The organism is Tenacibaculum adriaticum (assembly GCF_008124875.1).
GTDB classification, from domain to species: Bacteria; Bacteroidota; Bacteroidia; order Flavobacteriales; family Flavobacteriaceae; genus Polaribacter; species Polaribacter adriaticus.
Window position 1 is genome coordinate 346,027 of sequence record NZ_VNIA01000003.1, and the last position, 57,671, is coordinate 403,697.

At 30.2% G+C, this 57,671-nt stretch carries 41 protein-coding genes and 3 pseudogenes (2 of these 44 only partly in view); 25 read left to right on the forward strand and 19 right to left on the reverse strand.

Annotated features, from left to right (window positions below; translation table 11 throughout):
- From C7447_RS10610 to C7447_RS10620, 3 genes are all read right to left on the reverse strand, one after another.
- Positions 1–1,421 carry the 5' portion of a TonB-dependent receptor gene (locus tag C7447_RS10610; protein WP_246143059.1) on the reverse strand. The gene continues 1,264 nt to the left of window position 1, outside the view, so 1,421 of the gene's 2,685 nt are visible here — the first part of the coding sequence; it begins with the start codon at positions 1,419–1,421; the stop codon falls past the left edge of the window.
- A gap of 88 nt (positions 1,422–1,509) precedes the next feature.
- Positions 1,510–2,478 carry a FecR family protein gene (locus C7447_RS10615; RefSeq protein WP_148870489.1) on the reverse strand — a complete coding sequence of 323 codons (969 nt, stop codon included), beginning with the start codon at positions 2,476–2,478 and terminating at the stop codon, positions 1,510–1,512.
- A gap of 68 nt (positions 2,479–2,546) precedes the next feature.
- Positions 2,547–3,065 (reverse strand): sigma-70 family RNA polymerase sigma factor, encoded by a 519-nt coding sequence (locus tag C7447_RS10620; RefSeq protein WP_170245988.1) that lies wholly within the window; start codon positions 3,063–3,065, stop codon positions 2,547–2,549.
- Positions 3,066–3,538: 473 nt separating this feature from the next.
- On the opposite strand from C7447_RS10620, the gene C7447_RS10625 reads away from it, so the two are divergent.
- Both C7447_RS10625 and C7447_RS10630 read left to right on the forward strand, forming a co-directional pair.
- The gene (locus tag C7447_RS10625) at positions 3,539–5,677 is read left to right on the forward strand and encodes a catalase (RefSeq protein WP_148870491.1); all 2,139 of its coding nucleotides are present in this window, start codon (positions 3,539–3,541) and stop codon (positions 5,675–5,677) included.
- Positions 5,678–5,832: 155 nt separating this feature from the next.
- On the forward strand, positions 5,833–6,639 hold the full coding sequence (locus C7447_RS10630; protein ID WP_148870492.1) for a hypothetical protein: 807 nt from the start codon (positions 5,833–5,835) through the stop codon (positions 6,637–6,639).
- Between the two features lie 56 nt (positions 6,640–6,695).
- On the opposite strand, the gene C7447_RS10635 is transcribed toward C7447_RS10630, so the two are convergent.
- Positions 6,696–10,406 carry a metallophosphoesterase gene (locus C7447_RS10635; RefSeq protein WP_148870493.1) on the reverse strand — a complete coding sequence of 1,237 codons (3,711 nt, stop codon included), beginning with the start codon at positions 10,404–10,406 and terminating at the stop codon, positions 6,696–6,698.
- Positions 10,407–10,461: 55 nt separating this feature from the next.
- Here C7447_RS10635 and C7447_RS10640 point away from each other — a divergent pair, with 55 nt between their 5' ends.
- The 3 genes from C7447_RS10640 to C7447_RS10650 all read left to right on the forward strand — a co-directional run bounded on the left by C7447_RS10640 (position 10,462) and on the right by C7447_RS10650 (position 13,644).
- Entirely contained in the window at positions 10,462–11,649 is a 1,188-nt protein-coding gene (locus C7447_RS10640) for a Pycsar system effector family protein (protein ID WP_148870494.1), read from the forward strand.
- 387 nt (positions 11,650–12,036) lie between these two features.
- A complete protein-coding gene (locus tag C7447_RS10645; protein WP_148870495.1) occupies positions 12,037–12,954 on the forward strand; it encodes a mechanosensitive ion channel family protein in 918 nt (305 codons plus the stop codon).
- Between the two features lie 93 nt (positions 12,955–13,047).
- Entirely contained in the window at positions 13,048–13,644 is a 597-nt protein-coding gene (locus tag C7447_RS10650) for a DUF2652 domain-containing protein (RefSeq protein WP_148870496.1), read from the forward strand.
- 30 nt (positions 13,645–13,674) lie between these two features.
- Here the strand turns inward: C7447_RS10650 and C7447_RS10655 are convergent, their stop codons facing one another.
- The gene (locus tag C7447_RS10655) at positions 13,675–14,823 is read right to left on the reverse strand and encodes a DUF3095 family protein (RefSeq protein ID WP_148870497.1); all 1,149 of its coding nucleotides are present in this window, start codon (positions 14,821–14,823) and stop codon (positions 13,675–13,677) included.
- Positions 14,824–15,202: 379 nt separating this feature from the next.
- Between C7447_RS10655 and C7447_RS10660 the strand changes: the two genes are divergently transcribed.
- The 11 genes from C7447_RS10660 to C7447_RS10710 all read left to right on the forward strand — a co-directional run bounded on the left by C7447_RS10660 (position 15,203) and on the right by C7447_RS10710 (position 26,096).
- Positions 15,203–16,327, forward strand: a complete 1,125-nt coding sequence (locus C7447_RS10660) for an AI-2E family transporter (RefSeq protein ID WP_148870498.1) — start codon at positions 15,203–15,205, stop codon at positions 16,325–16,327.
- 83 nt (positions 16,328–16,410) lie between these two features.
- Complete coding sequence (locus C7447_RS10665; RefSeq protein ID WP_148870499.1) at positions 16,411–16,974, forward strand: helix-turn-helix domain-containing protein; 564 nt, start codon at positions 16,411–16,413, stop codon at positions 16,972–16,974.
- An 11-nt stretch (positions 16,975–16,985) separates the two neighbouring features.
- Positions 16,986–17,432 carry a response regulator gene (locus tag C7447_RS10670; RefSeq protein ID WP_148870500.1) on the forward strand — a complete coding sequence of 149 codons (447 nt, stop codon included), beginning with the start codon at positions 16,986–16,988 and terminating at the stop codon, positions 17,430–17,432.
- Positions 17,433–17,436: 4 nt separating this feature from the next.
- Positions 17,437–19,227 (forward strand): CHASE3 domain-containing protein, encoded by a 1,791-nt coding sequence (locus C7447_RS10675; protein ID WP_148870501.1) that lies wholly within the window; start codon positions 17,437–17,439, stop codon positions 19,225–19,227.
- Between the two features lie 275 nt (positions 19,228–19,502).
- Positions 19,503–20,078, forward strand: a complete 576-nt coding sequence (locus C7447_RS10680) for a hypothetical protein (protein WP_148870502.1) — start codon at positions 19,503–19,505, stop codon at positions 20,076–20,078.
- 132 nt (positions 20,079–20,210) lie between these two features.
- Entirely contained in the window at positions 20,211–20,363 is a 153-nt protein-coding gene (locus tag C7447_RS10685; protein ID WP_148870503.1) for a lmo0937 family membrane protein, read from the forward strand.
- Between the two features lie 50 nt (positions 20,364–20,413).
- The gene (locus C7447_RS10690; RefSeq protein WP_148870504.1) at positions 20,414–20,710 is read left to right on the forward strand and encodes a YtxH domain-containing protein; all 297 of its coding nucleotides are present in this window, start codon (positions 20,414–20,416) and stop codon (positions 20,708–20,710) included.
- A 23-nt stretch (positions 20,711–20,733) separates the two neighbouring features.
- A complete protein-coding gene (locus C7447_RS10695) occupies positions 20,734–21,090 on the forward strand; it encodes a hypothetical protein (protein ID WP_148870505.1) in 357 nt (118 codons plus the stop codon).
- Between the two features lie 18 nt (positions 21,091–21,108).
- Positions 21,109–21,450, forward strand: a complete 342-nt coding sequence (locus tag C7447_RS10700; RefSeq protein ID WP_148870506.1) for a hypothetical protein — start codon at positions 21,109–21,111, stop codon at positions 21,448–21,450.
- 386 nt (positions 21,451–21,836) lie between these two features.
- Entirely contained in the window at positions 21,837–22,865 is a 1,029-nt protein-coding gene (locus C7447_RS10705) for a helix-turn-helix domain-containing protein (RefSeq protein WP_148870507.1), read from the forward strand.
- A gap of 504 nt (positions 22,866–23,369) precedes the next feature.
- Entirely contained in the window at positions 23,370–26,096 is a 2,727-nt protein-coding gene (locus C7447_RS10710; RefSeq protein WP_246143060.1) for an MFS transporter, read from the forward strand.
- A 17-nt stretch (positions 26,097–26,113) separates the two neighbouring features.
- Here C7447_RS10710 and C7447_RS10715 read toward each other — a convergent pair whose 3' ends face one another.
- Both C7447_RS10715 and C7447_RS10720 read right to left on the reverse strand, forming a co-directional pair.
- Positions 26,114–27,415 (reverse strand): serine hydrolase, encoded by a 1,302-nt coding sequence (locus C7447_RS10715; protein ID WP_148870509.1) that lies wholly within the window; start codon positions 27,413–27,415, stop codon positions 26,114–26,116.
- A 2-nt stretch (positions 27,416–27,417) separates the two neighbouring features.
- The gene (locus tag C7447_RS10720; protein WP_148870510.1) at positions 27,418–30,318 is read right to left on the reverse strand and encodes a PEP/pyruvate-binding domain-containing protein; all 2,901 of its coding nucleotides are present in this window, start codon (positions 30,316–30,318) and stop codon (positions 27,418–27,420) included.
- Between the two features lie 635 nt (positions 30,319–30,953).
- On the opposite strand from C7447_RS10720, the gene C7447_RS10725 reads away from it, so the two are divergent.
- The 6 genes from C7447_RS10725 to C7447_RS10750 all read left to right on the forward strand — a co-directional run bounded on the left by C7447_RS10725 (position 30,954) and on the right by C7447_RS10750 (position 39,798).
- Positions 30,954–33,191 (forward strand): beta-glucosidase family protein, encoded by a 2,238-nt coding sequence (locus C7447_RS10725; protein WP_148870511.1) that lies wholly within the window; start codon positions 30,954–30,956, stop codon positions 33,189–33,191.
- 154 nt (positions 33,192–33,345) lie between these two features.
- Entirely contained in the window at positions 33,346–34,323 is a 978-nt protein-coding gene (locus tag C7447_RS10730) for an SMP-30/gluconolactonase/LRE family protein (RefSeq protein WP_148870512.1), read from the forward strand.
- Position 34,324: 1 nt separating this feature from the next.
- A complete protein-coding gene (bglX, locus tag C7447_RS10735) occupies positions 34,325–36,574 on the forward strand; it encodes a beta-glucosidase BglX (RefSeq protein ID WP_148870513.1) in 2,250 nt (749 codons plus the stop codon).
- Positions 36,574–37,068, forward strand: coding sequence for a gluconokinase (locus C7447_RS14915; RefSeq protein ID WP_148870514.1), 495 nt, complete (start codon positions 36,574–36,576; stop codon positions 37,066–37,068). The genes bglX and C7447_RS14915 overlap by 1 nt, the downstream gene beginning before the upstream one ends.
- Positions 37,061–38,461 carry an NADP-dependent phosphogluconate dehydrogenase gene (gndA, locus tag C7447_RS10745; RefSeq protein ID WP_148870515.1) on the forward strand — a complete coding sequence of 467 codons (1,401 nt, stop codon included), beginning with the start codon at positions 37,061–37,063 and terminating at the stop codon, positions 38,459–38,461. The genes C7447_RS14915 and gndA overlap by 8 nt, the downstream gene beginning before the upstream one ends.
- Positions 38,458–39,798 carry a GntP family permease gene (locus C7447_RS10750; RefSeq protein WP_148870516.1) on the forward strand — a complete coding sequence of 447 codons (1,341 nt, stop codon included), beginning with the start codon at positions 38,458–38,460 and terminating at the stop codon, positions 39,796–39,798. The genes gndA and C7447_RS10750 overlap by 4 nt, the downstream gene beginning before the upstream one ends.
- A gap of 212 nt (positions 39,799–40,010) precedes the next feature.
- Here C7447_RS10750 and C7447_RS10755 read toward each other — a convergent pair whose 3' ends face one another.
- The 3 genes from C7447_RS10755 to C7447_RS10765 all read right to left on the reverse strand — a co-directional run bounded on the left by C7447_RS10755 (position 40,011) and on the right by C7447_RS10765 (position 49,151).
- Entirely contained in the window at positions 40,011–41,543 is a 1,533-nt protein-coding gene (locus tag C7447_RS10755) for a RagB/SusD family nutrient uptake outer membrane protein (RefSeq protein WP_148870517.1), read from the reverse strand.
- Positions 41,544–41,557: 14 nt separating this feature from the next.
- Positions 41,558–44,536 (reverse strand): SusC/RagA family TonB-linked outer membrane protein, encoded by a 2,979-nt coding sequence (locus C7447_RS10760; protein WP_148870518.1) that lies wholly within the window; start codon positions 44,534–44,536, stop codon positions 41,558–41,560.
- Positions 44,537–45,002: 466 nt separating this feature from the next.
- Positions 45,003–49,151: a hybrid sensor histidine kinase/response regulator transcription factor gene (locus C7447_RS10765; RefSeq protein ID WP_148870519.1), complete on the reverse strand. Its 4,149-nt coding sequence runs from the start codon at positions 49,149–49,151 to the stop codon at positions 45,003–45,005.
- 431 nt (positions 49,152–49,582) lie between these two features.
- Between C7447_RS10765 and C7447_RS10770 the strand changes: the two genes are divergently transcribed.
- The gene (locus tag C7447_RS10770; protein WP_148870520.1) at positions 49,583–51,070 is read left to right on the forward strand and encodes a glycoside hydrolase family 30 protein; all 1,488 of its coding nucleotides are present in this window, start codon (positions 49,583–49,585) and stop codon (positions 51,068–51,070) included.
- Positions 51,071–51,456: 386 nt separating this feature from the next.
- Here C7447_RS10770 and C7447_RS14810 read toward each other — a convergent pair whose 3' ends face one another.
- Together C7447_RS14810 and C7447_RS10780 are read right to left on the reverse strand one after the other, a co-directional pair.
- Positions 51,457–52,758, reverse strand: a complete 1,302-nt coding sequence (locus C7447_RS14810) for an alpha/beta hydrolase family protein (RefSeq protein WP_170245990.1) — start codon at positions 52,756–52,758, stop codon at positions 51,457–51,459.
- Positions 52,759–52,945: 187 nt separating this feature from the next.
- On the reverse strand, positions 52,946–53,407 hold the full coding sequence (locus tag C7447_RS10780; protein ID WP_148870521.1) for a DUF1097 domain-containing protein: 462 nt from the start codon (positions 53,405–53,407) through the stop codon (positions 52,946–52,948).
- A gap of 141 nt (positions 53,408–53,548) precedes the next feature.
- On the opposite strand from C7447_RS10780, the gene C7447_RS10785 reads away from it, so the two are divergent.
- Complete coding sequence (locus C7447_RS10785; RefSeq protein ID WP_170245993.1) at positions 53,549–54,520, forward strand: helix-turn-helix transcriptional regulator; 972 nt, start codon at positions 53,549–53,551, stop codon at positions 54,518–54,520.
- Here C7447_RS10785 and C7447_RS15000 read toward each other — a convergent pair.
- The 5 genes and pseudogenes from C7447_RS15000 to C7447_RS10810 all read right to left on the reverse strand — a co-directional run.
- Positions 54,521–54,632: pseudogene (locus tag C7447_RS15000) on the reverse strand (AraC family transcriptional regulator); the annotation flags it as partial. It lies immediately after the preceding gene.
- A gap of 48 nt (positions 54,633–54,680) precedes the next feature.
- Positions 54,681–54,839: pseudogene (locus tag C7447_RS15100) on the reverse strand (RteC domain-containing protein); the annotation flags it as partial.
- A 265-nt stretch (positions 54,840–55,104) separates the two neighbouring features.
- Positions 55,105–55,665: a DNA-3-methyladenine glycosylase I gene (locus tag C7447_RS10800; protein ID WP_148870524.1), complete on the reverse strand. Its 561-nt coding sequence runs from the start codon at positions 55,663–55,665 to the stop codon at positions 55,105–55,107.
- A 74-nt stretch (positions 55,666–55,739) separates the two neighbouring features.
- Positions 55,740–55,886, reverse strand: a complete 147-nt coding sequence (locus C7447_RS14920) for a hypothetical protein (protein ID WP_211354916.1) — start codon at positions 55,884–55,886, stop codon at positions 55,740–55,742.
- Positions 55,887–56,075: 189 nt separating this feature from the next.
- Positions 56,076–56,867 carry an SDR family oxidoreductase gene (locus C7447_RS10810; protein WP_148870525.1) on the reverse strand — a complete coding sequence of 264 codons (792 nt, stop codon included), beginning with the start codon at positions 56,865–56,867 and terminating at the stop codon, positions 56,076–56,078.
- Positions 56,868–56,992: 125 nt separating this feature from the next.
- On the opposite strand from C7447_RS10810, the gene C7447_RS10815 reads away from it, so the two are divergent.
- Positions 56,993–57,361 carry a winged helix-turn-helix transcriptional regulator gene (locus C7447_RS10815; RefSeq protein WP_148870526.1) on the forward strand — a complete coding sequence of 123 codons (369 nt, stop codon included), beginning with the start codon at positions 56,993–56,995 and terminating at the stop codon, positions 57,359–57,361.
- Here the strand turns inward: C7447_RS10815 and C7447_RS15055 are convergent.
- Positions 57,358–57,519: pseudogene (locus tag C7447_RS15055) on the reverse strand (site-specific integrase); the annotation flags it as partial. The gene C7447_RS10815 and the pseudogene C7447_RS15055 overlap by 4 nt on opposite strands.
- A gap of 121 nt (positions 57,520–57,640) precedes the next feature.
- A protein-coding gene (locus C7447_RS15060) for a site-specific integrase (RefSeq protein WP_317128805.1) crosses the window boundary here: on the reverse strand, positions 57,641–57,671 show its end. Its footprint extends 242 nt past the window's final position; 31 of the gene's 273 nt are visible here — the last part of the coding sequence; the start codon falls outside the window, past its right edge; its stop codon occupies positions 57,641–57,643.

The window sequence follows — 57,671 nt, forward strand, 5'->3', positions numbered from 1 at the left end:
ATACCAGAATCCCAGTTTATACCAACAAAATCTAATGTTAGTCCGTAGTAATAATCACTATAAATTGCTGAAGCATTAGAAAATAACTTATTTGAAAATATATGATTCCACCTTAAGTTTAATAGAGCATTTCCGTAAGTGTTTTTTACTAAAGAACCTACATCAAAAACATCACGGCCAAAATATCCAGACATAAATACATTGTTATTATCGTTTATTTTATAGTTAAGTTTAGTATTTAAATCATAGAAATATGCTGAATTAGGATCATTAGCTAGTTTTAAAAATAAATGCCCGTAAGAACCTCTACCAGCTACTACAAAAGAACTTTTATCTTTAACTATTGGGCCTTCAGCTAATAAACGAGCGGAAACTAAACCAATTCCTCCTGAAAAATTATAATCTTTGCTATTCCCTTCTTTTTGATAAATATCTAAAACAGAAGAAACTCTACCACCATAATTAGCAGGAATACCTCCTTTGTATAATTTTAAATCTTTAATAACATCTGAATTAAAAACAGAAAAGAATCCAAATAAATGAGATGTATTAAAAACGGTTGCTTCATCTAATAAAATTAAATTTTGATCACTTGCACCACCTCTAACATTAAAACCCGCAGTACCTTCACCAGCATTGGTAACTCCAGGTAATTGGAGCGCAGATTTTATAATATCAACTTCACCCATAACCACAGGCATTTTTTTGATGGTACTTATAGAAAGCTTACTCACACTCATTTCAGGCTTCCTGATATTAGTTTTTTGTTTATTTGATGTAATTACAACTTCATCGAGATTATCACTTTCAGGAACAAGACTATAATTTTTTTGAATATTTTGTGTTAACGATATTTTTTCTTCAATAGTTGTAAAACCTAAGTAACTAATAGAAACAGTATAGTCTCCTTCAGGGAGCGTAATGGAGTAAAAACCATACTCATTTGTAGTTACTCCAGCGTTTATTTCTGGAAAGTAAATGCTAACACCAATAAGTGTTTCGTTAGTTTCAGCATCGGAGATTGTACCGCTAATTGTGAATTTTTCAGTTTGTTTTTTTACTTTAGAAAGAACAACAAGATTGTTTTTGATTTTATATTTAATTGTTGATGTTTTAAAAAGTGCATCAATTGTTTCATTGAGATCTTCTTCATAAACCTTAATGTTAAACTTTTGTTGAATATTTATATCGTCATTATTGAATACAAAACTATACAGTGTTTGTTCTTCTATTTTATTTATAATTGATTCTAAAGAACCATTTTGTATATCTAAGGTTACTTTATTTTGAGAAAAACTATTTGAAGCTATTAGTTGAAAGCTACAAATGATGTAAAAAAAGAAAGATAATTTCATTAAAAAAATATTTTTATCAGAAATGCTTTTTGGCCATAACATGACCGTAAACTGTTTTAATTTCATAAATTTGAATGTTGTTAATTAATACTTATTTCGAGATTAGAATTTATTGACATTTTTATAGTGGGAAAATTGCAGTTTTCCCACTTTGTTATTTTATTATCCACTCATTGGTTTCTGTATTTAGATGATAATTAAAGTCTTTTGATATTTTTAAAATTTCTAAAATTTCGTTTACAGGGGTTGTTTTGTTAAATAGACCTGTAAATTTAGAATTTGCTATTTGCTTATTTTCAAAGGTTATTTTTACATGAAATTGTATATAAAAATCATTTGCTATTTCTTTAAACGGTTTGTTTTTAAATTGTATTTTTCCTTCTCTCCAGGCAATGTCCTCTTCACTTTTAAGCATATTAAACTTAACAACTTCATTACTATTTCTAAAAAAAGTAACCTTATCATTAGGTATCATCAAAATCTTTTCTTCAAAATGTTTATCAGAAGTCACTTCAACTTTCCCTGTGAGTAATGTTGTTTCCGTAATAGGGTTTTCTAAATAAGATTTTACGTTAAAGCTAGTTCCTAATGCTTTTACTTTTATATGATCAGACGTACTTACTGTAAATGGATGCGCTTTATCTTTAGCTACTTCAAAAAATGCTTCACCTTCTAAATATAAAGTCCTTGGAGTTTTTACATTGTAGGATAATTGACTGGATGCATTTAACCAAACTGTCGACCCATCAGAAAGGTCAATTTTTTTAAGCTCACCAAAAGAGGTAGTTACAATTACTTGATTTGTGTTTTTTGAGAGTTGCTGATATGTATAAGCACCCGAAATGATAACTACAATAATTGCAGCATATTTGAATACGTTTTTCCAAGTAGAAGATTTTTGTTTTTTAGGAGTTCTAACAGTATTAAAAAAACGGTTTTTTGCTGTTTCAACGGATGGATTTTGCTTAACGGTATGACTATAAATTGCGGTTATTTTAGTAAATAACTCTTCATCATATTCTACAGAGTTAATCCATAACTCTATTTTATGAATAGTTGCTGTATTTGCAGTTTTTGAAATATATGCCCAAAGTTCCGTTTCTGTAATTTGAGAATTTTCCATAATTAGGGTTTTAATACTTATAATACGTTTGCCAAATAGTAATACCCTATTTTTAAAAGGAATATTTTTTATAAATAATCCTTTAACCCTTTTCGAAAAGCGATTAAAGCCTTTGAAATATGAAGTTCTACGGTTTTTATAGAAATATTATTTTTTACAGAAATTTCTTTATATGTTAACCCTTTGTCTCTTGATAATTTAAAAATATCTATTGTTTTTTGTTCAAGACTTTCATAAATAGCCTCAATTTGTTGTAATAATTCCCATTGATTATCTATTTCTGTATGAGTATTTGTATTTAAAGTATATAAACCGTTATGCTTTTCTCTAGTTTGATTTTTTCGATATTCATCAATAATCTTATTTTTCAGTGTTACAATTAAAAAGGATTCTATTGAACGATTGGATTTATTTAGGTTTTCAAAATGTTCCCAAAGTTTGATAAACGTTTCTTGAACTAGTTCTTCCGAAATAGCAGCCTCTTTTAATACTTTATAGGCATAGTTGTATAATCTTTTATAATGTTTATCAAATAAAACAGAGAGTTGAGCTTCTTTGGTTAGTTTGTATGTAGGTTTTTTATTCAAATTTTGACAGAAAATTACAAAACCAAAACTAAAACAATTTTATAGATAAAAAAGTTTTTAGTATTTTCTTATGATTGCATTAACACTTTATTTTAAACTACTTTTTGCTTATTATAGTATATTTTGAGAGTAGTTGTTACAAACGACTTTATATAATTTTGTTCTGATGTAATTATCGATCTTCTGTTGTTCAAAATATTACTATAAGTGTCATTAATAAGATTATAAATGTTTATGACAAGTATTAATTCTTCTCAATTAATATTGACTACGTGAAATGTTTTAGAAGATAAACTTACTTAATATCGTTTGTTCTTAAAAACAGATGATTTTTTTCAGTTTAGCTTTAGAGTTAACATTTAATTTTTTAGAGTTAAAATTATTACGAATAATTTATCAGTTTTAAATAAAATTATAAGTTGACATTGATCAGTATGTTAGCTGTAAAAGACTTAACACTTAAAACTAAAACTATGGCTAAAAGAAAAGAATCAAAAAAGAGAACAAAAAAAGTTGAAGACTTAAAGAAATTTGAAAAAAACATAAAAGATAGTGATATGACTACAAATCAAGGATTGAAGGTCAATGACACTAATAATTCTTTAAAGGCTGGAGAGCGAGGTTCAACTTTACTAGAGGATTTTTTATTAAGAGAAAAAATTACTCATTTTGATCATGAAAGAATTCCAGAACGAATAGTTCATGCTAGAGGAAGTGGAGCACACGGTTATTTTGAATTATATGAAAGTATAGAAGAATTTAGTAAAGCAGGAATATTTACCGATACTAATAGGAAAACACCTGTTTTTGTTCGGTTCTCAACAGTTGCTGGTTCTAAAGGTTCAACAGATTTAGCAAGAGATGTTCGTGGTTTTGCAGTGAAATTTTATACCGATGAAGGCACTTGGGATTTAGTTGGCAATAATATGCCCATTTTCTTTATTCAAGATGCTATGAAATTTCCAGATTTAATTCATGCTGTAAAACCAGAGCCTAATAATGAAATTCCGCAAGCAGCTTCAGCACACGATACTTTTTATGATTTTGTATCAAGAACTACAGAAGCACTTCATAACCATATCTGGGTAATGAGTGATCGTGCTATTCCTAGAAGTTTTAGAATGATGGAAGGTTTTGGAATTCATACATTCCGATTAATTAATAATAAGGGAGAATCTCATTTTGTAAAGTTTCATTGGAAACCTAAATTAGGAGTGCATTCGGTAACTTGGGATGAGGCAGTAAAAATTAGTGGGGCAGATTCTGATTTTCATCGACGTGATTTATGGGACGCTATTGAAGCAGGGCAATTTCCAGAATGGGAGTTGGGCTTACAGATTGTTCCAGAAGCAGATGAGCACAAGTTTGAATTTGATTTATTAGATCCCACCAAATTAATTCCAGAAGAAACAGTTCCTGTAAAAATTATAGGAAAGATGACTTTAAATCGTAATCCAGAAAATTTCTTTGCGGAAACCGAACAAGTAGCGTTTTTACCAGGACATATAGTACCAGGAATTGATTTTACAAACGATCCATTATTACAAGGCCGCCTTTTTTCATATAGAGATACACAGCTTTCAAGATTAGGGAGTCCAAACTTTCATCAAATACCTATTAATAGACCAGTCGTAGAAACACATAATAATCAGCGTGATGGACATATGCAAATGGAGATCCCAAAAGGTCAAACAGCATATTTCCCTAATAGTTTAAGTGGGGGTTGTCCCCACCTGTCAAAAATGTCTGAAGGAGCATTTACTTCTTATGAAGAACGGATAGATGCTAAAAAGATTCGAACAAGAAGTGAGAGTTTTAGTGATCACTATTCTCAACCAGCTCTGTTTTATCGTAGTCTTGCTGATTGGGAACAACAACATATTGCAGATGCTTATACTTTCGAACTCGGGAAATGCAATCACAAAGATATCCAAGAACGCATGTTATGGATTATTGCTCAGATAGATGAAAGCTTATCTGAAAAAGTAGCAGATGGTTTGGGAGTTAAGGTTCCTAAAAAAATAGAAAAACCCGTTAATCAAGCCATTGGTGCAGATGCTGATGTATCTAAATTTCAACCCCCTAAAAAGAAAGTTTATTTAGAGAAAGATCCAGCATTGAGTCAAGACAATACTAAATTTGATTCCATTGTAACAAGACAAATAGCGGTTTTAGTATCGGATGGTTTCTCTATGAGTGATTTTAAAAAAATGACAGATAAACTAAAAAATGAGGGTGCAATGATAAAAATAATTGCTCCTCATGGAGGTACAATTAAATGTGATAAAGGAATGGAACATAAGGTTGATGCTGCTATTGCTACTACGGAAAGTGTTCTTTATGATGCCGTTTATATTCCTGGAGGAAAAAAATCGGTAGATAAATTAAGAGAAAAAAAGAAATTTATTAAATTCATTAACGAGGCATTTAAACATTGCAAAGCTATTGCTGCTGACAATGAAGGAGAAATACTTCTAGATGAAACTTATGTTAAAGAATATAAAGATGATGAAGCAGTTTTAATCAATAAAGATTCTAAGGCTTTTGTTAAAGTAATTTCAAAACATAGAAACTGGAATAGAATGCAAAATGCTGAAAAAATTCCAGTTTAATGGCACATAAAAGTTTTATAAAAAGGTATTGTTTAACAAAGTTCTAAATTATTATACAAAATAAAAGATAATGAGATTAAGAATTTAAAAACAATACCTATGTTATATAGAATTATTCATTCTATTTAATTTTTTTTCGTAAACAACATCATTCTATGAAATATTTATTAAGCAGTATTACTATTTTATCATTTGCAATCTCATCTTGTCAAACAGGAAAAATTAAGGTTATTTCTGATATGGATCATGATCTAAAAGAAGTTTCTGGAATTGAAACTATTACTAATTCTTCACTGCTTTGGGTAATTGAAGATGCAGGAAACACTGCTAAAATATTGGGAGTTAATAACAAAGGGTCTGTTGATAAGTCTATTACTTTAGAAAGTATAAAGAACAATGATTGGGAAGATTTAGCGTCAGATAATAGAGGGAATCTTTACATTGGTGATTTTGGAAATAATTCTAGAAAAAGAAAAAACTTTACCATTCTGAAAATAACGAGTATTGATTCCGCTAAAAACAGAGAAGTATTAAAAGTGAACTTCACTCTGCCAAAAGGATTAAAAAGCAAAGATTTTGAAGCGTTTTTTCTATTAAAGAATAATTTTTACATCTTTAGTAAAGAAAAAAAGAAAGCGGTAGTTATAAAAGTTCCAAATCGTGCAGGGAATCATGAAGCAGTATTTGTTTCTAAGTTTTCTCTAAAAGGAAAAGAAACCGAAGTTACTTCTGCAGATATAAGCGAGAATGGAAAAACTATAGTATTACTAAATCATGATCGAATCTGGAAGTTAACTAATTTTGAGGATGAAAGTTTTTTCGGAGGCACAATCGAAGAATTAAAATTAGGACACAAATCTCAAAAAGAAGGTGTTTGTTTTATAAATGACTCAGTTTTATATATTACAGATGAACGTAAAAAATCTGAAGGAGGAAATATTTATAGTTTTGAATTAGATTAAATTCATGATTGTTCATAAAAACGGGAGTTATTTCCACAATTTTTCAATGAATTTATTTATAAATTAAGTCCAAAGCCAAATGAAAATCTCAAACCTTCTTTACTATTAAAGAAGCTAAATGTTCCTTGAATAGATTCTGCAGCAGATACCCATAAACCACCACCATAATCATTGTGCCATTTTTTAGAATTGTCACCCTTTAACCAAACTCTACCGACATCACCCCCAACAAAAACACCTATTTGCAATGGTAATGTATTTGTCTTAAAAGAGTTGAAGGCATACCTTAAATCTGAACTAGTAACCAATGCATTTTGACCAGTAAAACGCTCTGTTCTAAAGCCTCTTAATCCACTATTCCCTCCAATATTGGAAGCTTGATAGAACTGTAAGTCTTTTCCAATTCTAAATTGTGAATTAATATATGTTTTAAGTACTAATTTTCTGTTTTTAGAAATGGCATTGTAAAATCCTAATTTAGTATTTAAATAACCGTAAGTTTTTTTAGCTTCACTAAGCTCTGTTTTAAAACCTGTAGAAGCCTTAAAAGTTAAAGCTCTTGTGGGAGTAATTTTATTATCATAGCTTTCGTATTTAAAATAACTTTCTAGACCAGAAAAAAAATGTCTTTTGTAAAACATTCTATTTATGTCAGAAGAGTAAACCGTTTCAATAAATCGATCGTCAGTTTTTCTAACTTTAATAGCTTCAGTCTCTATTTTAAGTCCATAATCACTACCAAAAACACCTTTTTTAATCAGACCCAAACTTACAGCATAAGTGCTTGTTTTAACTCTGTTATAATCTAAACTTAGTTGGTGGTCGTTGTTTATTGTTTCATTTCCGTAGCCAAAAAAATTGTTAGAGAAGTTTTCACTTGTCATTTTTCCTGAGAGTTGGAGATTCCAATCACCAAAAAAATTAGCAAATTCACCATTATAACTTATACTAACACCACTTGTGGCAAAATAGTATCCTGCATTGATTTTATGTTGTCTTGTAAAAGGGTTGCGTTGGAATCCTTTTTTTGTTGAAATTTTACTTATTCCTAAAATAAACCCATCGTCTGGATTATAATTGAGGGTCGGTGTTATGGAGCCAGTATAAATAATGTCTTTGTTGAAATCGAATAAGTTATTGTTGTATCTATCCGCAAAATTTATTTTACCACCGTTATTTTTCAAAATAGTGTTTTCTTTTGATTTATAATCATAAATTCTAATACGGTTTCCATTTTTAATAGTATAAACATCATGATTTTGCCCTCCAATTATTCTAATATGTATCGGTTTTTCTGCTTTGCCTAAAACTTCAAAAACATCATCATCATCTAAACCATATATCCATATTTCTTTAGTGATTTTTTTACTAAAAGTTCTATCTAAAAAAACTTCCCCCTTTTTTCCGTCAATGATTCTAGACATTTTCACGGTTGTTTGCATATTTCCCCTTCTAGTAATTTCAATAAAGTCATCTTTGTCTGTACCTGTTAGTATAACCAATTTATTGAGGTAGTTATAATAACGTTCTGCAATGTCTTTTATATTAGCTCTCCTACCTTTTAAGTGTTCTTGAATTTCAACTAAAGATTTGTCTCTTACTTCTTCAGGAATTTTAGAAAATGCTTTGGTAATGACTTCATCTGTAATGTTTTCCTGAAGAAATTGTGCTTGCTGTATCCAAACATCTATATTTGATTGTTGTATTAAAACTTTATCCAATTTAGTACCTGCACTATTCATCCACTTTACATCTTTTAATTCAGAATCATAAACCTGTAATTGATTTGTTGAACCAGATAAGCTTCGCATAACATCTAATAAAGCTCCATCAAAATTTGAGAATGCTTGATCACGGTCTCTTGGAATAGGTCTAAAAAGTTTGTCACCATTCTTTTGATCAAATTGTGCCCATCTCCATTGGTCTTGGTGCCTATCCCAATCTCCTATAAGCATATCGAATAATCTTGCACGTATATATGCCTCTTCATCTATTTTATACTTTTCATCTTTTCTGATTTTTGAAATAATATCATGTGTACTTTCTAAATCATCTGCATAACCAAAGTTTTTTTTGTTAGAGTAATTTTCTTCAGGACGCTCTTCAATCATATATAACTCATTACCATAATCTGTGTTATAATCACCTAAATATTTATGCTTTGGTATATAAAATAAATGGGGGTTAGTATGATAAACACCAGCAGCATTCGATAGATCAGGAATCACAAAAAATGCATAAGGGTGTGCGGCTGTATAAAAATCTAGAATCAGTTTTTCTATATAAGTTTTATCAAAATCATCATCTATATGAGTATTTTTAAACAAAACAGTTTGTAAATATCGTGTTGCACTTTTACGTAGAGCTCTCATATTTAATTCGCGACCATCTTTCCTTTTTAATCGTAATGATTTTGTTTGGTGTCCTCCTCCTGGGCGAATAATATCTAATCCACCATACAAAGTATCTAAAGTAGCTACAGGAACTTTAATTTTTGTGCTATATATTTCTCGGTATCTATTGCCTAACAGAGCTTCATAAAAATTAGATTTATCTGTTTCTTTTTTGGTATATATTGAAGCTTCTATGCTTGTAGGAAAGCTATCGGGAAGGGTGTTTGTATCAAATAATTCTCTTCTTTTTTTTAAAACTTCTTTTGCATATAATAATTTTGGATTCCCATTATCATCTCCATAAAAACTTACCCAAGTGCTGCCATCTTTGTATATGGTTAACTGAGCGAATCCTTGTTGTCCGTATGCAAATAAACCATTGTTATTTAAAGCAACAACTGCTTCCTTAGCCCCTGAACCAGAGATAACTTGCTTAATAGTACCATTTTCTATGTACTGCAAGGTGTGCTCATGGCCAGAAACAAACACGATGTTATCGTACTCTACAGCCAAAGTTTCTAAACGTTTCATTAATTCGTTGTATCGTTCGTTATATCTATCTTGAATAGAAATTCCTCCTTGTGTTCTTACTTGTGTAATTATTGAACCAATGATAGGTAATGGTATTTTTGATTGGAATGGATAAATATGTTTTTCTGCTGAATAAAACCCACCGTGTAAGCCATTGGTAAACATTGGATGATGCATTGCAAAAACAACACGCTTGTTTTGAGCCTTTTTTAATTCTCCCTCTAACTCTTCAAGAAAGCGTTTTCTTGTTTTTATCGGGCAATCATCATTTATAGTTGGGTTTTTGTCCCAGTCTTCTAAGTACCATTGTGTATCAATAATAAATAGAGCTACGGTTTCACTAACATTTATAGTCTCTAAAGGACAGCCATTTTCTGGTTTAAAAGTATTTTTTCCTAGAGCATCTTCTATGTAATTTTCTTCTCTTTTTACTCCTTTTACACCATCTGCATACCAATCGTGATTTCCTGGTAAAAAGATAGTTTTTCCCTTAAAATTTTTAACGGCGTTTATTTGGGCATTTAAATAATTTTCTCCAGAATCTCTGTTTTTATCATCCTCATCAGGAAGCCCCGAAGGATACACATTGTCGCCCAAAAATAAAGCATAGTCTTCCTTGCTACTTCCTTTAGAAACATGTTTTTTAAATATTTTCAAAGCTGTCGATAAATCATCTTTAGGGGATTTACCAGCATCACCTATGAGGTAAAATGTACGATGAATTTCTTTTAAAGGCAATTGTTTTATAGTCTCGTATTCGTTTTTATACTGAACTTTATGGGATGCGCAATTTGCTAAAAGAGCACACATTATTAGGTTTAGGGTTAATTTATTTTTTAACATCTTAGAATTTATAACTTATTTTTTCAGTATTTTGTTAATTAAAAGAATTTTAAGTATGTCATCAATAATAGAAATTACAGATAAGTATGTATTTGATTTATTTACAAAACATTTACCTAATACATTTACCTATCATAATTACAAACATACAAAGCGTGTATTTCAAAGTACGAAAGAAATAATTGAAAACTCTAAAATTGATGCAAATGAGTCAGAAATTTTACTTTTAGCGTCACTTTTACATGATACAGGGTATATAAAGACAAGAAAAGGACACGAAGTAGAGAGTACAAAAATCGCTGTTGATTTTCTGAAATCTCAAAATATTAAAGAGAAGAAAATAGAAGCAATTTGTCAATGTATAATGGTTACTAAATTAGGAGCAGAGCCCAAAAGTGAATTAGAAAAAATTATTAAAGATGCTGATACTTCCCATTTTGGGAAAAAGTATTTTGCAGAGGTTAGTGAGCTATTTAGATTGGAATTAGAACTACAAAATATTAAAACATATTCTCCAAAAGAATGGTGTATAGAAAATATTAAAATGTTAAGTAAAAAGCATAAATATTATACAGTTTACGCTAAGAAAAATTGGATAGAAAGAAAAGAAAAAAATTTAGAAAAACTGATTGAGTTTAAATTTAAACAACAATCTATAGCTCTTAAAGAGGAGCTAAAAGCTAAATATAAATCAAAATATAAAAGAGAAAGCTCAGAACGTGGTGTTCAGACGATGTTTAGAGTAGCATTGAGAAACCATATAAAATTAAGTGATATAGCTGATACTAAAGCAAACATCTTACTGTCTGTAAACGCTATTATTATTTCTTTAGTATTATCTAATCTAATTTCAAAATTAGATAATCCGTCAAATAGCTATATGATTATTCCGTCAGTAATTTTTATTATTTTTAGTGTGGCTTCTGTTATATTATCAATAATTGCTACCAAGCCAAATGTGACACGTGGTGAATTTACCAAAGAAGATGTGGAAAATAAAAAGGTAAATATTCTTTTTTTTGGGAACTTTCATAAAATGAGATTGGAAGAATTTGAATGGGCAATTGAAGAGATGTTAAAAGATAAAGATTACATTTATAGTAGTTTGAGTAAAGATTTATACTTTTTAGGTAAAGTGCTAAGTAGAAAATATAGAATTTTAAGAATTACTTATACTATTTTTATGATAGGTATAGTGCTCTCTGTAATAGCATTTGCTGTTTCATTCAAAATGCAAAGTTAAAAGCCAGCTTTCTCAAATAAAAAGTATTTTTTTCTTTAAAATAAAGTGCTCTCGCATATTATGGAGTAAAATAACACAATATTTAATAAAAAAGAATAGAATTATAAAATGTATCTTTTGAAGACATATTAAAACTTCCTGTTTTATGATTTTAATTTGAACACAACGCTAGTATTTTATCCTATCAAATCTAATAGCAATATAATATATGTTAGGTTTTTATATGTATAAGAGATTCATTATAAAATTATTAGATGCTTAAATATGTGTAAATTTTAATTTTCATGTAGCTTATGAGTTAACATGAGATTTATTAGAGTTAAGCAACTCTGTTTTTCTGAAATATTTTTAATGCAAGTAAAGCTAAATGCATAAAGGGTAACTAAAATGAATCAGGAAGTACAAGAAGTAAAAGAGTCGTTTCAAAGCCTAACCGATAAATTGGAGGGTTGGTCAGATAGTTTAATTAGAAACCTGCCAAACATTGGAGTTGCCCTTGTTGTATTAATAATTTCTTATTTTATTTCCAGGTCAGTTTATAAATTAACGTTTAAAATTTCAAAACGGCAGATTAAGCAAGTTTCAATTGCTCAATTGGTCTCACGAGCAGTTTCCATTATAATTGTTTTAATGGGATTGTTTTTAGCATTAGGAGCACTTAATCTTGGTAGAGCTTTGACAGGGTTGTTAACCGGTGCAGGAATTTCTGGTTTAGCCATCGGATTAGCTTTGCAGGGAACATTATCTAACACCATTTCGGGTATTGTATTATCCTTTAGAAAAAATGTAAGGATAGGAGACTGGATAGAAACCAATGGGTATGCAGGCGAAATAATTGATATTAATGTTAATTATTTTGTATTGAAGGAAGCCGATAATAATATGACAGTATTACCAAATAAAGTTATTTTAGAAAATCCTTTTAAGAATTATTCCTTAACTAGAAAAATGCGAATTACCGTAGATTGTGGAGTGAGTTATGATTCTGATTTAGAAAAGGTAGAGCAAGTTGTTAAGGAGACTGTTGCAAAATTTTATAATCAAAAAGAAATAGGAAAAGAGGTGGAATTTTATTATAAAGAATTTGGAGAGAGTTCTATAAATTTCATTGTGAGGTTTTGGGCAGATGCTGAAAATAGTTTACAAAGTTTAAAGATAAAAAGTAAAATTATAATAGAGATAAAGAAAGCTTTCGATAAAGAAGGATTTAATATTCCATTTCCAATTAGAACGCTTCAATTTGAAAAAAAACTATCAGCAAGACACAAGCAAGATGTCCCAAACAAATCTTCAGTGAGAACCTGATTGTCAAACCTACTTATAAAAGAAGTGAAATATTAAATTTTCACAAAATGTTCTTACGATAAAAACTATCTTTATATTAAAAAATTAGTTTATATGAAACCAAAACCAATGTTGATTTGCATACCAGATATTAGTGGTTTTACAGAGTTTATGAGTTCAACAGATATTGAATTGAGCTCGCAAGTAATTCCTGCACTTTTAAATAAAGTTATTTATTCCAACACCATAGGGCTAAAGGTTTCTGAGATAGAAGGTGATGCCATACTATTTTATAAGGTTGGTAAATTACCCTTATTTAAAGACTTAATAGAACAATGTCGTTTGTTTTATATAGAATTTTATAAACAGCTTAAGTCACTAAATAAAGAATTTGAAGGAAAAATAGATGAGCTTCCTGAGGTTTTAGGGTTAAAAATCATTTTACATTATGGAGAACAAATAAGTGCTATACCTATTGGTAAGAACATAAAATTAATGGGGGAGGATGTTATAATTGCACACAGATTATTAAAAAACGATATACCTTTTGAAGAGTATATTTTAATGTCGGAAAGTGTTTTAAGTCAATATGATCATAAAAAAATAGCACATAACTTTGGTTGGGGTAAACTGCAAGAAATGGATACTAGATATAAGTATATAGGTGATATAAGCTATAAATTTATAGATTTGAAACCTTTGGTAAATTGAAGAAACAATATTATCATTGTGTGCCTCTTCTTATCTAATTTGTAATTTACTTTCATGTATAAATTTGGCAATCATTCTACCGCCTTCTGCACCATCTATAAAACGGATATGGCTTCTCTCTATATCTCTTATGTAGCAAGAAATTATAGATGCGTCTGTAACTTTCAGACCATACACTATTTTTTTTTGAGACTCTAAGGTATCTAAAAAAATTTGAAAATTATTTATTTGTTTATCGTTTCCAGAAATAACAGCGCTTATAGAGCCATTTATAATTATGGAGTTATGTGCTTGTGTAATATTACAAAGATGACATTTTTGCTTATTAACCAAATTAAAGTAAAATTTCCGAAGAATTATAGCAAATGGGGTGCCTAGTAGATACTTTATATCATATTTGGTAACTTTGGAGATTGTTTTAGGGTAAGTGTTTCTTTTTGAGATATCAACATGGGTTTTTATTTTCTTGGAGTTATCAAAAACATAATTAATTTCACCTATGATATTATTAAACACTTCAGCCTGCTTTGCTTCATCATTACAACTTATGAAGATACACATGACTTTTTTATGTTGATTCTTAGATTTTACTCTATTCCATTTATGTTGTGTTTTTACAAAATCTAAAGATTTAATATTTTTATCCTTAACACAATAAGGTGTAAATTTTTTCTTAATTTCAGCTTTTGCGAATTTTAATCCATCTCCTAAAACAATAGGAGTTATGAGGTGTGTATTTTGTTTAAGTTTAGCGATACGTACTGTAACGCCGTTTGCATATACTTTTTCTAAAATAACGCTACCCACTTTTAAATTTAATTTCTGTGTTTTTTTTACATAAACAGCATATGTGTTTAACACAGAGATAATTTCAGTTAAAATTTTATCTGGAACAATAAAAGTAGCACCGTCGCCACCAACAAAGTATGGTATTTTTATAGAATCGTTTAGGGCTTTAATTTCGTTTAAGACTACAATAATACTTCCAGTTGTGGCAATGTTAATTTCATTGAGTTCTGCATCAGCAGCCTTTATTATATCACCTAAGTCTTCTAAATCTGCTACTACAACGTGCCAATTTTTAGGCACACTTACAAAAAGATTTTCTTCTCTTAGTAAATTCCTTAACGATACTTCATGGCTGGGTAAATTATCGTAAAATTCTATTACATCCTTCATAGCTTAAAGCAGTACAATTTTTATCACAAAAGTAAGCTATAAAAGGGATAAAATATTTAATTATTGTTTTTAAGCTTAAAACAATAAAAACATAACTAATTGCTGAAATTATATAAAATGCATTGAAAATTATGTAACCAAAATTTAAACTTACAAAATAACTTTGTAAAATAATTTATAATCTAAAAACAATAAAAGAAGAACATTTAGAAAGTAAAGATTGAAATATAAAAAAAAGAATTAGGAGAAAGTATATAATATAACGACTCAAGATGGTATTGTCTAAAACTTCATACCTTCAATACTAAAATTATAAGTAGTTTTTTTGATTAACAAAACAAGATTAGTAAATATAATATAAACAATAATTATTACAGTTATGAATTCTAAACTAACAGTTTCGCATCGTTCATTGGCTCTTATAACGGTTATAGCTGTTGTTTTTATTTTGTATGTGCTAAAACCATTAATTATGCCTTTGTTGTTAGCAATGATATTAGGTGTAATGATTTTTCCAGTTCAAAAATATTTTGAAAAAAAATGGAGATGTGATCGTTTATTTTCTACTATTTTTTCTATTTGCTTAATCTTTTCCATAACAGCCTTAATATTTTTAATTGTCTTTATTGAATTACAATATTTTGTAGATAGTGGAGAGGATTATTCTATTAAGATTTCGGCATTGTTTGATGAATTAATGAATTACTTAGTAGACATCTTTAGCATTAATAGGAATAAAATTGCTTATAGTGATAGTTTAGATTTAGGAAATTTATTAAAAGGAAACTCAGGAAAAGTAATGACGTTTATATTTGAATCAGGTTCATTTTTAAGTAATGCTGTTTTAATACCTGTTTACTTATTTTTCTTTTTGTACTACAGACGTTTTTTTAGAGCCTTTACACATAAAGTATTTAAAAACAAGTCTCAGTCATTTATTAACACAATGATTAATAAAGTTTACAGGGTGCAAAAAAATTATTTAGCAGGTCTTATAAAGGTAATGCTAATTGTAGGTATTTTGAATACAATAGCTTTACTTATCTTAGGCATTGAGAAAGCTATTTTCTTTGGCTTCTTTGCGGCGCTTTTATTGTTAATACCTTATATAGGTATTATTATAGGGGCTCTATTACCCGCTGTTGTAGCTTTAGCAACAAAAGATAGTGCTTGGTATGCTTTTGGCGTAATTGCTATTTTTGGGTTTATTCAATTTTTAGAGGGTAATTTTATCACACCAAAAGTAACGGGATCTGAAGTGAGCTTGAATTCGTTTGTGACTATTCTTTCCCTTATTGCTTTTGCAATGCTTTGGGGAATTTCAGGAATGATTGTCGCATTGCCCATAACCGCAACTATAAAAATTATTTTTGATAATACACCAGGTTTCGAACCTTATGGGTTTGTTATGGGGCAGCCTATAGATATTCATTTAAAAACAAAAGCAAGGCAACGTCTTAAAGTTTGGAAAAATATCCGTAAAAAAAAGCTTCTTCAACCATAACTCAATACATTCTATGTTTGTATACCATTTTTATGTTAGAGAAATAGTTTAAATTTACAAACAAAACTAAGCTAGTAAATAATATGAAATTATTTATAAAATTTGATTTTAATGCAGTATGTAGGCAAGTACTTAAAGAAACATTAGACTTGTTAGATATAAAATATAATATTTTGGGTTTTGGTGAAGTAGAGATTTTAGAAAAATTATCTCCAGATAAATATGAAGCCTTAAATAAATCTCTAAACAAATATAACATAGAAATTGTAGAAAATCAGAAAAGTATTTTAGTTCAAAAAATCAAAGATACTATTATAGATATGATTTTGAATGATGAGACTAAAGTAACGATAAAGACATCAGCTTACTTAGCAAATACATTAGGACATAGTTATGGATATCTATCAAATTTGTTTTCAGAAGTTACCTATACTTCTATAGAAAATTTCATCATTCTTCAAAAAATAGAATACACAAAACAATTAATTATAAAAGGAAACTTAAGTTTAACTGAAATTGCATTTAAACTTAATTATTCTAGTGTTGCGCATTTAAGCACACAATTTAAAAATACAACAGGTATTACTCCTAGTGCATTTCAACGCATCATTACTAAACGTCGTCAAATACAACAAACTACTAATTAATAGCATTCTAAATGAACGAAGATTATATAGACATAATATTGGCAGACGATGATGAAGATGATCGTCTTTTTTTTACAGATGCATTCGAGGAGTTAAAAATAACTACGAAAGTAAGCACATACAACGATGGTGTTTATTTAATGGATTATTTAAATAGTGAAGAAATTATTTTACCAAATGTATTATTTCTTGATTTAAATATGCCACGTAAGTCAGGAATGGAGTGTTTAAGAGAAATTAGGGCTAACGATAAATTTAAAGATATAGCTGTGGCTATTTATTCTACATCAGCTTCGGAAGAAGATATAGAAAAAACATTTGTTTATGGAGCAAATATTTACATTAAAAAACCAGATAATTTTAAGAAATTAAAAAAAGTATTATCTGAAGTGGTAACTATTAACTGGCAATACCATACAAACGGTTTGAATAAAGAAATTTTTTTACTAAGACTATAAAATTATGCCATCAAGAATATATAAAGCACCTTGGTTTGTAAAAGCAGTATTCATAGTCTCCTTTTTTATTATATTTTTTGTGGCGGGCGTTACTTATAAAAATATGAGCAAGCTATCTGAATCCTTTGACTTAATAGAACATAAATATGAATTAGGTGTAGAATTAGAGCAAATGATTTCTTATTTAAAAGATGCAGAGACTGGGCAAAGAGGTTTTATAATAACTCAAGACTCAACTTATTTAGAACCTTATTTTTCAGGTAGAGAAAATATTAATAATAGCTTTGCAGAATTAAAACAGCTTACAAAAGATAATGAAGAGCAAATTAAGTTTTTGAAAAAGCTGAATATTTTAATAGACAATCGTTTGGCAAATTTTGAAGAAGTAGAGCGATTTGTATTGAAGAAGAAAAACAATATAGATAGTCCCAATTTAATCCCTATTTTTTTAGAAGGAAAACAACTGATGGATGACATTCGTGACAAGATCAAAATCATGATTGAACTCCAAAACAAACGATTAGAAGCGAGGCAAGAAGCATACGGTAATAATTTAGAGTTAACACCAATATTTTTATATTTAGTATTGCTGTTATCTTTATTGTTAATGATTGGTGCTTACTACAAGATAATTTCTAATCTTAAAAAATTAAAACAAACCAACAAGCAGTTAGAAATTTTTAAAGAATCTGCTAATCAATCAGAAATTGTAAGTAAGTATGGTAATTGGATTTGGAATATAGAGGAAGATACATTTATTTTTTCAGATAATTTGTATAGATTGTTGGGAGAAGAGCCTCAGTCATTTAAAGCTAGTGCAGCTAATTTTATTCAATTTGTGCATCCAGAAGATAAAGAAAAATTAAGAAAACAAGTAGAGATGATGATGGAAGAAGAAAACTTACCTTACGTCTACTATCGAGTAATCCATAAAAACGGAAACATAAGACACTTAAAATCCTATGGGAAAACGTTGGTAAACTCTGAAGGAGAAAAGAGACTTCTGGGTACCACAACAGACATTACTGATGAAATTGAAAATTTTGTAAAACTAGAACAACGAAATTTTGAGTTAGAAAGAAATAATAAAGAGCTTTCTGCATTTAATCATGTTGCGAGTCATGACCTACAAGAGCCTTTACGTAAGATACAAACTTTTTTATCACGTTTAGAAGATAAAGAAGAGAATAACTTATCTGAGTCTGGTCTTAAATATATGTCTAGAATTAAAAGTGCTGCAGCAAGAATGCGTTTATTAATTGATGATTTGTTACAGTTTTCAAGAACCAATAAAGCAGATAAAGTTTTCGAAACATCTAACATTTATTTACTATTAGAAGCAGCTAAACAAGATCTTGCTGAAGTAATTTCAGAAGAAAATGCGGTAATAGTTGCAGACACCTTTCCTGCTATGAATGTTATCCCGTTTCAGATACAACAATTATTTGTTAACTTAATAGGGAACTCATTAAAATACAAAGCCAAAGATCGCTCTCCAGAAATTAAGATTACTTATGAAAAAGTAATGTCTTCAAAAGAGGCTGTTCTTATTAATGCAAAGGCTAATACCTATCATAAAATTATATTTAAAGATAATGGAATTGGTTTCGACAATGAATATGCAGAAAAAATTTTCATTCTTTTTAATAGATTGCATAATAGGCAAGAGTATTCAGGAACAGGGATAGGATTGTCAATTTGTAAAAAAATTGTAGAGAATCATCAAGGCTATATTTTTGCCGATGGGCAACCAAGTATTGGAGCCACATTTATAATATATTTACCTTTTCTATAAAAATAGGATTAAGATTATATGAAAAAACCTAAACAATTTAAGTTTAGGTTTTTTTATTTTAAAAAAATAGTAAAAGTAGAAATCCTGTAAGAATAGTTCTAAATCTTATAAGACCAAACATAGGGTTTTATAATACTTTTGTGATGTACTTAACCGTCGAGATAATTATATAAGCGCTTTAAGTTTATAGGTGTAAATCTTGTAAAAGATATAGGGAATAATGTAACAAAACGGTTAAAACAAGTTGCACCTTCGTAGAGTAACAAAATGGTTAGATGATGAAATTTAGGAGAAATAAACTTACAATAACAGGGTTGGTAGCAGTCGCATTAGTTATTACAAATTTTAATTCTTGTGATTCTTTTATTAAAAGTAAGAAATGTGAAGTTATAAAAACATCTAGAATAGAAAGAAATATTTTAACATATAAAGATGAAGCTAAATTACTAGTAATGGCATCGAAAAACAATCTTGATGTTATAGAATTATGTAAGATTATAGAGAAAGAGGAAACGGATAAGATTGTTGTAAATTTAGTAGAACAAATTAAGGATGAGCATATTGAGATATTTGAGAAGTACAACGAAGTTGCTTTAGAAAATGTGATATCCATTCCAAACTATCCTGATATTAAGCAAGGAGAGAGAGCATTTAGTAATACTGATGATTTAGAAGTTAATTTGAAGCTTTTGAGTAATAAAATTAATAATCAAATTGAATTGTTAGAGAAACTTTCAGATACGACTGATAATTTAGATTTTAAAGAGTTGGCAACGTGGACAAACAATACTTTAAAAGAAAACTTAAATAAGACAACAGAAACCTTAACGGAATTGAATTTTGACAGTTAGAGTAGTTACTTAGAGAGCTTAAGTTTGAATGAAATTTGTTGCCTGCCAAAGGAAAATAAAAGTGAGATAAGGCCTAGATTGTCGAATACAATACTACCGTATAAAATTATATTAATTATTAAAACCATAAACATGAGAAATTTATTATATGTGATTGCAGTAATACTTATTATAGGTTGGGTATTAGGATTCTTTATTTACAGTGCAAGCGGACTAATTCACATTTTATTGGTAATTGCAGTAATTGCAGTACTATTAAGATTAATAGGAGGAAAAGAAGTTTAATCTACTTTAAAAGATTAGAATAAAATTTATATTAATTAAAAAAAAACATTATGAAATTTAACAACACAGTATTAGGAGTATTAGGAGCCGCTTCAGTAGGAGCACTATTAGGAGTTTTATTTGCACCAAAAAAAGGATCTGAAACGAGAAAGGATATCGTAGAAGGGAGTAAAGATTTAGCAGTTGATATAAAAAACAATATAGATAATGTTGTGAATGAAGTGTCAGAAAAATTTAGTACTCTAAAACAAGAGGGGGAAGAATTGGTACAGAAAGGAAAAGAAAAAGCTGATGAACTGGCACAAAAAGGAAAGGAAAAGATAAATAGAGTAACTGAACAGGCTTAAAATTTAATAATACGCTATAAACAATGGAAAGTACTGTAAAGCAGATAGAGATAATTTACAATAATGTAAAAGAGTATGTAAATACTAGTGTTACACTTTATAAATTTAGAGCAATTGATAAAACTGCTAGTGCAGTGTCATCTTTGATAACAAGGTTAGCTTTAATCTCTACTGCAGCAGTATTTCTGTTATTTATAAACATTGGCATAAGTCTTTACATAGGTCAATTGTTACAAGAAAATTATTTAGGGTTTATAATTGTGTCCTTTTTTTACCTATTAATAGGTCTTTGTATCTACTTTTTTAAAGATACATTAATTACTAAGCCAATAACAAACCTTTTAATTACGAAGTTATCTGAAGAAAAAGATGAACTCTAATGTCACATACTTAAAGCAATGAAAAAAAATATTAAAAATAGTTACGACTTAGAGCAAGCTATTGTAGAACTTAAAGCCAAAAAAGATAAAGACTTTAATGTGTTAAAATCGCAACTAAGTAATTCGTATAACAATTTAAAGCCAGCAAACATGTTACGTCAAATGCTCACGGGATTAAGTACAGAGCCTAAAGTTAAGAATGGGGTTTTAGATTTTGTATTAAGTCTAAGTGGGGGCTACCTTTCAAAGCGTTTACTAATTGGTAAATCCAATTCATTTTTAAAATCTATAATAGGATATATTGTGCAAATGAAAGCCACAAAGATAATATCTAATAAAATAACAGGGGATAATAAATAAGTAGATTGACATGTTGTTGTAAAAAGACAATAATTTTAAGTATAAAACCAGAGTAGATATCTATTCTGGTTTTTTCTTTTTACAAAGCAAATTTTCAATGCTATAGTGAGTTATAAAAATCTCTCCCATGTTAAGGGCTATAGAGTTGATTCCTGAAATTTTTTCATCTCTTTTATTGCTGAATTTTATTGCAAACCAAATGTAATGATATGGTTTTAGTATGAGTACAATTTGTATTATGTTGTTAAATTTCATAAAGTCTGTTAAATTATATAAACGATTTAAGAAATTATGTAACATAAAAACAGCTGTTTTGTTGAATCTTTGCAATGTACTTGTAGAAGAGGTACTGAAAATTAATTTTAACACCTTAAATCCAATTAAAAATGAAAAACTTATATATTAATGTTAGTGATATAGAAACTACTTTTTCGAGTTTAAAAAGCGAGTGTCAAGGTGATTTAAGAAAAAATAATACAGAAATAGAACTTAGCCTTAATGACACGGTTGGTAATGGTAAAATTACAGGGTTTCAATTTAATAATCATATATTGTATCTTACCTATGAAGTCAGTTTTAATGAAGACACCACTTTAGTATTTCAAAATAAAGAAAACGAGCAATCGTTAAATTATTGCTATTGTTCGGCAGGAGAAATAAGACACAGTTTTGGAGATACTGGAAAAAAGGTAAGATTTTCAGAAATTCAAACAGGGATTTTTTCGAATTCAGTAGGGAAAGCTAGTCATTTATATTTCCAAAAAAATCAACACCAAAAATTTACAATTATTAGTTTTATCGCAAATAAACCATTTTCAGAGACAACAGATGAGTTTACTTTGGAGCTAATGCAGCTTTTCAAATCTCAAGAGGTAGAAGGAAAATTTGCATATGTAAGTTCACACAACATAAAAATACAATACGAATTAGATAAATTAGAATCACCTACCGAAGATAATATAGCTAAAACAATACTGAAGAAAGGAGCATTACAATTATCTTTAGGTATGATTGTAAACCAATATTTTGAAGATGTGAAAAGTAGCTCGGTAAAATCTTCAGTTTTAAGTCAAAATGAATTAAAAAGAATAAAAGAAATTAGTGATTTTATAAAGAATTATCCAGATCGACAATTCGATTTAAACTTTCTAAGTGAGAAAACTGGCTTGACCCCAGCAAAGTTACAACAAGGTTTTAAAGCTTTATTTGGTCGAACAGTATCTAATTTTATAAAAAATGTTAGAGTAGAGCTAGCAGAAAAATTAATTAAAACTACGGATTTAAATATATCAGAAATTGTTTACACAATTGGTTTAAGTAGTAGAAGCTATTTTTCAAAAATTTTTAAAGAAAAGTATAAATGTAGCCCGAAAGAATATCAAGATAATAAAATTACATTACGAATGTTAGCCTAAAAGGTTAAAGAAAATAGTTTAAGATGTATAACTTTAAATGTAAAATAATACCGTTAAGGATTTGGTTTTCTTGACGGTATTATTTTGTAAGTTATTAACTTACATTGTGTTATGTTAGTTGCGCCGTATATTATTATACTAGAATAGTATAAAGAGCCTATCAAAAAGCTATTTGTTAGTGTATTAGATACTTCAACTTCTTAAGTATCTTTATATAGAAAAACGGGTTCTAAAAAAATTATCATTCAAATTTCGTTTTGGTTTGGGAATCAAAACATAGATATATTATAGCAGATTTAGGCAAGGGTATTGGTAGCTAGTAGGTTACAATAAGCTTAGTAGAGCCATTAGATAAATTACTTTAGATCTCTAATGAAATAAATAAAATAAAAGGTTAAAATTATTGTGATAAAGAGTTTCCTAAATAAAGCATTTGGATTAAGAGATGGTGAAATACGCGTCTCTTTTTTAATGCAGTTATATATATTTTTAATTATAACTGTTTTGCTAATTGTTAAACCCACCGTAAATTCACTATTCTTATCTCAATTAGGGGCAAAGCATTTGCCCTATGGATATCTGTTAGTTGCATTGATTGCAGTTGTAACTTCCTATTTTTATAATAAAGCAATTAGAAAAATTTCTCTTCTTAAGGTGATTATTTTTTCCTTGACTATATTTAGTATTGCTTTTGTTACCCTAAGTGTTTTATTACATACTTCAATGATTAATGATTGGGTATTATATATTTATTATCTAGGGGTATCATTATTTGCAGTAATTTCAACTTCTCAGTTCTGGGTTTTAGCGAATATGGTTTATAATTCAAGAGAGGGTAAGCGCTTATTTGGGTTTATAGGGGCAGGAGGTATTGCAGGAGGTATTTTTGGTGGTTATTTAACTAGCGTAATTGTATCGTCATATGGAAACAAGACAGTTATGGTTTTAGCCGCTATTTTATTACTGTGCTGTATTCCTATTCTTGAAAAGGTTTGGAAATTACGAGTTAAAACAATGAATCTTTATGTTAGAAAACAACGTACATTCAATGAGACAAATGTTCAAGAAACATCATTAAGAGTCGTTTTTAAGTCCAAACATTTAACTTATTTAGCACTAATAACGGGTATTAGTGTTATCGTTGCCAAATTGGTTGATTATCAGTTTAGCGATTTCGCAAGTGCAGCTATTAAGAACTCTGAGAAATTAACAGCTTTTTTTGGTTTTTGGTTTTCTACTTTTAATTTGGTAGCCTTGACTTTGCAACTATTTTTTACTAACCGTATGTTAAGTAAATTGGGTGTATCTTCAACATTACTTATTTTACCATTAGGTATAGCTTTAAGCAGTTTATTATTCTTAACTTTTCCTGAATTATGGGTGTTAATTCTTATAAAGGGAATTGATGGAAGTTTAAAACAGTCATTAAATAAGGCAGCTTTCGAGTTGTCTATAATGCCAATTCCGTTGAGTATAAAAAATCAAGCAAAGTCCTACATCGATGTTGTTGTAGATAGTATTGCAACTGGATTATCAGGCTTTATACTCATTTTTTTAATTAAAAGATTACATTTAGATACTTCATATATTATTATAATTGTTCTATTCTTTGTATTTATTTGGATTTTTTTAATTTACAAGTTAAGAGAGACTTATTATGATTCTTTCAGGCAAAATATACTAAGCACTATTGTTAAGGCTAAAAAGACTAATAAGGAAAAACAAAGACCAGAGAATACGATACTAACTGCAAGACATATTTTAAATGGAAAAGATGAAAAGGCCATTTTAAACTTGCTAGATAGGTTGAGTGATTATAAAATGAGGGCATTGAAGAGTAGTATTATTAGTTTGTTAGAGTATCCTTCAAACAAAGTAAAAGTAGAAGCCATTAAACATTTAAATGTTTATGGTAAGGGGGCTGAAATAGAAAAAGTAAAGACTTTAATTTATGAAAAAAATGACAAACTAGTTCTTACTGCACTAGAGTATGTGCTGAATAATTCATCTTTGTCCCGATCAGAATTCATCAAAAACTATTTAAACAATAACAATGATTACATAGCAAATGCAGCATTACTGTGTTTAGCTAGAGAAACCGCTGACAATGAGAAATTAGCTGCAAAATTTGATCTAAAGAATAGAATTACTGAAAAGATTAATGAGATAAATCATCCAACTCTAAACATACGGGAAGAAGCAATTGTGGAGTTGTTAATTACTGTTGCTTATGCCAAAGAGGAAGTCCATTATTTTTATATAGAGAAGCATTTAAAGAATAATAATGTCAATATAAAGAAGCAAGCAATAAAAGCTGCCGGAATTACCAATAATGAGTATTTTATTGAACCATTATTAGAATTACTTTCAGAAAAAGAGTATGAAAAAAATGTAATAAAAGCATTGAAAAGATATGGTTCAGAAATTACAACTACTGTCTTAAATTTAGATAAATCAGAAGAATTGAAATCTAATACTAAACGTTTTATTCCAAAAATTTTAGGTTCGTTTAAAACTCAGAATGCAGTTAATGTTTTATTACGTCTGATGAAAGATAATAACTCTAACACACGTCTACAGGCATCGATGTCTTTATTGAGGCTAAGTAGTAAACAAGTAGAATTAGTGTTTAGTTTTAGGATAATAAAGAACTTAATTTTAAAAGAAGCGAAATATTTTAGAGATTCTTTAAAAATAATTCTAATCCTAAGAAAGAAGATTGCTGAGCAGCCAAATGAAATAGTTGAAGATAATGATGCACAAATGGAATTGATAAATGCTAGGCAAGATATTATAGATGTATTAGAAGAGCAATTAGTAAGTAGCTTAAAAACTTCTTTCAATTTACTAGCTATTATTTACGAAGAAAACGATATTAAAATGGCTCATGATGGATTATTTAGTAACGTAAAAGAAGCAAAAATTAATGCTTTAGAATTTTTAGACAACCTACTCAAAGGTCAACTAAAATTTAAATTAGTACCATTATTAGAATATTTTACAGCAGAAGGAGATTATTCTCAAATAATTAATGAAGGTGCTTTAGATGAGAAAGATTGCCTTAGGGTATTAATGAAAAGTAGAGGAGTACATACCAAGATGAAAATATTACATCTCATTAAAATTCTAAATGATAAGGGTTACGTACCATTAATAAAACCCTTAAAAAAACATCGTAATAATGATGTAAGATACGCAACAATACAGATCTTAAAGAAATTAAACAAATAGACGATTAGAATTTAAGTTTAATTGTCTTCATCATCTTTATAATTTTCATCTAGAATAGGTTCTTCAATTTTATTGTTTTTGGTGATCAAATCGTCAATCTTACTTGCTAAATACATATGTGCTCCAGCAGAATTCTTGTTCAAAACGTTGGTCATTAAACAAACAATGTATTTTGTGTTATTAGGATGTTCAACAATAATTACAGAATTCATATAGTTAAAAACATTACCAGCATAATCTTTACAATTAGGATTTTTTTCTCGGTCACATTTATAAAAACTTCCCGATTTAAAATACACAGCAGCACTGTCTAACCTGGGCGATCTTGCATAACGAATTCTTCTATCCGTTAGATAAAGTAATCTTTTCATTTCTAAACTAGATTCTTTATCAATTATTTTTCCTTGTTCTAATTGAACTAAAAACTTCATTAATCCTTTAGGAGTTCCAATACTTCCACCTTTTCTACCAACGTGTCTTCCAGCTGGTCTTGTAAACATGCCGCCTAAACGCCAATCATCTTCAGTAATTCCAATATCTCTTAAAGGTTGATTTACAACGGTGTTTGCTAAATTTGTTAAGGAATCTCTAGGTGTTTCTTTAAAATAACTTTCAGCTTTTTCTTCTGTTAAAAAGAAATAATCTTGTTTAAAAGCAGCCATTAACATTGCTTCTCTATACATAACACTTGCAGCGCCATTATTACTAACAGAAACCATATGGTCTAACCATTCATACAAAGAAAACTCATCAGTTGCTCTTACTGTTCTTTTAACTAATCGGTCATTATCTATGTCATAAATAGGAATTGTATGATGATCCCCAGTTCCCCAATATCTAGAAGTAACTCTAATATTTTTCAAATAGGCAGCTCTTTCTTCCCAAGAATCTGGACATAATTTACTTAACTGATCCATTACAGCTAATAAGACAGCAATTTTACCAACACTTCCTGGTTGATAACCTACATTTTCTCGGAAAGCTGCATATTTTAAATTATCTGGATTTGTCATATCCATAACACTAATAGAATATGCTCCTGAAGGTAAAATTCGTTTTATTTTTCTTTCAAATTCATCATCTTCTACTAATAAAGCCTGAACACTATCTTTTGATTTATTTAATAAGTTTAATCTAATATCTGCTAATTTTTTGTAAGCCCCAGCAGGAATTCTAGTGTATTTAACACTGTCTATTTGCATTTTTCTTAATTGATATAATCTAGCAATCCCAGTAGTTTTATACCCATCAATAGGGTATCTTATAAAACTTAAGGAAATAGCAATACTAAATGCAATTAATATATATATCTTTTTCATAGTTATATTTTTTGTGATAATTCAATAGTTTTGTTTGTGTCGATTTTTGGAGAAATAGAATTTAAATAATCAGAACTTTTGGCTTGTTTATTTTCTACAAAAGGTCTGATTTGAAACAACCATAATTTGTTGTTTTTAAATCCGAATTCTACATCATACGCTTGATTGTTAGAATATTCACTTTTTATTTTTTTTCTTATTTCTGAGGCTAATTTTCTAATATCTTGAATGTTATAATCGTTTAAAATTGGCTTGTTAAAAGAGGTTGTGTAGCTTTTTGTTCCACCAGAAGTTGGTAGACGAATATAATCTGGCTGTCTTGCAGGAGCTAAAAGAATATTAGAATTTGGGGTAATTAATCGTGTTTCGGCAGATTGACCATCAACAGCACCACCAGCACCACGGCTAAAAGCTACGGTTAAATCACTTTCATTTCCTGCATTAATTCCTTTGGTAATCATTACACCAGAATAATCAACATCTACACTTGGAATAATTAAAATTGAAGGATATACATTTTCTGGATTTAGTAAATACTTTTGACGCCATTTAAAACTTCGTTCTGTATAAGCAGAAGCCCAAACTCGTTTAATGCCTTCTATAATTTTTTGCTCTTCTAAAATATTGAATAATGTTAAATTTAATCCTGCGCCGGTAAATTCTTTTAAATCTTCCATGTTTGTATCACTTCTTAAAAAGACAGGAATATATCCAATAGAATTCCCAAAAACAGATTTAAAATTACTTCTCAAATCATTAATAAAATCATCATTTAGAGAGATGTTTAAAATTGCCTTATGTAATTTTTCGAGAGATTTTAATTGATATTCTTCAATTTCATTTTCTGTCCCCCCTTTGTTTTTTAAGATTTTTGCTTTTGCAAAAGTATCGTTCAAATATTGCCAATAAGATTTGTTTTCATTTGGCATTTCTTTATTCATGTGCATTTTAAAGATTCCAAAAGGAATAATTAAACCTTCTACAACTTGCTTTGGAAATAGTTTTTTTAATTCCCCTAAATTGGCTGCTTTTGGTCCACAAAGTTTCCCAGAATCATTCGCATCAACATCTTTCATATTAACGACCTTAGTTACATCTAATCGAATTTGATTTACAGGAACTTCAATCATGTTGTTGCTTCTTTCTCTTTTGCTAAACAAATTTTTCTCTTCAGAAGTCATTGAAAGCTCCGATTTCAAAATTACATTCCCTTTGTTTGAAACGGCATAAAACACTTTTTGACCATTAAATTTTGATAATGATTTTAAATTTTCATTAGATAAAGCTGCATTAGGGATTCCTAAATTTCTAGCTAAAAGTTGTACGTGAGAAACCAAATTCCCTTCCGAAACTGTCATAATTCCAGCAACAGGTTTTAAATCTGATGGAGGTTTTTGAAAAATATAAATCTTATTTGTATTTACTTCAATATCATTAGGATTTCCATCAACAACTACCAATTCTCCATAAGCAAAACCAGGATTCAAACCTCTAATTGAACTCTGATTATTAATAGACATTACGTCGTTATTAATATTTGAAATATTTGCTACGTAAGTTCCTAATTTACTTACCGTTTCTCCTAGGCTTAATGCAACACTGTTTCGTACTCGATCATCAATAAAACCATAAGAAATTGGTTCAAAAGTTACATAGTTATTTACATTTTCTTGGTAATTCGCTTTGATGAGAGAAGCGCTCCATTCTACCATACTTCTTGCTGTTGATAGAACGGAATTTAAGTTTTTAATAGTAATCTCTTCTTTACTTAATGTTTCATCAAAAATCTTTTTTACAGTGTTATATTCCCAAATTTCTAATAATCCAGTTCCAACAGTTGCACAAGTTAAAACATCAATTTTGTTAATGCTTTCATGCAAAGTTTCTGTTTTCCAGTTTTGAGATTCTATCAATAAAATATTTTCTAATTCATTACTTAAATCCAATAATTTTAAACGGTCTTTTCCACTTTTAAAGGATAAAATGTTATAACGAATGTTTGTTAAAATACTTGAAGTTTTTTCTACCAATTCACTTGGAGAAATATTTTTTTCATCTTGTTTTAGAAAATCATTAATCTCTTGTAAAGAATTATTTTGATTATTAATTTCTAGTAATTGCTTTTTTATTTTAGCAAAATTTAAAGGAGCATAAAATTTCTCCATAGTTGCGACCAATTCGTTGAGGTCTTTTTTGTTTTTAGAAGTTATTTTTGTTGCTTCCTCTTTAATAAAATTTTTGACCAAAGAAATATCTGAATGTTGTGGATTTCCATGGATTTTAATTCTAATATCCATAAAACTCGGAATTTCGTCCGCTAAAATCTTAGATTGACTTCGCATTAATTGGGCAACATTACTATCTCCATTATGGGGAATATCTTTAATGGCTTGACGAATTAAATAATAATTAGTTTCCAATAAATTATTGTTATTAAGAACATCTTCAAAAAAAGTTTTTCCCCAAGCTTCTTCGTCTTCAGATTGTATTGCACCTCTGTAATATTGTCCTTTTCTTAAAATCCAACCATCATCTATACTCCCTAAATATTTACCTATTTGGTATTGTTTTAATCGACTAAAGTTATTTGTCTTATCCAAAAAATCTTTATGAGAAACAGCCGCTAAAATTTCACCAAAAAATAAATGGTTACTCTCTCTTAAGTTTAAAGCTGATTCCTTAAAACTTGCGTGTTGAATTCCACCACCAATACTGTCAGGACAAGGGTCACGTGGAGCTCTTTCGGTATTATCTTTACAATACCATTTTATACTCTTATAGGGACCACGCAGATCGTTTTTGTATTGTTTTATTAAATTAACAATTTGATTTGTCGATTGTTCTTGTGCTTCAAGAAAAGAGCAAGAAATAAATAAAATTAATAATAGTATCTTTTTATGCATTTTAATTTTGTGTTATGATTTTTATCCTTTTTAATAGCTTAGTAATAAATATGTAAATCCAAGTAAATTAGTTGTTATTATATGTTTAAATAACATAAACTTAAACAGATCTCAGAAGAGATAAATATATCAATTCCAACATCCATAAATAAGGTGATTCCTGAAATCTATCATATTATTTTTTCATAAATCGTTTAAAATTAGTTTAAGCAAATTTTAGTATGTTACAAAGATGCGTTAACAGTTAATTTTTTCTTAACTCATTTAATATTATTTTTTGTCTTTATACTTGTTTAAATTAAGTATTTAATTTTTTATTGAGGGATGATAATATTTTACATTTAAATTTTCATACTCATCTGCTTGTGTCTTACAACAAGACTGAAATTTCATATTCCAAGATTTGAATTTATATTGAATAATAAAATTCTTGTTTATTTTTTATAAAATTCTCATTTTCTAATCATATAAATAGATTTTCCAAGTCATTTTGCAACAAATGTTTCAACCTTCGCTGCATTCGTTTTACTTCTGATTCTTGATTAAAAGTAGATTTACCATGTGCATTTAAGCAAAAATTCAAACAGCTTTTATTCGCTACAACCAAAATTTAAATTAACTAATTTATTACACCTATGAAGCTTTTTTTTTACAAGACTTACTTAGTATTAATTCTTCTTTTATGCTTTTTCGCAATTCAAACAAGTGTTTCTCAAATTAAAACTGATAATCAAAATCCAACAGTCTTCATACAAAATATTACCCCTGAAAAGATAGAGGATAATATTGAAAAAATTTTAAAAAATCTAACCTTAGAAGAAAAAGTGGCTATGTGTCATGCCCAATCAAAGTTTAGTACTAAAGGGGTTCCTCGGTTGGGTATTCCAGAAATATGGATGTCGGATGGACCACACGGAGTGAGAGCGGAAATTAGTTGGGATTCTTGGGACTATGCGGGGTGGACAAACGATTCTATTACAGCTTTTCCAGCCTTAACTTGTTTAGCAGCTTCATTTAACCCAGAATTGTCTAGCCAATATGGATTTAGTCTTGGAGAAGAAGCTCGTTATAGAAAAAAAGATGTTCTACTAGGTCCAGGAGTAAATATTTATAGAACACCAATGAATGGTAGAAATTTTGAATATATGGGGGAAGATCCGTTTTTAGCATCAACTATGGTAGTACCTTATATTAAAGGTATTCAAAAAAATGGAGTAGCCGCTTGTGTAAAGCACTTTGTATTAAATAATCAAGAACATTGGAGAGATATTATAAATGTTGAAATAAGTGATAGAGCTTTATATGAAATTTATTTACCAGCATTCAAAGCGGCAGTAAAAGAAGCCGGTGTTTGGTCCCTCATGGGATCCTATAATAAAGTCCGAGGTCAATACGCTTGTCATAATGAGATGTTAAATAAAATTTTAAAAACGGATTGGGGTTTTGATGGTGTAGTTATAAGTGATTGGAGTGGAGCCCATACAACAAGAGAGTCTGCGCTGTATGGATTAGATCTAGAAATGGGTACTGGAACTGATGGTTTAGGTACAACAACAGAAAATCATTACCAGTATTACTATTTAGCAAATCCTTTTTTAGAAGCTCTAAAAAAAAGTGAAATATCCGAATCGGTTGTTGATGATAAAGTTCGCAGAATTTTACGATTAATGTATCGAACAAACATGAATCCTAATCGTCCTTTTGGAAGAATGAATAACAGAGAACACCATGATGTGGCTCGTAAAATTGGTGTAGAAGGGATTGTTTTACTGAAAAACGAAAACAACTTTTTTCCCATAAAAGATGAAAAAAATATAACAATTGCAATCATAGGTGAAAACGCTACAAGATCGATGACTGCTGGAGGCGGATCTTCAGAATTAAAACCAAAATTCGAAGTATCTCCATTAGAAGGTTTAAAGCAACGATATAAAAATGCAACCCTAATCCATACCATGGGATATGAATCTGGTCCTTCTGCTTATGACAAAGTTATTTCAGGAAAACTAAACGCCGATTCTTTAAAAGTAAAAGCAGTAGAATTTGCCAAAAAAGCAGACATCGTTTTGTTTGTGGGTGGACTAACGAAAAGTCATCACCAAGACTCTGAAGGTGATGATAGACTGCAATATGAATTACCTTTTGGACAAGTAGAGTTACTATCTGAAATACAAAAAGTAAACAAAAATATAGGAATGCTTCTAGTAACAGGTAACGCTGTAGATATGTCTTGGTCTGGTAAAGTAAAAGGCATACTACAAACATGGTACTTAGGTAGTATCGCAGGACATGCCATTGCAGATGTTGTAAGTGGAGATGTAAACCCCTCGGGGAAATTGCCATTTTCATTTCCAAAAAAATTAGAAGATAACGCAGCACATTCATTCGGAAAATTATCCTATCCAGGAGATGGTGTAAATCAATATTATAAAGAAGATATTTTTGTAGGGTACAGATGGCATGATACTAAAAAAATAGCAGCTCAATACGCTTTTGGGTATGGATTATCATATACAAATTTTAGCTTGTCAAATATTAAAACTGATAAAAATTATTATTCTGAAAATGATTTAATTACAATTTCTTGTGACGTAAATAACACTGGTAGTATAGATGGAGCAGAAGTTGTGCAGGTTTATGTAGGAAAACCCAAATCTAAAGTAAAAAGGGCTTTAAAAGAATTAAAGGGTTTTAAGAAAGTACATGTAAACAAAGAACAAAGTTCTAGTGTTAGCATTAAAATTCCAGTAAGTTCTTTAACATTTTATGATGAAACCATTTCGGATTGGAACCTAGAAAAAGGCGAATATATAGTTTACGTAGGAAATACTTCAAATAATATTTCTAAAAAAATAAATATAACAATTGATTAATAGCTTTTTTCATAAACAGCATAAACGATAATATTTATGCTGTTTTTTGATGAATTAATCTAAAATAAATTTGATAAAGCAAAAGCGGATCAAGCTAAATTATTTTAATACTATAAGTTGATCTGTAAACTTAAAAATAATCATTTAATACATTATGAAACATACGCATTTAATAATAATTCTATTAATTTTTACTTCTTGTACTATTAAGAAAAAAAATGAATCAACTAAAAATAATTCATTTAATCAAGTAGCAGAATTAGAGTATCAAATTGAAGCAGAATTAGGGGAAGGCGCATTTTGGAATTATAAAACCCAAGAATTACTTTGGATAGACATTGAAGGAAAAAAATTGCATGCATACAGCCCAAAAACTAAAAGAGATAAAACATTGTCAATGCCATCAAGGCCAGGAACAGTAGTTCCTGTGAACGATAGCGAAATGATGGTCGCTTTAGAAGATGGTATTCATTCGGTCAATTTAAAAACTGGAGTTCATAAACTTTTTTCTGACATGTCAGCAGATTTACTAGGAAGTAGATTAAACGATGGTAAATGTGACCCTAATGGACGCCTTTGGGTAGGGTCAATGCATATGGAACAATTAGCAAATAAAGCGAAACTATTTATGGTTAATGCTTCTGGTAGCTACACTACAAAAATTGATAGTGTTACCATTTCAAATGGTATCGTTTGGACTTCAGACAAAAAGACTATGTATTATATAGATACACCTATTTCTCAAATTAAAGCCTACGATTATAACAATGAAACAGGTTCTATTTCTAATGAAAAGGTAGCTGTACAAATACCAGAAACGTTAGGGTATCCAGATGGAATGACTATAGATGAAGAAGACATGCTTTGGGTGGGTATGTGGAATGGAAATACAGTAATTCGGTTTAATCCAATTACAGGAAAAGTAGATAGAAAAATAGAAGTCCCTGCGCATAATATAAGTTCTTGTGCATTTGGTGGTGAAAATTTTGATACACTTTATATTACTACGGCAAGAGTTGATATGACTGATGATGAGTTAAAAAAATATCCGCTTTCAGGTTCAATCTTTAAAGTTATTCCAGGGGTAAAAGGAGTAAAAAGCACATTTTTTAAACAAAAAAATAATCTATAGTATGAAAAATTATATTCTATTCTTTGTGATTGTTGTTTTTTTAAGTTGCTCAGAGGAAACAAAACAAGTTTCAGAAGAAAAACAAACTTATGAAAAGGCAATTAATGAATTGCTTTCAAAAATGACTTTAGAAGAGAAAATTGGACAGACCAATTTAAGAGGCACTTCGAGTCGATCTAAAATTTTACCTGAAGAATTAAAAGAGGCTGTAAGAAAAGGAAATGTAGGAGCTTTTTTAAATGTAATGAATTTAGACTATGTAGATGAATTGCAAAAAATTGCAGTAGAAGAAAGTCCAAACGGAATTCCTTTAATATTTGGTAGAGATGTTATTCACGGATTTAAAACCATTTTCCCAATACCTATTGGATTGGCTGCAACTTGGGATGCTCAAATAGCAAAATCATCCTCAGAAATTGCTGCTTTTGAAGCTAGTGCAGCAGGAATTAGATGGACATTTGCACCTATGTTAGACATCGCTAGAGATAGTCGATGGGGAAGAATTGCAGAATCTCCAGGAGAAGATCCTTATTTAGCTACTGTGTTAGGAAGAGCTTATATAGAAGGTTTTCAAGGAGAAGACTTAAGCAATCCAACAAGTTTAGCTGCTTGTGCAAAACACTTTATTGGTTATGGTGCAGCTATTGGAGGTAGAGATTATAATACTGTAAATATTAGTGAGCCTTTGTTAAGAAACGTTTACTTGCCGCCTTTTAAATCGGCCATTGATGCTGGAGTAGCAACAGTTATGTCTTCTTTTAATGAAATTAACGGAATTCCTGCTTCAGGAAATAAATTCTTGTTAAAGCAAGTTTTGAGGAATGAGTTAGGGTTTAATGGCTTTGTTGTAAGTGATTGGAATTCTACAACAGAAATGATTGCTCATGGTTTTGCTAGAGATGAAAAACATGCTGGTGAATTATCTGCAGCAGCTGGAATGGATATGGAAATGACAAGTACTGCTTATGAAAATCATTTAAAAGATTTAATTAAAGAAGGAAAAGTAACAGAGGAACAATTAGATGAATTTGTTAAAAATATTCTTCGAGTAAAATTCAAATTAGGATTATTTAAAAATCCCTACAGGAATAAAGAACATACAGGAAACTTTTATGCAGAAAAACATTTACAAGAAGCAAAAAATGCAGCAATTAAAAGTACTGTTTTACTTAAAAATAATTCTGTTTTACCAATAAGTCAAAACATAAAAGTTGCCATTATTGGTCCATTAGCAAATGCTCCACATGAACAATTAGGAACTTGGTCTTTTGATGGGGAAAAAGAACATACAAATACACCATTAATGGCTTTCAAAAAAGCAAACACAAAATATGTTTTTTCCAAAGGTTTAGATTATAGTAGGGATAAATCTACCGATGGATTTAAAGAAGCTATCAAAACTGCAAGAAACTCTGATGTCATTTTATTTTTTGGAGGAGAAGAAGCTATTTTATCTGGAGAAGCTCACAGTAGAGCAAATATTGATTTACCAGGTGCTCAAGAACAATTAATTAAAGAATTAGCTAAAACAGGAAAACCGATTGTACTAATTATTATGGCAGGAAGACCAATTTCTATTTCGAATATTATTGATGATATTGACGCTGTTTTAATGGCTTGGCATCCGGGAACTATGGGAGGTGAAGCATTGCATGAAATTATGTATGGTATTCAAGAACCAGGAGGGAGATTACCTGTTTCTTGGCCAAAAACGGCTGGACAACTACCATTTTTTTATAATCACAAAAACACAGGAAGACCAGCAGATAGTGTAAAATTTGTACCAATTGATAAAATTCCAATCGGTTCATGGCAAAGTTCTTTAGGTAACGAATCTCATTATTTAGATGTAGGTTACAAACCTCAATATCCTTTTGGTTATGGATTAACGTATACCAATTTTAAATACGAAAACATCCAGATTTCTAAAGATACTATCAATTTTGAAGATGAACTAAGTGTAAAAATCTCTCTTAAAAATACAGGAAAAAGAGATGGAAAAGACATCACTCAGTTATATGTTCAAGATGCTGTTGGTAGTATTACGAGACCTGTAAAAGAATTAAAGAGATTCATGCCAGTTTTTTTGAAAAGCGGAGAAACAAAGGAGGTTGAATTTAGAATTTCATCTAAAGACTTAGAGTTTGTAAATTATGAAATGATAAAAGCTGCTGAAGAAGGGAACTTTAATGTTTGGATTGGACCACATTCTGCTTCAGGATTAAAAAAATCATTTTATTTAAAAAAATAATGGCTTTAATTATTATCATAATGGGAGTTAGCGGTTGTGGGAAGACTACAATTGGTAGAGAATTATCAACAAAACTTGATATCCCATTTTATGATGGTGATGATTTTCATCCACAATCTAACATTGATAAAATGAAAAATAACGAAGCTTTAAATGATGAAGATAGATTGCCTTGGTTACAAAATATATCTAGTAAAATTCAAAATTGGAAAAAAGGTAAAGGAGCAATAATAGCCTGTTCTGCTCTAAAAGAATCATATAGAGAAATCCTTAACAGGAGTGTAGAAAATATACAGTGGACTATTTTGAATGGTGATTTTAATTTGATATTAAACAGAATAAATCAGCGTAAAAATCATTTTATGAAATCAGAATTACTTCAATCTCAATTTGAAACTTTAGAACTACCTTCTTATGGGATATATGTTGATGTTTCGAAAGATATTGATGAAATAATAGAAGAAATCACTTTAAAAATTAAAACAGATGAATAAATCAGAATTTGGAGTTATTGGTTTAGGAGTTATGGGGAAAAGTATTAGTCTAAACATTGCTGAAAAAGGTTTTTCAATTTCTGTTTATAATAGAATTTCTGATGGCGAAGAGTCAATTGTATCAGATTTCTTATCCGATAACAATTTTTTTAAAAATATTACAGGTTTTGCAAATTTAGAATCTTTTGTAGCATCTGTAGAGAGACCAAGAAAAATTTTAATTATGATAAAATCAGGTCTTGCAGTTGATTCTATTATTGAACAATTAATTCCAAATTTATCAGAAGGAGATATTATTATTGATGGAGGGAATTCACATTTTAACGATACTCAAAAAAGAACTAATTATTTAAAAAATAAAAATATTCATTTTGTTGGTTGCGGAATTTCTGGTGGAGAAGAAGGTGCTAGAAAAGGACCTTCAATTATGCCTGGAGGCACTGTTGAAGCTTATAAAGAAATTGCTCCAATTTTAGAAAAAATAGCAGCTAAAGATTCTCAAGGTAAACCTTGTTGTTCTCATATAGGAAATGATGGTGCTGGACACTTTATAAAAATGGTTCATAACGGTATAGAATATGCAGAAATGCAATTAATTGCTGAAGTTTATTCTTTACTCCATACTTCATTATCAAATAAAGAAATAGCAAAAATTTTTGAAAACTGGAATTTAGGAAACGAATCTAGTTACTTATTAGAGATTACAGCCAAAATTTTAAGAAAGCAAGAAGGGAAAAATGATTTAATTGATATCATTTTAGATAAAGCTGGAAATAAAGGAACGGGTTCTTGGTCTAGTAAAACAGCCTTAGAGCTAGGTTTTCCAAATACAATGATGACGTCATCTGTTTTTGATAGATACATTTCTTCATTTAAAGAAAGAAGAGTTGAATTAGCCCAAAAAATAAATAGAAAAAACACAAACGAATCAGTAAATATAGAGCAATTAAAAAAAGGGTATCAATTTGCAAGAATTATTAATCATCAACAAGGGTTTGGTTTAATAAAAGAAGCATCTAATTTTTATAATTGGGATTTAAACTTATCAGAAATTGCAAGAATTTGGACTAACGGATGTATCATTCGCTCTAAATTCATGGAAGATTCTATCAGTATTTTAAAAGAAAATGAAGATTATTTTGAGGATCAAAACAACTTCAATTATTTAAACTCTTCTGAAGCTTCAATAATAAAAGTTTTACAATTTGGTTTACAAAACAGAATTTCATTAAACACTTTAAGTGCTTCTTATAATTATTGGGTTGGAATGACTACCAAAAAATTGCCAGCAAATATTATTCAAGCACAAAGAGATTTTTTTGGAGCACACACTTATCAAAGAATTGATACTGATAATTCTAGCTTTTTTCACACTAAATGGCAAGAATTATGATAGATTTTACACTTATTTCAGCAGTATTTATCGGTATTGCTATTCTACTTTTTTTAATACTAAAATTAAAAATTCAAGCATTCATCGCTTTATTAATTGCAAGTATTACTGTCGGTATTTTATCGGGAATGGCTCCTGCAGATATTATTGAAACCATGAAACAAGGTATGGGAAATACCTTGGGATTTGTAGCAATGGTAGTTGGATTGGGTGCGATGTTTGGCGCCATATTAGAACATTCAGGAGGGGCAGAAGCTTTGGCGAATTATTTATTGCATAAATTTGGAGAGAAGAATGCCACATGGGCATTAGTAATTACAGGTTTTTTTATTGCTATTCCAGTATTTTTTGATGTTGCATTTATCATTTTAGTACCATTAATTTATTCTTTACAGCGGAAAACAAAAAAATCATTATTGCTATATGCAATTCCATTATTAGCAGGATTAGCAATAACACACGCGTTTATTCCTCCGACTCCAGGACCTGTTGCTGTTGCAGATATTTTAAAAGCGGATTTAGGGTGGGTGATTTTATTCGGGTTTTTAACAGGAATTCCTACAGCAATTATTAGTGGGCCAATATTCGCAAAATATATTTCTAAAAAAATATTTGTAGCTGCTCCTGAAGTCACTAATAAGAGTAATGTTAAAGATTATCCGGCAGTAGGTTTAATAATTACCATCATTGGAATTCCGATTTTGCTAATAGTTGGAAATACTGTTTTAAATAGCCCTTTGTTTGACGAAGGAACAATTCCTGTTGATATAAAAAATTGGTTAGGAATGATTGGGCATCCTTTTACAGCTTTAATCATAGCTAATATTATTGCTTGGTATTTATTAGGTATTAGAAAAGGATATAAAAAAGAAACCTTATTAAAAATCACAACAAAATCGATGGAATCAGCTGGGATAATTATTCTTTTAACTGGGGCTGGTGGTGTTTTTAAACAAGTTTTAGTTAATACTGGCACAGGAGAGATGTTAGCTAAATATTTTGCTAATGAAGGCGTTAGTGTTATTATGTTTTCGTTTTTAGCAGCAGCTACTGTTAGAATCCTACAGGGATCTGCCACTGTAGCCATGATAACTGCAGCAGGGATTACAGCGCCTCTTTTAACAAACTCTATTACAGAAATTGATAAAGCTTTGTTAGTGATAGCAATTGCCTCTGGAGCATCTATAATGTCGCATGTAAATGATAGTGGCTTTTGGCTTGTTAGTAAATATTTAGGGATTGATGAAAAACAAACTTTTAAAAGTTGGTCTATAATGACCACCATTTTAGCACTTGTTGGATTTACAAGTGCATTTGTTTTTTCAATGATTTTTTAAAAAATTGAAGACAGACAGTCATCATTTTTTACAATGATAATATAACTCTCTTTATTTACATTTATTTCTGCCTAATATTTTTATGTAGTAATAGTAATTTCTTTAGAGCTTAAAGTTTTTAAAAGCCTTTTGCATTTGTTTTTGTTAATGTAAAAAGCGTGTAATTATACACGCTTTTTAGTTAACAAAGTTTATAATAAATGGTTAAAAAATTAATTACTTCCTTGATTTAAATCTATTTCTTTTTGTGGAATTGGAAATGTTGATAAAGTTGGGTTCCAATCTGGAATTTCAGTTGCGGCATCTCCCCAACGCACTAAATCCCAATAACGCTGTCCTTCCCAAGCTAATTCTCTAAATTTCTCATCTTTAATCTCTTGTAGTAGAGCAGGGCCTGATAAGTTAACCGTTGCAACACCAGATCTTAATTTTATTGTATTTAAGTGACCTAGCGCATTACCTTCAGTTCCTCCATTAAATTCTGCTTCAGCAGCTAATAAATACACTTCGCCTAACCTTAATAGTCTCCAATTAGTTCCTCTGTTTGTGTCCCCATCTGATTCAGAGGTTTCAGATTGACGTGTTGTATATTTTAAACGGTTTAATCCATCATAACCATAAGTGTTTTCAACTGTTATAGGACCATTTGGATCAATTCTACTAAAGGCATCACCATCAGATAAGTTTACTGCACCACCATATATTGAAACTAGATCATCGCTAGAAATTAAAGAAGCATTTTTTCTTTCTACATCAGAAACTGCATCAAAAGCAGCTCCAATTTTAGCAGTTGGACGATTCCAGCCCCATCCACCTTGTAAGTCGCTTAAAGTACCAAAATCTAATCCTCTATTACCCATTAGCTGTATATGGATATTAGATTCAATTCTAAATGACCAAGGAATGTTTCCATATGTATAACCGCCGTCAGTTTCATATCCCAACTCAAATAAAGATTCTTTTCCATACTCTTCACCTATACGCCATATTTGATCAAAATCTTCTACTAAACCTGTATCAGGATCCGCAATAGCGGCATTTAAAAAAGGTATAGCTTCTGAATCTCTTCCTGCAAAAACTAATAATTTACCCATTAATGCATTTGCTGCAGCCTTAGAAACCCTAAAAGGTGCTGCAACAGCTCCTTTTGTAGGTAAACCAGCAATTGCGCTTGTTAAATCTTCTTCAATTTGATTATAAATATCTGCTTGAGAACTAAAAGGTAAAGCAAAACCTTCTTCTGAAATTCCAGTTGGTGGTTGTAATCTTAATGGCACCTCGCCAAACATGGTAGTTAACTCGAAAAAGCACCAGGCTCTTAAGAATTTAGACTCTGCATTTAGTATGTTAGCATTGGATAGTGTTGAGCTTTCAGTATTATTAATAATCTCGTTTACTTGACCAATAGTGTTATAAAAATTTTCATAAACTTTTTCAAATACAGGGTTGTCAGATGCCCAATCATATTCATCAATAGCATGAAAGTTAGGCTGATCTGAAATAGTAGATCCCCCATAAGAATCATCCGCAGGTAATAATTTTACTATCCAAGCACCGTTCCAATTTTGTGCGTAAGTATGTTGAAGCAAATCGTAAGCCCCTATTAAAACAGATTCTGCTAATGCTTCATCTTGAAAGATTACTGAGCTGTCGTATTTACCAATAGGTTCTTTTTCTAAGAAATCTTTACTGCAACTAACCATAAAAGCTACAAAAAGAATTAATATTATATATACTTTTTTCATAATTCGTGTTTTTATTATAAATTAATTGACAATCCAAAAACAGCTTTTCCTGGAATAGGATAAAACCCTTTATCTAAACCAATACTATTATTGTTTTCACTTCCTGACTCAGGATCTATACCTCTATGCTTTGTAAAAGTAAAAAAGTCATCTAAAGAAATGTAAATTCTTATTTTGTTTATTGAAGTCGCTTCTAAAATATCATTTGGAAGTGAGTATCCTAATTGTAGTTGTTTAATTCTCATATAAGATCCATCTTCAATCATTAAATCAGTATTATAGGCCTCTGAAATATTAGCAGCAGAAGGAAATGAAGCGTTTGTGTTTGTTGCCGTCCATCTATTTGTATAATAGTGTAATGGGTGATTTGTTATTGGGCGATCTGGCCTGTTAAATCCTAACATAATATCATTTCCAATTGTACCTTGAAAATTCATATTGAAATCAAAGTTTTTATAAGCTAAAGATATAGAACCTCCATACAAGGCATCAGGATGAGGAGATCCAATCATTGTTTTTTCATCAGCTTTATTTAAGGCTCCTGTTACAGGATCTACACCATTTGTTTTATATCCGTAAAAATACCAAAGTGGTTTCCCTTCTTCCATTCGAGTTGCGATCTCTCCTCCAAAAATATTATTCCCGTTAAGAGCTCCGGGAGCATCTAATACAGTAACTTCATTTTTTAAGGTTGAAAAATTCAAATTAACACCATATGTTAACCCTCCTGCTGTTGAATCATTATAACCCAGTTCAAATTCTAAACCTGAATTTTCTACTGTTCCTACATTAAAAGCCCCTATATTTTGACCAGCAGAAAGTGTTTTAATAATATTTCCATCAGTAGTTATTAAATCTTCGGTTTCTTTTTTATAATAATCCATTGAAAAATTCAATCTATTTTTTAAGGTTCTTAGATCTATACCTGCTCCAAATTGTGTTGATGTTTCCCATCTTAAATCTGGATTAGAGAAGACTCCTAAATTCAAACCTGATTGCCCACCATAAACGACACCGTTATCGTTAACACTTGAATCGTAAAATTGTTTCCATGGATTTCCAAAATCTAAACCTGCGTCAGAACCGTTTTGGGCCCAAGAAGAACGTATCTTTAATGTGTTAATTATTGAATTTTCATCCCAAAAATCTTCTTTAGAGATTACCCATCCCGCAGAAACTGCTGGAAAAACAGCACCTCTATTTGCCTCAGGAAAAGCAGAAGATTGATCATAACGTAAAGATCCTTCAAACAAATACTTCCCTAAAAAATCATAGGATAAACGACCAAAAATAGAGTTCATCGCTTTTTTTACATTTATTTGCCCACTAATACCAGCACTTGAAAAGGTAGCATAATTAATATACCCAAATGTTTCGTTGGCTTCAGATGGTGTACCTTCTAATCTTTCAAAAGAACCATCATATTCCTCAGCAGAATACCCTATCAATGCAGTGATTCCGTGATTTCCAAATTGATTAGAATATGTTGCGAAATTTTCAAAAATCCATCTAGAATTTCTACCAGATTCACTTAGTAAGTAATTACTGGCTGTTGCTTCACCACTTACAAAATATGCGGGTGCCCATTTTCTGGTTTTATACTCTGATTTTTCGTAACCGTAACGTGTTGTGAATTCTAAATTTTTAAATAATTTAAATTTTCCATAAACAGAAGTTAAAAAGAATCCTTTATTGGTACCTCCGTTAAATAAGGTATTTGCATAAGCAACGGGATTAATTGTTTCTCCAGTAGTATATGTTGGGTAGGCATACAATCTACCGTCTGATGCTACCAAAGCATTGCCATTAGAAAATGCATCAGTTTCTCGTGTCGATCCAGGTAATGCGTAAATTGGAGTTAAAGGATCTATTAGTAGGGCATTGTTAATAACACCACGAGTTTCATTATCTTCATTAATATTTGATTTATTAGTGTCAGAATAAGTAGTGTTAATACCAACTTCTAACCATTCTTTAACATCACTTTTTAAATTTACTCGCAAGGTAGTACGGTCATAATTGTCATTATCACCCGAAACAATACCATCTTGATCTAACCTAGAACCTGATATATAGTAAGATGTTTTTTCAGTAGCTCCTGAAAAACTTAAATCATATCTTTTCATATCGGCTTTTTCAAACGTTTCATCTAACCAATTAGTGTCTATGCCATTTGCAACGACACCTGGTTGACCTGCTTCACTCATATATTGAACAAATTGATCAGCATTCATCAACTTCATTTTAGTTCTTAAAGATTGTATTGTATATTGTGTACTAAATGAGATTTGATCTTTTCCTACTTTTCCTTGTTTTGTAGAGATAATCACAACTCCATTTGCACCTTGTGTACCGTAGATTGCTGTTGAAGCTCCATCTTTTAACACTTCCAAATTAGCTATATCGTTTGGAGAAATATTGTCTATAGACGAAACTTTCATACCGTCTACAATGTATAAAGGATCTGAGTTTCCATTAGATCCAATACCGCGAATTCTTACTTTAGCAGTAGCCCCAGGAGAACCTGAAGAAGAGACTACGGTTACACCAGATGTTTTTCCTTGTAGTACTTGTTCTACACGTTGGCTTGAAGAGTTTTCAATTTGTTTAGAATCTATACTAGAAATAGCCCCTGTAACCAAACTTCTTTTCTTGGTTCCGTATCCAACGATCAACACTTCATTCAAAGACTCTAAAGACTCTAGGAGGGTAATATTAATTGTGGTTTGGTTTCCTATTATTACTGTTTGAGAAGACATACCAACAAAGGAAAACACTATTTCATCTGTAGAACGAACATTAGTAAGTGTAAATTTACCATCAAAATCTGTATTTGTACCATTGCTTGTTCCTTTAACAAGAATGGTTGCACTTGGAATTGGCATTCCTGAAACATCTGTAACAAGCCCAGTTACCGTTTTGCCCTGTGAAAAGACATTTTGCACACACAACAGAATACATGCAATAATCACGTATTTAAACTTTATCATCATATTTAAATTGGTTAATTAAAATAGTTAGTTATTTGGTTAATTTGTATAGTCTCGGTCTTTTCAAATCAAATATTGTTAAATACTAACGCAAGCAAAAACATCATTAATCCTATTAATAATATTTCGATTATTAGTTTGACATTTGAATTTTTACGATTCATATACTAATTATGTCTCCCAAATTTAACATACTGTTAATATTTTATTTACAACATACAGTGCAAAAAATAAAACAATTGTTGCTTTAGAACTCATTTTAAATACAGATGCAGCATTTGTAGTATTTATTGCAACATTTGTGTTTATTATAAAAATATAGTGTAATTATTGAAAAGTGTAAATAATTATAAGATTTTTTTTAAGAAAAATTAAAATAAGTGTTAAGGCGAATTGTTTTAAAACTTACCAAGTTTTGAGGTTAGTATTAATGAAAGATGAAAAGTTAATCTGTTTTAAACCTTATCCTTTAATTATTCTTAATTTCAATCTCTGTTGGTAATAGTCCAAAATGAGCTTTAAAACATTTTGAGAAGTAGGATGGAGAGGCAAATCCAACAAGATAACAAGCTTCACTAATATTTGTGCTCCCTTTTTCTAAGATTTGCTTGGCTCTTTCTAGCCTTATTTTTCTAATAAATTCATTAACAGTTTGCCCAGTTAATGCTTTTATTTTTCTATAAAGTTGACTTCTACTTAAATTTAATTGAGATGCTAACTCTTCTACACTTAAATTTGAATCACTTATATTATCATTAATATAAGTTAGTAGCTTTTGAATAAAATCTTTATCAATAGAACTGGTATTATCTTCAGTACCACTAATTGCTGCAAAGTATTTATCAAAAATTAATTGTCTGCTCTTTATTAATTGAGATATGCGAAGCTTTAAAAGCTTTAAATCGAAAGGTTTTACCATATAAGCGTCTGCTCCCGTCTCAATACCTTCAATTCTGTTTTCAATAGAGGCTTTAGCGGTTAACATTAAAACAGGAATATGGCTAGTTGAAGTATCTGTTTTAATAATTTTACAAAAATCAAAACCATTCATTTCAGGCATAATAACATCTGTAATTATAACGTCTGGAAATGATTCTCGAGCAATTTTAATTCCTTCTTTACCATTATTAGCTAATAAGACTTTGTATTGATCGTTAAGTTCTATTTTTAAATAATCTCTAAGCTCAACATTATCTTCAACAATGAGTATGGTGAATGATTTGCTTGCTTGAACATTTTCTTCAGTTTGATTATTAAATTCTACGCCTAATGGTAATAAAAAATCTTCTTTTTTTGTACTTAATACATTTTCATTTAATACAATGTCATTTTCATTAAAGTGCTCCTTTCCTACAGGAAAAAATATTCTAAAAGTAGTGCCACTACCGACTTTACTTTTTACTTCAATTTTACCTTTATGTAGTTTTACAAAGCTTTGAACAACTTCTAATCCAATTCCTGTACCTCCAAAATAAGTTTTGTTTTGACGTTCAACTTGATAAAAACGCTCAAATATTTTTTCAACTTCACTTTCCTCAAGACCAGGGCCAGTATCCGAAATTACTATTTCAATTGCTTTCACAGGGTTTGTGTTATCAACCAATGGTAAGAGGTGTAACTGATCTGTAGATAAAAGTTCTAAGTTTATAGTTCCTCCTTCAGTAGTAACTTTAATAGCGTTAGACAATAAATTAAAAAGTATTTTTTCAAGCATTTTAGTATCCACCCAAACTGCTAAATCTGGAACATCAGCATCTACACTTAAATAGATGTTTTTATTAAACGCTTCTTCTTGAAAATATTCTGCAATATTCTTTGTAAAATCAATTAAATTTATTTTTTCTGCTCTAACATTCATCTTATTTAGTTCGAGCTTTCTCAAATCCATTAATTCATTTATTAATCTGTATAGTCTATCTGAATTTTTATAAATAATAGCCAGCTTGTTTTTTACTTTTTGTGGTAAATTGAGCTCGGTATTACTAATAATATCTTTTAATGGATTTAGAATTAATGTTAAAGGTGTTCTAAATTCATGAGAAATGTTTGTGAAAAATTGAATTTTACTTTTGTTTAATTCATCATTTTGTACTTGCTGTAAACGTTCATTTCTAATTATTTCTTTTTCTTTAATTCTATTTTGAGTTAAATGGTTTAATAAATAAATTCCAAAGAAAAACAATGCCATATATGAAAAAATAGCCCAGTTTGTTCGCCACCAAGCAGGAAGTATCGTTATTTTTAATTCTAAAGGAGTTTCATTCCAAACGCCATCGTTATTTGCTGCTTTTAATTTAAAAACATAGTCGCCACTATCTAAATTTGTATAGGTTGCACTTCTTTTTTGACCCACATAATTCCATGTTGTTTCGTAGCCTTCTAAGTAATAAGCATAATTGTTTTTTTCAGGACGTGTATAGTTAATTCCTGCATATTCAATAGTAAAAACAGGCTGTTTATGTGTTAAACTAATATTATCTGTTTCTGAAATAACTTTAGTTAATGGAGATTCTTTAACTTTTGGAATTACCTTTTCATTAAACAATTTAAAATCAGTTAAATATAGTGAAGGAGCGTTATTGTTAATTTTAATGTGCTTTGGGTTAAAATAATCTACACCTTTAAAATTTCCAAAATATAGCATTCCTTCAGCATCTTTTAATGCGGAGCCAAAATTAAAATCGTTTGATAACAATCCATCATTAGAGGTGTAATTAGTAAAACTTAGATCCTTTAAATCAATCTTAGTTAATCCGGAATTTCCACTAACCCATAAATTATTATTACCTTCTTCAATTATACTTGATACATTTTCTTCAATTAAGCCTGTAAATTTATTAAACCAAGTAAACTCATCTTTGGTCTTATTATATTTACAAAGGCCAGCCCCTTGAGTACCAATCCACATATCATTATTTGAGTCTTCATAAATTGAAAGGATATGGTTTGCATTTGAAGGATTATTATATTCTTCGGTCATTCTATCTCCTAAAAAAGTCACGTTAAAAGATTCCTTGTTCAACTTTTCAACTTTAAACAAACCATTAGTGGTTCCTACCCATATACTATCTTCAGAATCTACTAAAACTTTTCGGATATCAGATGTTAAGAGACCGTTTTTGGCAAATACATCAGAATCATGTTTTTTAAATTTTTTAGTTTTGGGATTATAGGAGTGAAGTCCTTGAAAGAAAGTTCCTATCCAAATAATACCATTAGAATCTTCAGAGAGACTTATAATTGTGTTAGATTTTAAATCTCCAGATGTATTTTGAATATTATAATTTACGAATCTTTTCTCTCCTTTTTTTAAAATAAAAAGACCACTATCCCAACTACCGGCCCACAAATTTTGTTGAGAATCAATAAATAATGTTTCAATATAATCTGATGATAGCCCAGAATAGATAGAGTTGTCTTGACTATTTATATGTGTTATTTTGGAAGTTTTTTTATTATAAACATCAATTCCTCCTCCATCTGTGGCTAACCATAGTTTTTTAGAGCTATCTTTAACGATACCCATAACTGAGCCTATTTTCAATGAGTTTTCTTTATTGGACAAGCTTTTAATATTCATAAATTTGTCGTAGAGTTTATCACTAACTGCTACTCCGCTATTGTAATATCCCATCCAAATTCTTTCATTTTTATCAATAAATAAAGTCCAAATAGAGTTGTGTAGAATACTATTTTCATCTGTTTTATTAGAAACATAGTTTTTAATTACCTCACCATTATCTTTAATATGAAAAAGGCCATCATTTTCAGTTCCAATCAACATGCTGCTGTCTGATAACTGAACAAAAGTCATTATTTTTTTTGTTGAAAAGCTAAGCTGTTTAAGATCAATAATGTCATTATTTCTGTCGTCACTTAAGGCGCATTTAAAAACGCCTTCGTTATTTTCAGAGCCTATCCATAAGTTATTATTAACATCTATATATAACGTTTCAATTGCAGAATCAAAAGACTTTTTATTGTTTAAAAATAATCTGGTATGGATAAGTTTATTATTAATTAAATCTACTTCTTTCAGTCCAAAATTTGTTCCCACAAAGGTTTTTCCTTGTTTAGAATGCTGAATGCTATTAATGTTTATTGGCAATCCGTTTTCAGCTAATGTTGAATTAAAAATTTTCTCAACATTAAAGGTGTTTAAGTTTAGTTTAAATAACCCCAAACCATTATTAGTACCAATCAATAAGTTGTTTGATGAATCTTCTTCTAAAGACAAGATATGCTGAGTGTTGATGCTATCTATAACAATTCTAAGAAATTGATCAAGTTCTCTATTGTATAGATTTAAGCCATTTTCTGTTCCTACCCAAAGCCTATTTTTACTATCTAAATAAGAGCATTCAATTCTACTACTACTTAATGAAGTTGTATCTTGTAGTCTATGCTTGTATGAGATATAATCTATACCGTCGAATTTATATAAACCTGTACCGCTAGTGCCTATCCAAATAAAACCATAATGGTCTTGAAGAATACTTGAAATCCCAACTTTAGCAATACCTTCTTTTGTGTTAACAAAATGAAATTCTTTACTCGACTCTTGCGACCAAATGTTTATAGTAATTAAAAATATATAGAAAAGAAATAGTTTCTTCATGTAAGAGTCCTCTTTTTGATTAATTTAAATTTTCCAAATAGTTTAATTTCTTTTAATTATTTCTCTTTTGTTTATGGAATAAATTTACAGGCAAAAACTATTACTAATATAAAGGTAATGAAAATAAAAATATGATAAAATACTGCTTCAAAAAATATTATTATTAATTTTATTGCTGTTAATTTTTAAGGATATAATATAATCATAGCTGATTCAACAGAGGCTGCCATTAATATAATGGTTGTGTTTCTGTTTTTATCTTAGATAAATGAGGCCTAAACAAATATCTTTAATACTGATATTATATCATTGAACAAGCATTAAAGTTTGTCTAAAATATTTTGAATATAAATGTATCTGGCATACCAATTACAGCGGTTATTTATGAAGGAGTTGTAGGAGTGCATGTTGGGTAATTAAAGAATAAATTAATGGCGATAAAAAATTTAATAATAGTCTTAACAGCATTAATAGTTGCTTCATGTTCTAATGGAGTTAGTAAAACGGAAAGTGACGCTCTAAAAAATGAAGCTAAACCAGAAAAGAAAGCGGTTTTTACGCCCATGAATGCTATTGTGTATACAACTGCTGAAAATACAGCGTTGAGGTTAACAAATCAAGGTGAATTAACATTTGCGAAAGCAAAACAACCTTTTGAAACAGAAATTACAATATTTGTAAACCCGAATAAAAGTTTTCAAACCTTTTTAGGAATTGGAGGAGCTATTACAGACGCATCTGCTGAAGTTTTTTCGCAATTAAGAGAAGATAAAAAAGAAGAATTGCTTAACGCTTACTATAGCGAAGAAGGTATTAATTATAATATTATAAGAACAAGCATTCATAGTAGTGATTTTGGTTCTAAAAGCTATACTTATATAAAGGAGGGAGATTCAGAATTGAAAACATTTTCTATAGAACCTGATAGAAAGTTGAGAATTCCTATGATTAAAAGAGCAATACAACTAATCAAGAATGATTTGGTATTTTACGCAAGTCCTTGGAGTCCACCTGCATTTATGAAAACTAATAAAAATATGCTACAAGGCGGAAAATTGTTGCCAGAATATTATCAAAACTGGGCAAATTATTATATCAAGTTTATAAAAGCTTATGAAGCTGAAGGTATTTCTGTTTGGGGAGTTACTATTCAAAATGAACCCATGGCAACGCAACGATGGGAATCTTGTATTTACACAGCAGAAGAGGAACGGGATTTTTTAAAAAATTATTTAGGGCCAACATTTGAAAAGCAAGGGTTAGGGGATAAGAATATTGTAGTTTGGGATCATAATAGAGATTTAATATCACAACGAGCTAACACTATTTTTGAAGATCCAGAAGCAGCAAAGTATGCTTGGGGAATTGGCTTTCATTGGTACGAAACTTGGACAGGAGGAGAACCAAAATACGATAATTTAGGAAGTGTTAATGAATCGTTTCCAACTAAAAACTTATTGTTTACAGAAGGTTGTCAAGAAAAATTTGATGTCTCACATTACCAAAGATGGTCTAATGCCGAACGTTATGGAAACTCTATGATTAATGATTTTAATCATGGAACTGTAGGGTGGACAGATTGGAATATTTTACTCGATCATGCAGGAGGTCCAAACCATGTTCAAAACTTCTGTTTTGCACCAATTCATGCAGATACCAGAACCAATGAGTTAATTTATACACCTTCTTATTATTACATAGGTCATTTTTCAAAATTTATAAAGCCAAAAGCAAAAAGGATCAGCACAACGACGAGCAGAAGTACAATAGAGAGCACATCATTTCAAAACAAAAATGGAAAAATGGTAACTGTGATAATGAATAAAACGGAAGAGCCTATTGATTATAAGCTAATTGTTGGTGGATACGAAATCGCTTATACAATTCCACCTCATGCAATTCAATCTATAATTTATTAATTCAGCAGCTCATTTATGATGAAAAAAATGACGACTGGATTTAGTAATAATTATGATTTATTTCTTTTCAAGTGTTTTCACAAGTTGCTTATTGTAAAAAATTAAGTCGATAAAAATTCTTGGTTTTATATTTACTTTTCTTTAAAATATTTTAAGGCTACTGAATTTGGTTATATTGGATTTGATTTTCATTAAAAATAAATTGAAGTTGAGCATATGGTAAATTAGGGTTTATGATAGATAAAGGGCTCTACAGTTTTTAATATTGAAATTTAATTCAGCTTCGGGATATTTCTTAAAAGCAGGCATATGTTAGCGCCATTGATTGTACATTGCGCTTTCATATGCCTGCGGTAGTCATTTTCTAACTGGCTAGAAAATACTTCTTAAAATGAAGTCGGATTATTCGTCCAACCTAATATTTCATCTAGCCAATCCATTTCTAACTGGTTCTTGAGAAGTAGATTATTTTCTGTGCAATGTTGTTCACCTCCTTCTTCTGCTGTAGTTAGATTGAACCTGTTTTTTGGGTTCTTTAGCATAGCAAAATGACGTCTTTCTTCCTCAAGTCTTTCAGGGCCAAATTCTCCAGCACCAACCATATTCAATACAGGGCAAGAAATTTTATCTTCCATTCCTAATACAGAACCTGTACCTAGGTAGTCCATCCACTCGGCAATAGTGGTGTTGGCGTGACCACACCTAGCTCGGAAATCCCCTTCCAAAAGAAATTTCGCTGTGGTGTTTTCTGGATCTATTTGGGATTCCATGTCACGAGGGTAGGGCTTGGTATTATCAAAACCCAAAACTTGTAACATTTGTGGTTGCATAGCCCAAACAACAGGACTTGCTATACAGGCAGCGAGCCTTTTTTCAAAGCAGGCGGCTCTCGTCACGTAGTACCCGCCCACGCTATGACCAATCAGAGCAATACGATCTGGGGCAACCTCATGACGAGTCAATGCATAATCGACAACATAGCCTACTGGGACTTCAGCATCTAGCCTTAAAAAAAGATCAGGGTTTTCCCATATTGCCGCTTTCTGACCAGGAACCTCAAATATCAACACATTGTAGCCTCGGCGAACTGCTCCTTCACCGCATTGGAAGTAGACTTCTTCCAGATAGTTTTCTCCTCCCCCCATGCCTAGTAGTGTTGGTCTTTTTTCACCTGGCGCTCCTCCTCTGATGAAATATCCTTTCATTACTCTGCCGTTTTCGTAAGGGATATCCACGGGTTCGATAATTGGATTGGATAACTTTCCGACTTCTTTGAACAAGGAGCGTGTTCGCATACACGATTCTCTGGTAAGAGGATCTGTATCTTTTGTATACATTGCTACACAGCCCCAATACACAGCCGCACGCATGAATGCCTCACGTGCACTTACCTTGTGTCCCTTCTCGAGACATTCCCACCCTTTAGCTTCAATTCGCTCAGCCAAAGGTTGCCATGCAGGAGCGTAGGTTTCAAAATCGCCGTCCACTATATGTGAAGCTGCTTCAAAACACTCGCCAGTAGAAACACCACCATATGCCTCCTTACTCAGAGTACGTGTAAAGTGGAAATCCATATGGCTTTTAAATCTGTTTGCCATACCAGCCGTGTGACGAAAAATACTCTCGTTTTCAGCCGTTGCCTGACCTGCAAGTTTTTCCTGCGTTTTTGTTTTTTCTGTTGTTTTCATATTTATTTGATTTTAAATTTATGACGTAAAATTATTGTGCTTTTTACAGGTAAAACAGTTGTATTTTACTTGAATTCAGTCGTGAAATCTCGTTTTTAGGATTGAAAATTGATTTTATGGAATCTTTTTTCCTTGTTTAATATTATTTTTGCAGTTTTTTGGAAAAAACCAGAATCTTTAGTTGTAACTATTTTGGGACGAACTTTGTCACCGTTGTATCCAATACATAAGCAAAAATAAATCCAGCTGCTAAAGGAGGGAATAATTTAATGATGTGAACCAATTCAAGAGGAGGATGAACGCCAAAGAAGACTATCATTCCTATAAACCAAGCTTCTATATCATCTAGACCTTTGATTTTGGTAATGAAAGGCAATGAGGAGGTAAGTAAAAATAATGCCAATGGAGAACTAAATGAACCTATAAATATTGAAAGGGAATCTCCAAGAACTTCTATTAATACTCCCATAAAAATTCCTAGAATAATTTCAAGATAAATATTGATGGATTTTTTTACAGATTTGCCATAAAAAGAAAAGCTGATCCAAGCGATAAATAATACCCATGAGGGCCATGCGAAAAAACTGGCTAGGGATAATGCTACTGCTCCGAATAGCCCTATTGAAATTCCATAAATTAATGTTTTCATAATTTTTTAATTAAAATCTATTTATTTCTGTCAAAAAAATTAATGTCAATGAGATCAATTTAAATTTATGATGTAAAACTATTGTGATTTTCATAATTAAAATAGCTATATTTGACTTAAAATTAGTCGTAAAAGCTCATTATGAAATTGAATGTTGTTGGTGAAATTGGTTTTATGGAATCTTTTGCTTCCTTATTGAATACTACTGTTGAAAATAATGGTAAAATCATCATTCCTGAGCAATTTGGCAAAGGATACTTACAAGGTTTTTATTTTAATACGGATCTGAGAATGATAATTAGAAACTATGAACTGAAAGAGGATATGTTGATAAAAAAAACCAGTGTACCGAATTCTACTGAAAGGATAATCATATCATTTAAAAACCTGTTTTTATCGAATAAAGAAAATATAAATTCAGATAAAAAACTACTGCCTTCGGTTCAAGTTTTTTCAGGAAATTTAGATTCGGAGATGTTTTTTCCGAGTATGACTAAGTTTAGAACTATAGTAATCAGTATAGAGGTGGCTTATTTGAAAAAATTACTAAAAGGTGACTTTGAAAATAAAATTTTAGAAACTATTACAGGTAAAAAACAGTCTTTCTTATTTGAAGAACTCATTCCGCCATCTATTCATAAAATTGCTAATGAAATGGCGGAAACTAAAATACCCATAGCATTAACTACTTTTTATTTCAAAGTAAAAGCAGAGGAACTTATTTGTTTATTGTTTGCTGAATTACTAAAAAGAGAAAAAACTACTATAGCTGCTCTGAACATAGATGATGTGCAAACTATTTATAAAATTAGAGATACCATTATTGCTCAGTTAAATGTTCCTCCAAATCTGAACGAATTAGCCATGCAAGCTAATTTTAGTAAGTCTAAACTTAAACGACTCTTTAAACAAATATTTGGTATCAGCTTTTTTCATTATTATCAAGCTTTTAGGATGAAAGAAGCAGCACTATTATTAAAGGAACGAAAACTTTCAGTTAGTGAAGTAGGCTATCAAATGGGATTTAGTAATTTAAGCCACTTCACAAGAGTTTTTGAAGAACATATTGGTATGAAGCCTAAGAAGTATTCGATGGAGGTGAATATTAATTAATCAAGCTCGGAATTCTAAAGGTGAAATATTAGTTTTCTTTAATCAATTTACTAAAAGATTGTGAATGCTCAAAACCTAATTGATAAGCGATTTCTGAAACCAAAATATTAGTTCTACAAAAATAACATAGGCAATTATTTCAAAATGAATTGGCTTGATATTATTTGGATTTAAAATGTTTATAGTATTTGTGAAAAGATATGTTTTTACGCTTTTTACTTTCTAGTTTTATAAGAGCGGTTTTAATGTATTGCTTTTGGATTTTAGCGGTTGTGTTGGGTTTTGCCATTTCATAAGCAAGTTGATTACTGTAAAAGTTAAATCGACGGAAATTTTGTCTTTAACGTTTTATAAAAGTTGATTTCATCATTAATACAGGAAAAAGAAGCGTCTCTTATATATAAACGGAGTTCGTACAAATAGTGTTTTGAAGCTTTAATGTGTTTGTTCTTCTAAATTTTCAGTTTTAATGACACCTTTATTAGCAATTTCTTCCTGTCGAGAGGCATAGCTCTCGATTATGGGGATTATTTTTTTCATAGTAATTAGGGTTAAACCAAAATACTAAAAAAATAATTATCAATTTACCTTTTGATTTTCTTTAACCACATTGGTTTTAATTCTAGAATTTTTTGATGGATTGAGCAACTTTCGGAATGTGCCCCTTCCAAGTAACCGATACTCATTAAAAACTCGTTTACAATTTCCCCACCTGTGAACCGAAATGTCTTTTTGAACAATTTTACCCATTCTTCTTTTGTTTTAGGGTGGTGGTGGTTTAACCATTTTTCAAATGAACCAAACTCTTTTTGTAATGTAAGGATAGTATTTGCGTTTTCTATGGCTGCATTTACTTTTAGTTTGTTGCGAATAATTCCCGCGTCATTCAATAAGCGTTCACGGTCTTTTTCTTTATAAGTCGCCACTTTTTTGATATTGAAATTGCTGTATGCTTTTCTAAAAGATTGTTCCTTTTTTAAAATGATTTCCCAGCTCAAACCTGCTTGATTTATTTCCATTATCAAACGACCAAACAATTCATTGTCATTGTGAATAGGATACCCATAATGGTTGTCGTGATAATTTTTGTGCAATGCTTTTTTCTCTTCAGATTGCATTGCTTCTATTGCTGTACAATAACTCATGATGCAATTTACTTTTTTAAAGAGAATGACTGATGTCGGTCATTCTCCTTTTTGTTTCTTATTAGTATGCTTTCTTACTCTGTTATTTTCAATGGCTGAATAAGTTCGTCAATGATTTTAAAATGATACGTTAAAACTATTGTGCTTCCGTCAAATGTACATAAAATTTCTACCTTCAAAAGATCTGTTTTTCCTGTTTTTGTATATTCTCTTGGCTTCATTACGGTTTTATACTTTTCGTTTCCGTGGGATATCCAATTTTGTATTTCAACTTTTCAGTATGTGTTTTTCCTTCGTCAAAAAACTCAGGCTGTTTCAGAAAAACAATTTGCATATGCAACACCGTTAAAGTTGTCTTATGCTTTTATTAAACTTGCTATTATATTTGGTAAATCCATTACTCTTGTATTTTAAGTTGTGGGTATTGTACCTCCGTCAATTATGAATTCTGTACCTGTTAGGTAGTTGGCTCTTGGGGAAACTAGAAAACCAACCAATTCTGCAACTTCTTCAGGGTTTGCAGGTCTGCCGTAAGGTATCCCGCCCAATGCATCCATAACGCTTTGTGTTGCTTGTTCTACTGTGCTATTTGAACTTTCGGCAATTCGTTCCATCATTGCTATTGCGGCAGTGGTTTTTATCCAACCTGGTGAAACAGTCAGTACACGAATTCCTTTGGGAGAAACTTCATTTGATAAACTTTTGCTATAATTTATTAGACCTGCTTTTGCAGCTGCATATGGTAATGTGGAGTCATATAATGGTAGCTTACCTTGAATGGAACCGATATGAATAATGACACCAGATTTTTGTTTTATCATATCAGGTAAAAAGCCTCTATCTAACCTTACTGGTGCTAATAGATTTGCTTGAAAGGTTTCTATCCAATCCTCATCAGTTAACACTTCAAAACCGCCACCCGGAGTATTAGAACTCCCTAAATTATTTACCAAAATATCAAGCTTACCAAAAGTTGAATTTACTTCTTGAATTACTTTTTCGGTGCCTGATGCCATGCTTAAATCTCCTGAAATAAAATGAAGATTTTTATTTTCTTCTTTAGGTTTATTTCTAGCTGTGATGATAACTGTTGCTCCTGCTTGTAGTAATCGTTCAGCAATAGCTTTTCCTGCACCTCTTGTACCACCTGTAACCAATGCTATTTTGCCAGATAGCTCGTTATTGAAATTAAATTGTTCCATTTGTATAATTATTTTAGGCAAAATTCAGTTATACAAACAGTTTACACAAGTACGGAAAATCGAATTGCATAGGGATAAATTTTTCCCCTATTGCATATTTTGGAGCATTGGACTACTTTTACAATATGTATGAAAGAAAAATTCCATTGAACTTAAATTGCGGTCTTGACCTAATTGGTGAAGTGCTTTACGGTAAATGGAAAATTAGGTTGTTGTGGTTTATCAATGAAGGTTTTCAGAGACCAAGTGAACTGCAACGAAAAATTCCTGATGCTTCCCGAAGAGTACTTAATATCCAGTTGAAAGAGCTGGAAAGTCACGAACTAGTTTCAAAAGTTATTTACCCTGTTGTTCCTCCAAAAGTAGAATATTCATTAACTGATTTTGGAAAAACACTTATTCCTGTTATTTCAGTGTTAGGAACTTGGGGAGATGAGAATGAAGTGCGTTTGCGAACTCTTATTTCGAAAAGCTCAGAAAATTTATCTAGTTAGTGAATCATTTCTTTGTTAAGTTTATTATTTTGATCAATTACAAACTTATCTTTTAGGACCTTCATCTCCTCACTTACTTTTCTATCCAATATTTTAGCATAATGTTGTGTGGTTTTAAGAGATTTATGTCCTAACATTTTACATACAGATTCAATAGGTACACCATTGGTAAGTGTAACTGTGGTGGCAAAAGTGTGACGTGCTAAATGGAACGTTAGATTTTATTAATACCGCATAAATCAGCAATTTCTTTGATGTAGGCATTCATTTTTTGATTGCTTAGCACGGTAATAATTTTTCAGTATTCACA

Excerpts from the sequence above, each read along its gene's own strand:
- C7447_RS10615 (WP_148870489.1), bottom strand. The coding sequence starts at position 2,478 with ATGGAAAATTCTCAAATTACAGAAACGGAACTTTGGGCATATATTTCA.
- C7447_RS10625 (WP_148870491.1), top strand. The coding sequence starts at position 3,539 with ATGGCTAAAAGAAAAGAATCAAAAAAGAGAACAAAAAAAGTTGAAGAC.
- C7447_RS10630 (WP_148870492.1), top strand. The coding sequence starts at position 5,833 with ATGAAATATTTATTAAGCAGTATTACTATTTTATCATTTGCAATCTCA.
- C7447_RS10635 (WP_148870493.1), bottom strand. The coding sequence starts at position 10,406 with ATGTTAAAAAATAAATTAACCCTAAACCTAATAATGTGTGCTCTTTTA.
- C7447_RS10640 (WP_148870494.1), top strand. The coding sequence starts at position 10,462 with ATGTCATCAATAATAGAAATTACAGATAAGTATGTATTTGATTTATTT.
- C7447_RS10645 (WP_148870495.1), top strand. The coding sequence starts at position 12,037 with ATGAATCAGGAAGTACAAGAAGTAAAAGAGTCGTTTCAAAGCCTAACC.
- C7447_RS10650 (WP_148870496.1), top strand. The coding sequence starts at position 13,048 with ATGAAACCAAAACCAATGTTGATTTGCATACCAGATATTAGTGGTTTT.
- C7447_RS10655 (WP_148870497.1), bottom strand. The coding sequence starts at position 14,823 with ATGAAGGATGTAATAGAATTTTACGATAATTTACCCAGCCATGAAGTA.
- C7447_RS10660 (WP_148870498.1), top strand. The coding sequence starts at position 15,203 with ATGAATTCTAAACTAACAGTTTCGCATCGTTCATTGGCTCTTATAACG.
- C7447_RS10665 (WP_148870499.1), top strand. The coding sequence starts at position 16,411 with ATGAAATTATTTATAAAATTTGATTTTAATGCAGTATGTAGGCAAGTA.
- C7447_RS10670 (WP_148870500.1), top strand. The coding sequence starts at position 16,986 with ATGAACGAAGATTATATAGACATAATATTGGCAGACGATGATGAAGAT.
- C7447_RS10675 (WP_148870501.1), top strand. The coding sequence starts at position 17,437 with ATGCCATCAAGAATATATAAAGCACCTTGGTTTGTAAAAGCAGTATTC.
- C7447_RS10680 (WP_148870502.1), top strand. The coding sequence starts at position 19,503 with ATGATGAAATTTAGGAGAAATAAACTTACAATAACAGGGTTGGTAGCA.
- C7447_RS10685 (WP_148870503.1), top strand. The coding sequence starts at position 20,211 with ATGAGAAATTTATTATATGTGATTGCAGTAATACTTATTATAGGTTGG.
- C7447_RS10690 (WP_148870504.1), top strand. The coding sequence starts at position 20,414 with ATGAAATTTAACAACACAGTATTAGGAGTATTAGGAGCCGCTTCAGTA.
- C7447_RS10695 (WP_148870505.1), top strand. The coding sequence starts at position 20,734 with ATGGAAAGTACTGTAAAGCAGATAGAGATAATTTACAATAATGTAAAA.
- C7447_RS10700 (WP_148870506.1), top strand. The coding sequence starts at position 21,109 with ATGAAAAAAAATATTAAAAATAGTTACGACTTAGAGCAAGCTATTGTA.
- C7447_RS10705 (WP_148870507.1), top strand. The coding sequence starts at position 21,837 with ATGAAAAACTTATATATTAATGTTAGTGATATAGAAACTACTTTTTCG.
- C7447_RS10715 (WP_148870509.1), bottom strand. The coding sequence starts at position 27,415 with ATGAAAAAGATATATATATTAATTGCATTTAGTATTGCTATTTCCTTA.
- C7447_RS10720 (WP_148870510.1), bottom strand. The coding sequence starts at position 30,318 with ATGCATAAAAAGATACTATTATTAATTTTATTTATTTCTTGCTCTTTT.
- C7447_RS10725 (WP_148870511.1), top strand. The coding sequence starts at position 30,954 with ATGAAGCTTTTTTTTTACAAGACTTACTTAGTATTAATTCTTCTTTTA.
- C7447_RS10730 (WP_148870512.1), top strand. The coding sequence starts at position 33,346 with ATGAAACATACGCATTTAATAATAATTCTATTAATTTTTACTTCTTGT.
- bglX (WP_148870513.1), top strand. The coding sequence starts at position 34,325 with ATGAAAAATTATATTCTATTCTTTGTGATTGTTGTTTTTTTAAGTTGC.
- C7447_RS14915 (WP_148870514.1), top strand. The coding sequence starts at position 36,574 with ATGGCTTTAATTATTATCATAATGGGAGTTAGCGGTTGTGGGAAGACT.
- gndA (WP_148870515.1), top strand. The coding sequence starts at position 37,061 with ATGAATAAATCAGAATTTGGAGTTATTGGTTTAGGAGTTATGGGGAAA.
- C7447_RS10750 (WP_148870516.1), top strand. The coding sequence starts at position 38,458 with ATGATAGATTTTACACTTATTTCAGCAGTATTTATCGGTATTGCTATT.
- C7447_RS10755 (WP_148870517.1), bottom strand. The coding sequence starts at position 41,543 with ATGAAAAAAGTATATATAATATTAATTCTTTTTGTAGCTTTTATGGTT.
- C7447_RS10760 (WP_148870518.1), bottom strand. The coding sequence starts at position 44,536 with ATGATGATAAAGTTTAAATACGTGATTATTGCATGTATTCTGTTGTGT.
- C7447_RS10765 (WP_148870519.1), bottom strand. The coding sequence starts at position 49,151 with ATGAAGAAACTATTTCTTTTCTATATATTTTTAATTACTATAAACATT.
- C7447_RS10770 (WP_148870520.1), top strand. The coding sequence starts at position 49,583 with ATGGCGATAAAAAATTTAATAATAGTCTTAACAGCATTAATAGTTGCT.
- C7447_RS14810 (WP_170245990.1), bottom strand. The coding sequence starts at position 52,758 with ATGAAAACAACAGAAAAAACAAAAACGCAGGAAAAACTTGCAGGTCAG.
- C7447_RS10780 (WP_148870521.1), bottom strand. The coding sequence starts at position 53,407 with ATGAAAACATTAATTTATGGAATTTCAATAGGGCTATTCGGAGCAGTA.
- C7447_RS10785 (WP_170245993.1), top strand. The coding sequence starts at position 53,549 with ATGAAATTGAATGTTGTTGGTGAAATTGGTTTTATGGAATCTTTTGCT.
- C7447_RS10800 (WP_148870524.1), bottom strand. The coding sequence starts at position 55,665 with ATGAGTTATTGTACAGCAATAGAAGCAATGCAATCTGAAGAGAAAAAA.
- C7447_RS14920 (WP_211354916.1), bottom strand. The coding sequence starts at position 55,886 with ATGAAGCCAAGAGAATATACAAAAACAGGAAAAACAGATCTTTTGAAG.
- C7447_RS10810 (WP_148870525.1), bottom strand. The coding sequence starts at position 56,867 with ATGGAACAATTTAATTTCAATAACGAGCTATCTGGCAAAATAGCATTG.
- C7447_RS10815 (WP_148870526.1), top strand. The coding sequence starts at position 56,993 with ATGTATGAAAGAAAAATTCCATTGAACTTAAATTGCGGTCTTGACCTA.